Below are 57,417 nucleotides of genomic sequence, written 5' to 3'. Positions count from 1 at the left end.
GCCGCGGTGCGCAGGTCGTCGTCGGCACCCCCGGCCGCGTCATGGACCACATGCGGCGCAACACGCTGCGGTTGGAGACCATCCGTTTCGCCGTGCTGGACGAGGCCGACGAGATGCTGCGCATGGGCTTCGCGGAGGACGTCGAGGAGATCCTCTCCCACTCCCCCGCCAGCCGGCAGCTCGCCCTGTTCTCGGCGACCATGCCGTCGGCCATCCAGCGCGTCGCCCAGAACCACATGAAGGACCCGGTCCGCGTCAGCGTGAGCCCGCAGTCCTCCACGGTCAAGAGCGTTCGTCAGACCTACGCCGTGGTCCCGTTCAAGCACCGCACCGGCGCCCTGGCCAGGGTGCTCGCGACCTCCGACGCCGAAGCGGCCATCGTCTTCGTGCGCACCCGCGCCGCCGCGGAGGAGGTGGGCACGGCCCTCGTCTCGCGAGGGGTGATCGCCGCCTCCATCAGCGGTGACGTGCCCCAGAAGGAGCGCGAGAAGATCGTCGAGCGGCTGCGCGAGGGCTCCCTGCAGGTCCTGGTCGCGACCGACGTCGCCGCCCGCGGCCTGGATGTCGAGCGCATCGGCCTGGTCGTCAACTTCGACGTCCCGCGCGAGCCGGAGGCCTACGTCCACCGCATCGGCCGCACCGGCCGTGCGGGTCGTTCCGGCGAGGCTCTGACCCTGATCGGTCCCCATGAGCGTCGCGCGCTGAAGAACATCGAGCGCGCCACCAAGCAGACCCTCGAGGAAGCCGTGATCCCGTCGCCGCGCGACGTGTCCCGTCACCGCCTGGCCTCGCTGCTGACCAAGGTGCCCGAGCGCATCGAGCGCGGACGGCTCGCGCTGTACCGCGAGCTCATCGGCGACTACGTCGCCGAGAACGACATCGACCCGCTGGAGCTCGCGGCCGTGCTGGGCGCCATGACCGTCGGCGACGACGGGCCCGGAGCCACCACGGAGGACGAGGAGTTCACCTCCGCGACGCTCTCCGGCGGTGACGACCGTTCCCGCGGTGACCGCGGCGACCGCGGACCCCGTGGTGAGGGCGGTGCCCACACCGAGAAGGGATACACCTCCTACCGGATCGGCGTGGGCCACACCCACGGCGCCCGGCCGCCGGCCATCGTCGGCGCCATCACCGGCGAGGGCGGCCTCAATGGCAAGGACGTCGGCAAGATCCAGATCTTCGGCACGTTCGCCCTGGTGCAGATCCGCGGTTCGCTGGACGATGCGCAGATGGCCCGCATCAGCAAGGCCCGCGTCGGCGGACGATCCCTGCGGATCGCCCCGGACAACGGCCCCCGCTCCTCCAAGGGCGGCCACGGCGGCGATCGGGGCGGACGTCACGACAACGCCGGCCCGCGGCGCCGCCACGACGACCGCCCGCGGCGCGACGACGCCGGTCGACACGACGCGAAGCGCACGAGCTACCGCCGCCCCACGGACGGCTGATCGACCGGCCTCGCCCCTGCGAGAAGGCCCCGCCTCCGAGTGATCGGAGACGGGGCCTTCTGCGGTTGCGGGGTCTGCGGTGAGCGATGCCTGGGAACGTCCCAGCTGTGTCGGCCGGTCAGCTGTGCCGACCAGCCGGCTCACGGCCGGCGGGTGCCGACGGCGATACGTGTGCCGTCGGCCCGCAGCCGCACCTCATGGCGATCAGCTCTGCTGTTCCTGGGCCTCCGCATAGGCCTTGCGGACCTCGTCCATGTCCAGGTTCTTGACCTGGCCGATGAGGTCCTCCAGAGCGGACTGCGGCAGGGCGCCGGCCTGCGAGAACACCGGGATGCCCTCGCGGTAGGCGACCAGGGTCGGGATCGAGGTGACGCCGTAGCGCATGGCCAGCTGCTGCTGGTCCTCGGTATCGACCTTCGTGAACGTGACGTCCTCATGCTTCTCCGAGGACTCCTCGAAGATGGGGGCGAAACGCTGGCACGGCACGCACCAGCCCGCCCAGAAGTCGATCAGGACGATGCCGTCCTCGACGGTCTTGTCGTGGTTCTCTTCGGTCAGCGTGACGGTAGCCATGCTCGGGCAACGCCTCGGGAGCGCCGATCATTCCCGAGACGGCGAGCCGTGAGTCAGCTCACGCCGAGCGACCCCACGCTGCCCCAGCACTCATCCGGCATCGGCATCGGCATCGGCATCGGCATCGGCGGCGAGGATGCGCACCGTGCGGTCCTGGGCCGGTGGCTCCCATGTGCTCGAGGCGGCCGGCGCCTGCTCACCGGAGCGGATGTCCTTGACCTCGTCGGCCTCGCCCTCGGTCCCGGGGAACCAGACGAACGGGATGCCGCGCCGGTCGGCGTAGCGGATCTGCTTGCCGAACTTGGCGGCCGTCGGGGCGACCTCGCACGAGATACCGCGGGCGCGGAGGTCACGGGCGACAGCTTCGCTGACCTGTCGGGAGTCCTCGTCCGTGACGGAGACCAGCACGCAGGTCGGCACAGCGCGCGATGGCCGGGCGAGACCCGCCGAGAGCATCCGGGAGACCAGGCGGGAGAGCCCGATCGACAACCCGACGCCGGGGTAGGTGTGGCGGTTGTCGGAGGCCAGCGAGTCGTAGCGTCCCCCGGAGCAGACGGAGCCGAGGCCCTCGTGACCGGCGACGAAGGTCTCGAACACGGTGCCGGTGTAGTAGTCCAGACCGCGTGCGATGGAGAGGTCGGCGAGGATCACGCCGGGCACGGACGCCTCGACCCGCTCCATGACGGCGGTGAGCTCGGCGATGCCTTCCTCGACCATCTCGCCGCTGCCCCCGAGATCTCGCACACGCTGCGCGAACGACGAGTCGCGGGTGCGGATGGCGGCGAAGTCCAGGCACGCCTGGGCCTGCTCCGCGCTCGCCCCGGCCTCGGAGATCAGCTGCTCCCGCACCGTGTCCGCCCCGAGCTTGGGCAGCTTGTCGAGGATGCGCAGCACGGCGGGGTGGTCCTCGAGGCCGAGGGAACGGAAGAAGCCCTCGGACAGCCGCCGTGTGTTGGCGTGGATCGTGACACTGGGCAGCGGCAGCCGGTCGAGGATCTCGGCCATCACCACGGCGACCTCGGCCTCGATGTGCCCGGGCAGGGTGTCCTGGCCGACCACATCGAGATCGGCCTGGTAGAACTCACGGAACCTGCCCTCCTGGGGCCGCTCCCCGCGCCACACCTTCTGGATCTGGAAACGGCGCAGCGGGAAGGTCAGATCGTTCTGGTGCTCCAGGACGTATCGGGCCAGCGGCACCGTGAGATCGAAGTGCAGCCCGAGAGTGCGGGAGGGATCGGCTCCGGAATCATCTCCCCCGCCGTCGGAGTCCTCGGCGTGCAGCCGCCGCAGCACGTAGACCTCCTTGTCGATCTCCCCCTTGCGCAGAAGCTGCTCGAGCGGCTCGACCGCACGCGTCTCGATGCCGGAGAATCCGTGCAGCTCGGCGACCTCGCGGAACACGTCGATCACATGCTGTTCGACGAGACGCTCGGCGGGGAGCCATTCCGGAAATCCGGACAGACGAGAGGTCTTCGGGGTCTTCGCCATGCGGGGCACATCCTTATCGGGTCGTCGGCAGGGGCGGCGAGCGTCCATTATCTCCCGCGTGCGGCGGCCCGTGCTGACGCCGGACGGTGACAAAGACCTGGGGTGCTCGCTGTAGAGTTCCGTGAAGTGGTTCGTCCCTTCCCGGGGCGTTCCGCGAGCCAGCCCGGCCGCCGCACGAGGCGGCAGTGTCCCGCCCTGCAGCGGATCCCTTCGAAGGAGCTCAATCGTGAGCGAGTCCGAGACCCCCGTCCCCGCGTCGAACCCTGCCGGTCAGGAACCCGGACCGACCGCCGATCAGGTCAGCGACCAGTCCCCCGCGTCCGACTCCCCCGAATCGGCGCAGCCCGCGGAGGCCAGCAGCGCCTCCGGCGACGTCTCCGACGAGGGCGCTCCGGCCCCTGCCGCGGACGCGCCCGAGGCCGTTGCGGATCCCGAGGCGGTGCCGGAGCCCGGCGCCGAGTCTGATGCCGACGCACCGGCAGAGCCCGGCGCGGAGACCGGTGCCGACGCACCGGCGCAGGCCGGCGCCGAGTCTGATGCCGATGCGCAAGCAGATGTTCAGCCGGACGCCGACACGGAGGTCCATGCTGAGTCCGAATCCGCGACCGACGCCGCTCCGGAAGCGGACGCCCAGACCGAGACCGGTTCGGAAGCCCCCGCCGAGCCGGAGCGCGACACCGAGGCCCCATCCGCTGAGCAGACCGAGCCGGCACCCGACCCCGCGCCGCGACCGACACCGCGTCCGGCTCCCGGGCCCAAGCCCGGCGTTCCCTCGCCGGCGGCCCTGGCGGGGAAGAAGCCCACCGCTCCCCTGGTGCCGGTCGCACCGCCCGTCACCGATTACGACGCGGAGCAGCTGGCCGCGGCGAAGGCCTTCGGGTCCGTCGATGAAGAGGGCACGGTGACCGTCCAGGACGGCACGCAGGTGCGCACCATCGGCACGACCACCGAGACGGACCGCGACAAGGCCCTCGATCCCTATGCTCGCGGCTATCTCGACCTGGTCGCCTTCCTGGACCTGACCCAGAAGACCCTCAACGCTCCGGAGCACACGCAGAACGAGCTGAACCGATTGCTCGAGAACCTGCGCAAGAAGATGAAGGAGCCGCAGGTCGTCGGCGACATCCCGGCTCTGAGGGCGCGAGCGAACGAGCTGCGCGAGAACGCCAAGTCGAAGATCCAGGCCCTCGAGGCGAAGCGCGCCGACGAGCGGGCCGAGGCCACCCGGCGCCGCACCGAGTTCGTCGAGTCGATCGAGGCGCTGGTCGCGACCGATCCTGAGCAGATCTCCTGGAAGAAGGCCGGGGACACCATGCGGCAGATGGTCCCGCGCTGGAAGCAGATGCAGACGGAGGACGTCTCGCTGGACCGTCCCACCGAGGAGAGCCTGTGGAAGCGGCTCTCCGCCGCCCGGGCCACCTTCGACCGGATGCGCAAGCAGTTCTTCTCCCAGCTCGATGAGAAGCACACGGAGGCGGCGGCGATCAAGGAGGACCTCATCGCCCGCGCCGAGGCGATGCAGGACTCCACCGACTGGGGACCGACAGTCCGCGCCTTCAAGGACCTGATGGAGCAGTGGCGCAGTGCGCCGCGCGGCAGTCGCAAGAAGGATGACGCGCAGTGGAAGCGGTTCAAGGCGGCCCAGGACCGCTTCTTCGACGCTCGGAACGCGGATCTCCAGCAGATCGAGGCCGAGCAGCGCAAGAACCTCGAGGTCAAGGAGGCGCTGCTCGTCGAGGCCGAGGAGATCGACCCGACGGCGGACGTCGATGCGGCGAAGGCGAAGCTGCGCTCGATCCAGGATCGCTGGGAGGAAGCGGGCAAGGTGCCCCGCTCCGACATGCGACGGATCGACGAGCGTCTGCGCAAGGTCGAACGGAGCGTCAAGAACGCCGAGCAGGAGGAGTGGCGTCGCACCGATCCCCGCACCCGCGCCCGGGTCGAGGGCGTCTCCTCCCAGCTGCACTCGGCGATCGCCTCGTACGAGGAGGCGCTGGAGAAGGCCCGTGCCACCGGTGACCCTCAGAAGATCGCCGAGGCGGAGTCCGCGCTCGAGGCCCGCAAGGAGTGGCTGGCAGTGATCGAGCGCTCCGCCCAGGATCTCGGCTGACCGGTCCGCCACGGTTCCTCCCCGCGCCCCGCCCGTCCACATCGACGGGCGGGGCGTTTGCCGTCGGGGGCCCCGCGGGTCAGAGTCGGTGCATGAGATCGACGAGGCCGGCGAACAACGCGCGCCAGCGTATGGTCCCCGGCCCGAGAGCGGTCGGGCCTCCTCCGCTGCCGACGGGGCTCTGCGCCGCCTGGTCGCATCATGCTGCCGAGCTGGCGGTCCCCCTGGGCGCCGGCCTGGAGCGCTGGGCGGAATCGCCCTCGGTCCAGACCATGGTGAAGGACGGGCTGCTGGCGCGGCTGCTGCCGGGCATCTTCCTGCCTCCCGACGCGATGCGCTCTGCCATCGACCGTGCTCTCGCGCTGGGGTGCGCTCTGGGCGGTCGCCTCCAGTCGTACCACGTGATCGCGGGGCCGTCGGCAGCCTGGGTCCTGCTCGGCGGGGAGCCTCCCGCGCCGGCCGAGCTGATCTCACCGGCCCATCGCGGTCCCGTCGCCGGCACGACGGTGCGCCATTGCCGGTTGCGTCCGCTCGAGGTGGAGACGATCGGCGGGGCCCCGGTCACCGAGCCGGTCCGCACCGCCGTCGACCTGCTGCGGTTCAGCCCCGACCACGTGGCGCAGCCGGCGCTGACCCGGCTGATCGCCAGCGGGCACGTCCCGGAGGGGGCGGTCGAACAGCGATTATGGGAGATGGAGCGCTATCCCGGAGCGCGCGAGGCACGGCACCGGCTGCGCCGGATGATGCTGGAGCCAGCAGAGACGGCGGCCTGAGATCAGCTCACGGTCAGAGGGGCTTCCGAGCCGACCGGTTTGCCGTCTCCGGTGACCCGGTAGACGTCATAGACGCCCTCGACACGACGCACCTGTGCCAGGACCGACTGCAGATGGGAGGGATCGGCCAGTTCGAAGGAGAAGTACGTCGAGGCCAGTCGGTCCGAGTTGGACTGTGCGGAGGCCGACTGCAGATTCACCTGCTGCTCGGAGATCACCAGGGCGAGGTCCGTCAGGAGCCGCGGACGGTCCAGGGCCTCGACCTTGATGTGGACCAGGTAGGCCGTGCTGTGCCTGCCGGACCACGCCACATCCACGATCCGGTCCGCCTGCCTCTCCTGCAGCTGGATCGCGTTCGAACACCGCGAATGGTGCACCGAGATGCCGGAGCCGCGCGTGACGAAGCCGATGATGGGGTCACCGGGGACTGGGGCGCAGCACTTGGCGAGCTTGACCCAGAGATCGGTCTGGCCGTCGACGATCACGCCCTGGTCGGTCTCCGCGGTGTGCCGTTCGGAGCGGCTGGGCCGTGAGCGCGCCCGGGAGGGCAGCGTCATCTCCGCCAGGTCCTCCTCGGCGCCGTCCGACCCGCCGAAGACGGCCCGAAGCTTCTCCACCACGTGCTGCGCGCCGGTGTGGCCCTCGCCGATGGAGGTGTAGAGCGAGTCGACCGAGGGAAGGTTGAGATCGGTGGCGACCGTGGCGAGCGTGTCGTGGGTCAGCAGTCGCCGCATCGGCATGTCCTGGCGCCGCAGCGCCTTGGCCAGTTCGTCCTTCCCCCGCTCGAGCGCTTCGCCGCGGCGTTCCTTGGAGAACCAGTGGCGGATCTTGCTGCGAGCACGGGGAGACTTGACGAAGCCGAGCCAGTCCCGGCTGGGCCCCGCGTCCGGCGACTTGGAGGTGAACACCTCGACCACGTCGCCCGTGGACAGCGCGGATTCGAGCGAGACCAGGCGCCCGTTGACCCGGGCACCGATGGTGCGGTGCCCGACCTCCGTGTGCACCGTGTAGGCGAAGTCGACTGGTGTCGATCCCTGCGGGAGCGCGAGCACGTCCCCCTTCGGGGTGAAGACGTACACCTCCTGCGTGTTGATCTCGAAACGCAGCGAATCCAGGAACTCGCCGGAGTCGGTGGTCTCCTTCTGCCAGTCCATGAGCTGACGCAGCCAGGCGGCCTCGTTGGCGATGGGCTTCGACGCCGCGTCGCCGCCGTGGCCGGCCATCGCCTTGTACTTCCAGTGCGCCGCGACGCCGTACTCGGCGCGCCGGTGCATCTCGCGCGTACGGATCTGGACCTCCACGGGCTTTCCGGTGGGGCCGATGACCGTGGTATGCAGAGACTGGTACAGGTTGAACTTGGGCAGGGCGATGTAGTCCTTGAACCGGCCCTGGACCGGTGACCAGCGCGCGTGCAGCGTGCCGAGAACCCCATAGCAGTCGCGCACGGTGTCCACCAGCACCCGGACCCCGACCAGGTCGTAGATGTCGGTGAAGTCCCGGCCCCGCACGATCATCTTCTGGTAGATCGAGTAGTAGTGCTTGGGTCGACCGGTGACCTCGGCCTTGATCTTCGCCTTCTTCAGGTCCTCGAGGATCTGGGAGGAGACCGTCCTGAGGTACTGGTCCCGGGCCGGTGCATGCTGGGCGACGAGGCTGACGATCTCCTCGTACACCTTGGGGTAGAGCACCTGGAACGAGCGGTCCTCGAGTTCCCACTTCATGGTGTTCAGACCGAGGCGGTGCGCGAGCGGCGCGTAGATCTCGAGCGTCTCCTTGGCCTTGCGCTCGGCCGAGGCAGGGGGGACGTACTTCCAGGTCCGCGCGTTGTGCAGGCGGTCGGCGAGCTTGATCAGCAGGACCCGCACGTCGCGGCTCATCGCCACGATCATCTTGCGGACCGTCTCGGCCTGCGCGGCTTCGCCGTAGGTGACCTTGTCCAGCTTGGTCACGCCGTCGACCATCACGGCGATCACCTCACCGAACTCCTCCCGGAGCTTGTCCAGCGAGTAGTCGGTGTCCTCGATGGTGTCGTGGAGCAGGGCCGCGGCCACCACTTCTGCCGGCGAGCCCAGTTCCGCCAGGATCGTCGCGACCGAGACCGGGTGGGTGATGTACGGATCGCCGCTCTTGCGCGTCTGCCCGCGGTGGGCGCGCTCGGCGACCGCATACGCCCGCTGGACCAGGGCGAGGCTCTCCTTCGGGCTGACCGCTGACATGGTCTCCAGCAGCGGCGCCAGCAGCGGGTCCGCTGTCCCGGAGCGGGGCGAGAAGAACGACAGCCGCGAACGCGGCTTGCGCGGTCCCTGGCTCTGACCCGCCGGGGCGGACGCCGCAGGGGGCGCCGGCGGAGTGGGCGGTGAGGGCGAGGCGGGCGCGCTGCGATCGGGACCCGGCGCCACGGCGTCGGCTCCCGTGGACTCGGATACGGACCGCTCCTGCACTGCGCACCTCCTGGCTCGGTCCTCCAGTCTACGCGCGCGCTCCCGGTTGCTCGGAGACGTCTTCGCAGGGCGAACAGGCGCCGGTGCGCCGGGCCGGATGCGCCCACTGCTCAGTTCGGGATGGACCAGACCGTCGTGAGAGGCACCCCGGGGAGCCGGTCGCGCCCGCGCAGGCCCTCCAGCTCGATGAGAAAGGAGGCACCGACCAGGTCCACGTCGAACCGTCGGGTGAGTTCGACGGTGGCTGCGGCGGTGCCCCCGGTCGCCAGGAGATCGTCGACAACCAGCGTGCGGGCGCCGGCCGGGAGCGAATCCTGCGGGATCTGCACGACGGCACTGCCGTACTCGAGGTCATAACTGAGCGACGCCGGGGTGCCGGGGAGCTTGCCGGCCTTGCGCACCGGGATGAACCCGGCTCCCATCTCGTACGCGAGCGGGGCACCCAGGACGAAGCCGCGGGCCTCGGTTCCCACGACGTACTCGATGCCGTCGGGAAGGATCGAGCTCCAGTACCGGATGACCGAGCGCAGGGCGGCGCCATCGCGCAGCAGCGGGGTGATGTCCCGGAACAGGACGCCGGGTTCGGGGAAGTCCGGGTGCTCGGTGATGTGGGAGCCGCGCAGCTCCTCGATCTCCTCCGCGGACGGCACCGGCTCGCTCATCGCGAGCCCCGTCCGGGGACGTTGCGGCCACGGCGCGTGGTGCGGCGCGGCTGGCGGCGCTCGCGACGTGCCGTGCCGTCGGCCGGTTCGCCGGTCCCCGAGAGGTCTCCCTCGGCGTCGGGCTCGCTCCGATCCCCGTCTTCCGTGTGCTCGGGATCGCCGTGGTCACCGTTCTCGTCCCCGCGGTCCTGGTCCGAGCCGTCCACGTCCGAGCCGTCCTCGTCCGATCTGTCGGCGTCAGAGTCATCCGCGTCCGAGTCGTCCGGGCCCGCGTCGTCCGCGCCGGCGGCGTCATCGGCCGTGCCGGACTCATCGCCGACGGTGCCGCTGCGGCGCCCCTGCTCGACCCGCCGGGTGTGCGCGGCGATGCCGGACTCCCGGGAACGCAGGTCCACGAGAAGACCCGGGGCCAGGAAGATCGAGGAGTAGGTGCCGGCGAAGATGCCGATGAACAGGGCGAGCGCGATATCCTTGAGCGTCCCGGCTCCCAGCAGGAAGGCGCCGATGAAGAGAATCGATCCCACCGGGAGCAGCGCGACGACCGAGGTGTTGATCGATCGCACCAGGGTCTGGTTCGCGGCCAGCTCGACCCGATCCGAGTACGTCGCCGTCGACTGTGCCGTCAAGCCCGCCGTGTTCTCGCGCACCTTGTCGAAGACGACGATGGTGTCGTAGAGGGAGTAGCCCATCACCGTGAGGAACCCGATCACGGTGCCGGGCGTGATCTCGAAGCCCACCACTCCGTACACCCCTGCGGTGAACAGCATGTCGTGCACGAGCGCGGTCATCGCCGCGGCGGAGGACTTGAGGTTGCGGAAGTACAGCGCCATCGTGGCCGCGACCAGCACCAGGAAGACGAGAACCCCGCGGAGCATCTTCTGGGTGATGTCCGTGCTCCACACCGGCCCGATGTACGAGGTCGAGACCGTATCGGTGGACACCCCGTAGGCGGAGGCGAGGTCCTCGGCCAGTGCGGCCGTCTGGCCGGAGTCGAGCTGTTCGGTCTGGACCCGCATCGTGTCCTGACCGATAACGGTCACCTTGGGCTCGTTGTCCGGCAGCTGCTCGCGCACCACGTCCCGGGCGATGGCCTGGTCGGTATCGCTGACACCGGCGACCTGGAACTCCGATCCGCCGGTGAACTCGATGCCGAGGTTGGGTCCGCGCAGCACGGCCAGCCCCGCCAGGATCACCACGACCACGACACTGATCAGGTACCAGGTGCGTCGGCGCCGCACGATCGGGACGGTACGACGCCCCGCGTGGAGGTCATTGCCCATCCGGGAGAAGGTCGCACTCATCGGCTCTCCTCCTCGGAGTCGTCGTCTCTCGTGTCGGTCGGGCCGGAGCCGTCCGCCCGCCCCGGGTCGTTCTCAGGGCCACCGCCGTCGGCCCGGTGTTCGTCGCCGGCCCCGGATGGTTCCTCGGCGGAGCCGTCGCGTTCGGCGGCCTCCCGGGCCAGGCGGGCCTTGCGCGCGGCCAGCGGCTCGCGGGGCTCCTCCTCGTCCTCGTCTCCGCCGCTGGACCGCAGACGGCCGCGACCGGCGTAGGCGGGGACGCTGCGGCCCAGGACCGCCGGGTCCAGGCCGCTCCAGGGGTGGCCCTTCCCGAAGAACCGGGTGCGCACCAGGACCTGCAGGATCGGGTGGGTGAACAGGAAGACGACCAGGAGGTCGAGCACCGTGGTCACACCGAGGACGAAGGCGAAGCCGCGGACGCTGCCGGTCGAGAGGATGTAGAGCACGATCGCGGCGATCAGGTTGACCGAGTCGGAGGCGAGGATCGTGCGTTTGGCGCGGTTCCACCCATGGTCGACGGCCGCGACGATGCCCCTGCCCTCGCGGATCTCGTCACGGACGCGTTCGAAGTAGACGATGAACGAGTCCGCGGTGAAAGCGATGGCCACCACCAGGCCGACGACGCCGGCCAGTGACAGGCGGTACCCGATCTCGGGGAGGTTCGAGAGCACCGTCAGCACGCCGTAGGTGAGCGTGCCCATCGCCAGGAGGCTGGCCGCGGTCACCAGCGCCAGCGCCCGATACTGGAAGAAGGCGTAGGCGACGACCAGGGCGAGGCCGATGAGGCCCGCGATCAGTCCCATCTGGAGCTGGTCGGCACCCAGGGTCGCGGAGATCTGCTGTTCCGAGGCGACCTCGAACTCCAGCGGCAGCGCGCCGAAGCGCAGCTGATCGGACAGCTGGCTCGCCTCCTCCTGGGAGAAGTTCCCCGAGATCGAGGCTTCACCGCCCGTCGAGGGCTCCTGGACCTGCGGCGCGGAGATCACCAGCCCGTCCAGCACGATGCCGAAGGCCTGGGTCGCCCCCTCGCCGTTGTACAGCGCGGAGGTCATGTCCGCGAAGGCCTGGGACCCTTCCTCGTGGAAGCTCATGTTCACGACGTAGTAGCCGGTGGGCTGCCCGGTGGGAGTCATGTCGGAGGCGACGCCGGCATCCTCGATCGCGGAACCGGCCACCACCTCCGGCCCGAGCAGCAGCTTCTGCGTGCCCGCCGTGTCGCAGGCGACGACCGGCTCATCGGCGGCGGCGTCGGAGACCTTCTCCTGCTGAGCGGCCGGATCGGTGCAGTCGACGTTCATCAGCTCGGTCTGCAGCTCCGGGGTGAGCCAGTCCATCGACCACGCCGGGTACTGCAGCTCACCCTCGGCCGGGGCTTCCTGCGGAGCGAGCGAGGAGTCGCCGCTGACCGGCCCGTCGAACTTCTGCTGCGAGGGATCCGCCGGAGCGGAGGACGTCTGGTCGGTCGTCTCGGAGCCGGAGCCCGTGTCCGATCCGCCACCGGAGTCCGAGAGCCCACCGGCGTCGGAGCCGCCGCCGTCGGAGGCGCCGGCGCTCTCGGGGGCGACCATGCCCAGCACCGGGCGGAAGGACATCGCGGCGGTCTGCCGGAGGGCTTCTGAGGTCTCCTGGTCCAGCTGTCCGGGGACGTCGATGACGATGTTCGTCCCGCCCTGGATGCTGATCTGCGTCTCCGCGACGCCCAGGGCGTTGACGCGCTGGGAGATGATCTGGCGAGCCTGCTCCATGGCGGCCGGATCGATCTGCGCGCCGTCGCGGGACTCGGCCTGGAGGATGACCTGGGTGCCGCCCTCGAGGTCGAGTGCGAGCTCAGGGGCTGGTTCCCAGCCACCTTTGGCGACCCCGGCACCGATCCCGCCGCCCAGCAGCAGGATCAGCACCGCGAGGGCCGCTAGGGCGATGCGACGTGCGGGCATGGGGCAGAGTTCCTCAGGACGACGGAGAGATCACGGGTGGTTCGGGGCACCGCTCAGCGGTCGCGACGGTCCTCGTCGCGGGCGGCGTCGTCGGACGTGGTCACGCCGGGAACATCACCGCGGTTCGCAGAGCTCTCGCCCTCGAGCGCTTCGTCGTCGGCGTCCTCGTCGAGGTTCTCGTCGTCCAGACCCTCCGGGTCGACCTTCATGGCGATGGCCTGACGGGCCCACTTGGTCTGGGCGCCGTTCTCGGACTCCAGGATCACGATGTCGTCGAAGGAATCGACGATCAGGCCGTAGAAACCGGAGTGCGTGCGGACCTCGTCGCCGACGCCCAGGGCGTTGACCAGCTCCTGTTGCTTGCGCTGCATCTTCTTCTGGCGGTTCGACATGAACAGCAGGGGCAGCATCATGACTGCGAAGATGAGCAGGAGAGGAAGGAGGGATTCCACGGATTTCCTTTCGGCGGACAGCGGCGGTCCCGGCATGTTCTGCGCGAGCAACGGCCCTGCCGCGGACGGCTGACCATCCCACTGTACCCGCCGAGTCGGGACGTTCCTCCCAGCCGTTGCGCGACGACGACACCGATCCGGTCCGTCCCGGTGCCGCCTGGGTCTCAGAACCGGCCGAGCATCGGCGCGGTGCCCTCCGGACCCTCCGGTGGCTCCTGGCCCAGATGCGTCCAGGCCGCCGGAGCCGCGGCTCTCCCGCGCGGAGTGCGCAGGAGGAAACCCTCCCGCACCAGGTACGGCTCCACCATCGTCTCGACCGTCTCGGTCTCCTCCCCGACCGCCACGGCGAGCGTCGACAGGCCCACCGGGCCGCCGGCGAAGCGGCCGCACAGGGCGGAGAGCACGGCGCGATCCAGGCGGTCCAGCCCTCGCTCGTCGACCTCGTACACGCGCAGAGCCTCCTTCGCGGCGGCGAGATCCAGGCGGCCGCTGCCGCGCACCTGTGCCCAATCGCGCACCCGCCGCAGCAGACGGTTCGCGATGCGGGGCGTGCCCCGGGAGCGGGAGGCGATCTCCACCCCGGCCTCCTCGACGAGATCGACCTCGAGACGGAGCGCGGAGCGGCGGACGACCTCGCGCAGCTCGTGCGGGGCGTAGAAGTCCAGGTGGCCGATGAAGCCGAAGCGGTCGCGCAGGGGCGCGGGCAGCAGACCTGCCCGGGTGGTGGCCCCGACCGTCGTGAAGGGCGGCAGGTCCAGCGGGATGGAGGTGGCGCCGACGCCCTTGCCGACCACCACGTCCACCCGGAAGTCCTCCATGGCGATGTAGAGCATCTCCTCGGCGGGGCGCGCGAGGCGGTGGATCTCGTCGATGAAGAGCACCTCACCCTCGTCGAGCGAGGAGAGGATGGCGGCGAGGTCCCCGGCGTGCTGGATGGCAGGGCCCGAGGTGATGCGCAGCGGGGCGGACAGCTCGGCGGCGATGATCATCGCCAGCGTGGTCTTGCCCAGACCCGGCGGACCCGACAGCAGCATGTGCTCGGGGGAACGGCCCCGTGCGGTCGCGGCGTCCAGCACCAGCGAGAGCTGGTCGCGCACGATCTGCTGGCCGACGAACTCATCCAGCCGGCGCGGCCGCAGCGCCGCCTCGGCCGTGCGCTCCGGGGGCGCGGACTCCGGGTTCGTCACGGAGCTCCCGTCGCGGTCGTGCGCAGGAGCGCCGGCGGAGGGTTCCAGTGCGACCTCGTCGTCCTCGGGTGTCATCGGCTGCCTCCCAGGCGTCGCAGGGCGTGGCGAAGGAGCTCGGCGGCGTCCAGCCCCTCCCCCTCGTCGGCGCGCACGCCCTCGACGGCGGAGGCAGCAGCCTTCTCGGCCCAGCCCAGCCCGGCGAGAGCTTCGACCACGTCCGCATCGACGCCCGCCGCCGGGGCCGCCTCCGCATCTTCCCCAGAGGCCCCAGGGGCTCCGGAGGCTCCGGCGCCGACGGGGGCGGGCAGCTTGCCGCCCAGTTCGAGCAGCATGCGACTGGCGACCTTGGGACCGATGCCGGGGGTGCGGGCGATCGTCTTGACGTCCTGGTCGGCGACGGCGCGGCGCAGCTCCTCGGGGTCCAGGACGGCGAGGACCGCGAGCGCCGTCCGCGGCCCGATCCCGGAGACGGACTGCACGATGCGGAAGGTCTCGGCCTCCTCGGGATGCGGGAAGCCGAACAGAGTCATGGAGTCCTCGCGGACGACGAGCTCGGTGTGCAGGGTGAGTTCGACGCCGTGGCGGGTCGCGCTCAGCGCCTGGGGGGTGGTGCGGACGAGGTAGCCCACGCCGCCGACGTCCAGGACGAGGGCGTCGAGGTCGATACGGGCCACTCGCCCGGTCAGGGATGCGATCACGAGGCCACTCTAGAACGGGTGTTCGATCAGTGCCGGGAGGTGGACCGCTCCCGGGCGCGTCGAGCCTTCCGCTCCGCCTCGGCCCACACTGCCTGTGCGCTGGTGCGGGCTCCGCCGGTCGAGTCGAGGCTGACGGGTCCGGGGCCGCGCCACAGCTGCGTCAGAGCGATCGCCACCGCGTCGGAGGCGTCGGCCGGCTGCGGAGGCGCGTCGAGTCCGAGCAGCTTGACGAGCATCGTCTGGATCTGCTTCTTGTCGGCCCTGCCGCTGCCGGTGACCGCGGCCTTCACCTCGGAGGGTGTGTGCATCGCGATCGGTATCCCGCGTTCGGCGGCCTCCACGATCGCCAGACCGGAGACCTGCGCCGTGCCCATCACGGTGGAGATGTTGTTCTGGCTGAAGACGCGTTCGACGGCGACGACGTCGGGGGCGTACTCCTCGATCGCGCTGCGCAGCCCGCGGGTGATCGCGAGCAGGCGGTGGTCGATCCCGTCGGCGGCATCGGAGCGGACCACACCGGCGTGGACGAGTCGCGCTCGGCGAGCACCGGTGGAGTCGATCACGCCGATCCCGCACCGGGTCAGGCCGGGGTCGATCCCGAGCACTCGCATGGTCATCGGTGCCCGCCCGGCCGGTCAGGGACGCGGACAGGTGTCGCGGGGGCCGCCGGCTCCCTGCGGGCTCCCGCGTCCACCGGGATCACTCGGCGTCGTCGAGCTGCGCGGCGACGTCGTCAGGGATGTCGAGATTCGAGAAGACGTTCTGGACGTCGTCGCTGTCCTCGAGGGCATCGATCAGGCGCAGCGCCTTCCGGGCGCCGTCGAGGTCGACGGGAGTGCGCATGGTCGGCACGAACTGCGCCTCGGCGCTGTCGTAGTCGATGCCCGCCTCCTGCAGCGCTGTGCGCACGGCGACCACGTCGGTGGCTTCGGAGACGATCTCGAACGTCTCGCCCTCATCGCGGATCTCCTCGGCGCCGGCATCGAGGACGACCTCGAGCAGGGTGTCCTCGGTCTGGTCGCCCCGCGGGAGGGTCACGATGCCCTTGCGCTCGAACAGGTAGGAGACGGAGCCGGAATCGGCCATGTTCCCGCCGTTGCGGTTGAAGGCGAGGCGCACCTCGGAGACGGCGCGGTTCTTGTTGTCGGTCAGGCACTCCACCAGCACTGCGACGCCGCCCGGCGCGTACCCCTCGTACCACAGCGTCTCGTAGTCGACGGCGCCGCCGTCCAGGCCTCCGCCGCGCTTGACGGCGCGGTCGATGTTGTCATTGGGGACGGAGGTCTTCTTGGCCTTCTGGATGGCGTCGAAGAGCGTCGGGTTCGCAGTGGGGTCGGGTCCACCCATGCGCGCGGCGACCTCGATGTTCTTGATCAGCTTGGCGAACAGCTTGCCGCGCTTGGCATCGATGACAGCCTTCTTGTGCTTGGTGGTCGCCCACTTCGAGTGCCCTGACATCTCTCTCCTCCCGACTCGCCCGCCGGCCTCCGGCGGAATGCCGCCCCATTCTAGTGCCACTTCCCCGGGGCCCTCGTCGTGCCCGTGCCCTGGCGAGCTGGTCGGCTCCCCCGCACTCGCAGGGCTGCGCGCTGCACGTCCTCCGTGCGCGCTGCTACGAGGCCGTATCAGCGGTGCGCACGACGGGCTGGGTCAGAGACCCGATCAGACGGCGATCGGCGGTGATCCGCTCGAGCAGCTCGCGTTCGCGGCGCCGTGTCTTGGCCGATGGCTTGCCGTGCAGCACGCTGTTGCGCTCCATGCCCACCTCGATGGAGGCGCGGATGAGATCGCGCATCGCCATCCTGGCCACCGCGCCATGACGGGCGGCCCACTTCTCCGCCTTGCGGCGCTTTCCCATGGCGACCAGCATGTCCACTTCGGGCGGGGCGAACCAGCCCGAGCGGCCGTAGTCCGAGAGCTGGCGGCGCAGTATGTGGCGCTCGCGCAATCGCAGGAACAGCACGATCGCGACCAGCAGCACGAAGATCGGCACCTGCACGCTCACGTAGTAGCGCAGGAATCCGCCCAGCGGGTTCTGGGGATCGACCTCGAGGAAGAAGCTCGAGCCGTTCCACAGCGCGTGCAGGACCATGCCCAGCGAGAGCCCCCCGATACCGAGCCCGAAGTAGAGCATCAGGGAACGGCGCTCGGCCGCGATCCCGAGGCCCAGCCCGCACAGCGCGGTGAAGCAGACGTGGGCGAATGGAGAGAGCACGCCGCGCAGGAAGAAGGTCTCCCAGAACACGGCGACCTCCCCGGCGGCCTGCGCCTGGTGGAAGGACCGGCCGAAGTAGAGGATGTTCTCGGTGAACGCGAAGCCGCCGCCGATCAGCGCGGCATAGACCACGCCGTCGATCGGTCCGGCGATGTACTTGCGACCCCAGATCAGCAGCGCGACCAGCCCGAAGGACTTCATCGACTCCTCGATCACCGGCGCCTGGATCACCGCTCCCAGGAAGGACGCGGTGACCTCGCTGGGTTCGCTGGGGCTGATCCAGGAGGTGAACATCCCACCGAAGAGGAAGGTCAGGGCCACCGACCCGGCCGCGCCCCAGACGAAGGCGTAGATGACCGACGAGCGCGGCTGCGGCGTGTACCGGTCGATCCACCACACGGCGGTGAACACGATCGCCACGGGCACGAGCGCCGAGGTGAAGGCGACCAGGGAGGTCCCGAAGCCCAGCGGGAGGATCACGAAGAAGTACAGCAGGACGGCCACACCCGCGAGGCCGAGGAAGGTCAGCGTGAAGAAGACCCAGCGCACCCAGGGGCGACGACGCCGTATCCGCAGCGGCCCGGCTTCCCCCATCCGACCCGGCGCTCGGGGATCGACGCGCTCGACGTCGTAGGCGTATCCGGGATCGGGCTGTCCCGGTCGGCGCGGCGGGGCTCCGGTGGTGCTCATCGCTGCGGTCTCCTCTCGCTCCCCCGGTGCCGACTGCGGCGTCCGGGTGCTCCGTGCCCGCTCGTCCCGGCCGCCCGGACCTCGGTCATGCTAGCTCAGGGCCAGGCGTCGGCGTAGAGCCGACGCGTGTCCGCCAGCAGGATCGGGACGGCCTTGGTGCGGCCGATGATGGGCAGGAAGTTCGCATCGCCCATCCAGCGCGGGACCACGTGCTGGTGCAGGTGCGCGGCGATACCGGCACCGGCGACCGGCCCCTGGTTCATCCCCAGGTTGAAGCCGGCCGGGCCGGAGACCTCCCGGATGACCCGCATCGCGGTGCGGGTGAGCTCGGCGACCTCCCGCACCTCCGCGTCGTCGAGGTCGGTGTAATCGGCGACGTGACGGTACGGACAGATCAGCAGGTGCCCGGCGTTGTACGGGTAGAGGTTCAGGACCGCGTAGGCCACCTCGCCGCGGTGGACGATCAGCGCCTCCTCATCCGTGCGCTGCGGCGCGGAGCAGAAGGGACACTGATCACCGTCGTCGGGGTCGGCGGGCTTGTTCTCCCCGCCGATGTACGCCATGCGGTGCGGGGTCCACAGCCGCTGGGTGTCGTCGGGCTCGCCCGCGAAATCGCGTGGATCCTCGGCCCTCACACCTGTGCCTTCTCCCGGATCGAGGTCACGATCCGCTCGACGGCCTCGTCGACGTCGATGCCGTTGTCCTGGCTGCCGTCGCGCAGACGGAAGGAGACCGCCCCCTTGTCCTGGTCCTCGCCGCCGGCGATGAGGAGGTAGGGGACCTTCTCCTTGGTGTGGGTTCGGATCTTCTTCTGCATGCGGTCGTCGGAGGAGTCCACCTCGACGCGCACCCCGTGGGCCCGCAGCTTGGCCGCGACCTCCTCGAGGTAGGGCGCGTACTCGGCGGCGACGGGGACGCCGACCACCTGGACCGGGGCGAGCCACACCGGGAAAGCCCCGGCGTAGTGCTCCAGCAGCACACCGAAGAACCGTTCGATCGACCCGAACAGGGCCCGGTGGATCATCACCGGACGCTGACGCGACCCGTCGGGCGCGGTGTACTCCAGCTCGAACAGCTCCGGCTCGAAGAAGTCCAGCTGGATGGTCGAGAGCTGCCAGGTGCGGCCGATGGCGTCCTTGGCCTGCACGGAGATCTTGGGCCCGTAGAAGGCGGCGCCGCCGGGATCCGGGACGAGCTCGAGGCCCGAGGCGGTGGCGACCTCCTCCAGGGTGCGGGTCGCCTCCTCCCAGGTCGCGTCGTCGCCGACGGACTTCTCCGGGTCGCGAGTGGACATCTCGAGGTAGAAGTCGTCGAGGCCGTAGTCGCGCAGCAGGTCCAGCACGAAGCCCAGCAGGCTCGCCAGCTCGTCGCGCATCTGCTCGCGGGTGGTGTAGATGTGGGCGTCGTCCTGGGTGAAGCCGCGGGCGCGGGTGAGCCCGTGCACCACGCCGGACTTCTCGTAGCGGTAGACGCTGCCGAACTCGAACAGCCGCAGCGGCAGCTCACGGTAGGAGCGACCCCGGGAACGGTAGACGAGGTTGTGCATGGGACAGTTCATGGGCTTGAGGTAGTAGTCCTGGCCCTGCTTGGTGACGTTGCCCTCGGCGTCGTGCTCCTCGTCCACGTGCATCGGGGGGTACATCCCCTCGGCGTACCACTCCAGGTGCTTGGAGGTCTCGAAGAGGTTCTTCTTGGTGATGTGCGGGGTGGAGACGAAGGAGTACCCGGCCTCGACGTGGCGGCGACGGGAGTAGTCCTCCATCTCCATCTTGATCATCGCGCCCTTGGGATGGAACACCGGCAGCCCGGAGCCGATCTCATCGGGGAAGGAGAACAGATCCAGCTCACTGCCCAGACGGCGATGGTCACGGCGCTCGGCCTCGGCGACCCGCTCCTGGTAGGCCTTCAGCTCGTCCTTGGTGGGCCAGGCGGTGCCGTAGACGCGCTGCAGCATCGGGTTCTTCTCGCTGCCGCGCCAGTAGGCGGCCGCGGAGCGGGTCAGCGCGAAGCCGTTGCCGATGTGCTTGGTGCTCGGCAGGTGCGGACCCCGGCACAGGTCGGTCCAGACCACCTCGCCGCGGCGGTCGACGTTGTCGTACATGGTCAGCCCGCCGGCACCCACCTCGACGTCGGCGCCCTCGGCGGCGTCCTCGGCACTGGACTTCAGCCCGATCAGCTCGAGCTTGTACGGCTCGGAGGCCTCTTCAGCACGGGCGTCCTCGTCGCTGATCTCGCGGCGCACGAAACGCTGCCCCTGCTTGACGATGCGCCCCATCTCCTTCTCGAGAGCCTTGAGCGACTCGGGAGTGAAGGGTTCGGCGACCTCGAAGTCGTAGTAGAAGCCGTCGGCCACGGGCGGACCGATACCGAGCTTGGCCTCGGGGTTCGCCTTCTGCACTGCCTGGGCGAGCACGTGCGCGGCCGAGTGACGGAGGATGGAGAGCCCGTCCTCGCTGGAGATGTCGACGCCCTCGACCACCTGACCGTCTGCGAGGGTCGTCTCGAGATCACGCAGCTCGCCGTCGATACGCAGGGCGATAATCTCGGTGCGCCCCTCGAAGAGCGCGGTGCCCGTGGTCCCTTCCTCGAGTCGATGCGGGGATCCGTCGAGGGTGATGGCGATCTGGGCCACGGGAATGCTCCTTGGGTTCGGGTCGAGCCGGCCGACGATGCCGGCTCCGCAGACCATCGTACGGTCACGCAACCGCCCTCGCCGACCGCCCCACGGTGGGCACCCGGTCCTGTCGGGCGCGTGTGGAACGCCCGTGATGAAGGACGGGTTCCCTGACCCCCGGGCCCGAGTTCTTCGAGCCCCCGGCCGCTCGTCCCTGGCCTCACCCTGTCGACACCGCGCGAACTGACCTCAGGCGGGCCGGAAAAGGTCAGTTCACGCGGTATCGAGCGCTCTATCGAAGCGGGCCGGCGGGACGGGCCCGGGTAGGCGAGCCAGCGGGGGGCCCATCGAGGCGGGCCGGCGGGAAGGGCTCGGGTAGGCGGGCCGGCGCGACGCGCGGGCGGCATGTTGTGTGGCGGGGACGCTGGGCGGCACGAGGTCGCCCATCACGCTCCGCACAGCGAACAGCCCCGCCGCCCGATGAGGACGACGGGGCCGTTCGTGGTGGTGGGCGATACTGGGTTCGAACCAGTGACCTCTTCCGTGTCAGGGAAGCGCGCTACCGCTGCGCCAATCGCCCCTACCGGCGCCCGGGAGCGCCGATGGAGGTGGGTACGGGATTCGAACCCGTGTACACGGCTTTGCAGGCCGTTGCCTCGCCTCTCGGCCAACCCACCGGGAAATGCTCCTGCATCATACGAAACGGCGCTCCCGACTCGCGTCGGGCGCGCCGCTCCCGGAGCGGACAACCGGACTCGAACCGGCGACCCTCACCTTGGCAAGGTGATGCTCTACCAACTGAGCTATGTCCGCAATGCAACGATCCGGAGATCGCGCCGTGGGCGATACTGGGTTCGAACCAGTGACCTCTTCCGTGTGAAGGAAGCGCGCTACCACTGCGCCAATCGCCCGAAGGTGCTGGCCACCCTCTCGAGTGGACTCGCAGAAGCTTACACGAACCTCGCGGGCCGAATCGCCCTGCGGCGATGTGAGCTATGTCGTCCTGAGGGCGGCCCGGCGGCACTCTCGCCGAACTGCGCCGCCCCGGCCACCTCGACCACTCCACCGTTCAGCGGCTCCGACACTCCCTCCCGCACAGTCCCGCATACTCCCGCACGGGCCCGCACGCTCCGGCGCCGGCCGGCAGCCGGTACAGCCGATTCGCGACCACCCCTGCAGCCGATTCGCGACCACACCCCGCCTCGCACCGTGACGTCCGGCACTGCAGGCCATCAGCATTTGCGCCAGAAGGCGGGACCCGCATATCGTGTTCCCTCGTCGGCTCAGCCGATGTGCGGACATAGCTCAGTTGGTAGAGCATCACCTTGCCAAGGTGAGGGTCGCCGGTTCGAGTCCGGTTGTCCGCTCCACTCCTCCTCGCGCCTCCGGGCGTATGGGCGATTGGCGCAGCGGTAGCGCGCTTCCCTGACACGGAAGAGGTCACTGGTTCGAACCCAGTATCGCCCACCACCGAAGTACCTGTGCAGCCTCGGCCCGTCGGCCGGGGCTGTCGTCGTTCCAATGGTCGATGGCCTCCTCTGCGACCTGCCCCGTCGCACCCGGAGGCCGGCCCGGCCGGCTGCCGCCCCGGCCACTCGGTAGGCGGAGAGCCTGACAGGCGGAGAACCCGAACCGGATATCGCGCGGCACGGTTACCCTGAAGCCATGCAGATCTGGACCGGTCAGTCATACCCGCTGGGCGCCACCTTCGACGGCTCCGGCACCAACTTCGCCCTCTTCTCGGAGGTCGCCGAGCGCGTCGAGCTGTGCCTGATCGACGAGGACGGCGGGGAGACCGCGGTCGAGATCACCGAGGTCGATGCCTTCGTGTGGCATGTCTACCTGCCGTCGGTCCAGCCGGGACAGCGCTACGGATACCGCGTCCACGGCCCGTTCGATCCCGAAGCCGGTCACCGCTGCGACCCGTCGAAGCTCCTGCTGGACCCGTACGCGAAGGCCATCACGGGCATGGCGAGCAACCACCCCTCGCTGTACAGCTACCAGTTCGACGATCCGGATCAGCGCAACACCGAGGACTCGGCCGAGCACACGATGCACTCCGTGGTCGTCTCCCCCTTCTTCGACTGGGGCAACGACCATCCCCCGGCGCACGACTACCACGAGACCGTGATCTACGAGGCCCACGTCAGGGGCCTGACCATGCAGCATCCGGATCTCGATGACAGCATCCGCGGAACCTACGTGGCCATGGGCCACCCGGCGATCATCGAACACCTCACCGAGCTCGGCGTGACCGCCGTCGAGCTGATGCCGGTCCACCAGTACGTCCAGGACGGCCATCTCCTGGAGAAGGATCTGCGCAACTACTGGGGCTACAACACGATCGGCTTCTTCGCGCCGCACAACGAGTACGCCTACGCGGACGCTCCCGGGCAGCAGGTCCAGGAGTTCAAGCAGATGGTCAAGAACCTGCACGAGGCGGACATCGAGGTGATCCTCGACGTGGTCTACAACCACACCGCCGAGGGCAACCACATGGGCCCCACCCTGTGCTTCCGGGGCATCGACAACGCCGCGTACTACCGCCTCGTCGAGGACGACAAGGCTCACTACTACGACACCACCGGCACCGGGAACTCGCTGCTGATGCGTACCCCGCACGTACTGCAGCTGATCATGGACTCGCTGCGGTACTGGGTCACCGACATGCACGTGGACGGCTTCCGCTTCGACCTGGCCTCCACCCTCGCGCGCGAGCTGCACGAGGTGGACCGGCTCTCGGCGTTCTTCGACATCATCCAGCAGGATCCGATCATCTCCCAGGTCAAGCTCATCGCCGAGCCGTGGGACCTCGGCGAGGGCGGCTACCAGGTGGGCGGCTTCCCTCCGCTGTGGTCGGAGTGGAACGGCCGCTACCGCGACACGGTGCGCGACTTCCACCGCTCCGAGCCCGGCGTGATCGGGGACTTCACCTCCCGCCTCGCCGGCAGCTCGGATCTCTACCAGCACTCAGGCCGTACCCCCATCGCCTCGATCAACTTCGTCACCGCGCACGACGGGTTCACCCTCCGCGATCTGGTGTCCTACAACGAACGCCACAACGAGGCCAACGGCGAGGACAACAACGACGGCGAGAGCCACAACCGCTCCTGGAACTCGGGTGCCGAGGGCGAGACCGAGGACGAGGACGTCCTGGCGCTGCGGCTTCGACGCGCCAAGAATCTGATGGCCACGCTGCTGGTCAGCCAGGGCGTGCCGATGATCCTCCACGGCGACGAGATGGGCCGCAGCCAGGGCGGCAACAACAACACCTACTGCCAGGACAACGAGATCTCGTGGATGGACTGGGATCTGGACTCCGATCAGCGCGAGATGCTCTGGTTCACCCAGCAGATGATCGCTCTGCGCCGTGAGCATCCGATCTTCCGCCGGCGCCGCTTCCTGCAGGGCGACGTGCGCGACGACGCCGAATCGTCCCTGCCGGACGTCGAATGGATCGGTACCGACGGCGCCCAGATGTCCTCCGAGGACTGGGATGCCGCCGAGAACAAGTGCCTGACCATGTTCCTCAACGGCTCTGCCATTCCCGAGCCGAACTCGCGCGGTGAGCGCATCGTCGGGGACTCGGCACTGGTCATGTTCAACGCCTCCGGCAACGCCGTCGACTTCACGCTGCCACCCGAGGATCACGGAGAGCGCTGGACGGTCGTCCTGGGGACCGGCGGCGCCCTGGACCTCGGCGCTCAGGTCTCGGCCGGGGAGACCCTGTCGCGGGCGGGACATTCGCTGCTGATCCTCATGCGCCCGCCGATGGATCTCGACGGGGAGAGCTCACCGGCCGAGGATTTCGACCAGCCCGTCCGCGCCTGATCCGGGAGCCTCCGCGCCGGAGGCTCCGCCCCCATAAGGAGAGCAGCCCGCCGTGACCAGCGACCTCGCCCCTCCGCCCCCGGACAGCGCCCGCGCGGCGGCTGTCCCGACCTCGACCTATCGGCTCCAGCTGCACGAGGGGTTCACGGCCGACGACGCCGCTGCCCTGGTGCCCTATCTGGCCCGGCTCGGCGTCGGGCACGTCTTCTGCTCCCCCGTCCTCCAGGCCGCGCCGGGCTCCACCCACGGGTACGACGTCGTCGACCACTCGCGGATCAGCGCGGAGATCGGCGGCGAGGACGCGCTGCGTCGCCTCGCCGACGCCGCCCATGCGCACGGGATGGGCATGATCGTCGACGTGGTGCCCAACCACATGGCGATCCCCACCCCGATCTGGCACAACCGTGCGCTGTGGTCAGTGCTCCGCGACGGCCCGCGCTCGCCGTTCGCCGACTGGTTCGACCTCGATCCGTCGGCCGAGCGATCCATCCTGGTACCCGTGCTGGGCCGCCCGATCGGCGCCGTCCTGGCCGACGACGAGATCACCGTGGGCGAGAAGGAGATCCCACAGGCCGACGGCACGGCCAGCACCGAGACCGTGGTGCGCTACTACGACCATGTCCTGCCCGTCGCCGAGGGCACCGAGCACCTGGGGCTGGCCGATCTGCTGGAACGCCAGTGGTACCGCCTGGCCTACTGGAAGGTCGCGGACGACGAGCTGAACTACCGTCGCTTCTTCGATGTCGACACCCTCGCGGCGGTCCGCGTGGAGCTGCCGCACGTGTTCGAGGCGACGCACGCCACGCTGCTGCGGCTGCAGGCCGAGGGGATCATCGACGGGTACCGGATCGACCATCCCGACGGCCTCACCGACCCTCGCGGCTATCTGCGCGACCTCGAGGACGCCACCGGCGGGGCGTGGACCGTGGTGGAGAAGATCCTCGAGGGCGAGGAGCGCCTGCCCGGCGATTTCCCCTGTGCCGGCACCACCGGCTATGACGCCCTGTGGAGGGTCGGGGGCCTCTTCCACGATCCGCACGGCGCTCTGGGACTGACCCACCTCTGGCAGCGCCGCACCGGTGACCTGCGGCCGTTCTCCGAGATCGCCCGGGAGTCCACCGAGCACATCATCTCCACCAGTCTCTGGGCCGAGATCGAACGTCTGACCTCCCTGATCTACGCCATCTGCCAGGAGGACATCCGGCTGCGGGACACCACCCGGCGCAACATCCAGAAGACGGTCATGGCCCTGCTGTCGGCCATGGACCGGTACCGGGCCTACATCGTCCCCGGCGAACCCGCCCCCGGTTCCGAGCGCGCCGTGATCGAGCAGGCGGCGGAGAGAGCTCAGCGCGAGCTCGGCGACGACGAGGACCTGGTGACGACCCTGGAGACCGTCGTGGCCCTGGTGTGCGGGGACGAGGTCGGCAGTGCGGGCCGCACCGAGAGCCCGGCGCGCGCCGAAGTGATCGTCCGCTTCGCCCAGACCTGCGGCCCCGTGCACGCCAAGGCGTTCGAGGACACGGCCTTCTACCGCTACACCCGCTTCCTGGCGGTCAATGAGGTGGGCTCGGATCCGGAGCACATCGGCGTCGAGCCCGACGATCTCCACGATCACGCCCAGACGATGGTCCTCACCTGGCCCGACACCATGACCACCCTGTCCACGCACGACACCAAGCGCAGCGAGGACGTGCGCGCCCGCCTGGCCGTGCTCACCGAGCAGCCGCTGGAGTGGGCGCTGGTGGTCCAGGACCTCGACCGGGTCACCGCCGAGGTGCGCGGGGATCGGGTCGACGGCGCCATCGAGCTGCTGCTGTGGCAGACCCTCGCCGCCTGCTGGGACCTGCCCGGCTCGGACGCCCCCCGGATCACCGCCGAGCGGCTCGAGGAGTACCTGGTCAAGGCGATGCGCGAGGCCAAGACCCACACCACCTGGACCGACCAGGACACGGAGTACGAGCAGCAGGTGCTGGACCTGGGCCGGGCGGCGCTGGCGCACGACGAGGTCGACCGCATCCTGACGGACTGGACCCGGCGCACGCTGGCGGTCCAGCGCACCGCGATCCTGGGCCAGAAGCTGATCCAGCTGACGATGCCCGGGGTGCCCGACGTGTACCAGGGCAACGAGACCGTCGACCTCTCACTCGTGGACCCCGACAACCGCCGACCCGCCGACCATGCCGGACACGCCGAAAGGCTGGCGCGGATGATTGACGGCGCGGGACCCGACGGGATCGGGGACGAGAAGCTGTGGCTCACCCACCGCGCGCTCGTCCTGCGCCGGGAGCGACCGGAGCTGTTCCAGGGGCGTGAGGCCACCTACCGGCCGCTGCCCACCACCACCGCCCACGCCGTCGCCTTCGGCCGGGCCCGCGGAGAGGGACCCGTCGAGGTCGTCACCGTCGTCACCCGTCTCGCCCACGGCCTCGCCCAGCGGGGCGGATGGGGCGATGCCTGGATAGCCCTGCCCGACGGCCGCTGGCGCGACACCCTCGGCGGCGCGGAGTTCGACGGCGGGCGGCTCGCCCTGGACGAGCTCCTGGCCGACGCGCCGATCGCCCTGCTGGTCCGGTGCGGCGCCGCGGAATCCGCCCCGTCCCACCCGTCCCCTCCTGCCCAGGAGTCGCGATGAACGACCCCGTCCCTGCTCCGGTGGCCCCGCGCGCCTACGACCGCTACCAGCTGTGGGCGCCCTCGGCCGATGCCGTCACCGTCCGGATCGACGGGAACGAGCACGCGATGCGTCCGGCCGGGGACGGCTGGTTCACCCTCGACGACGTCCCCGCCGTCCCCGGAGCCCGCTACGCCTTCCGTCTCGATGACGACGAGCGCTGGCTGCCCGATCCCCGGTCGCTCTGCCAGCCCGACGGCGTCCACAGCGACAGTGAGGTGGTCGACCCCCGGCTGCTGGGTGGATCCGTCGGCTGGGCGGGCCGCAGCCTGCGCGGCCGCGTGCTCTACGAGCTACACGTGGGGACCTTCACGGCGGGGCCCGAGGGGCACGGAGGCACATTCGACTCCGCGATCGAGCGGCTCGACGATCTCGTCGACCTCGGCGTGGACGCCGTCGAGCTGATGCCGGTGGCCACCTTCCCCGGGGATCGTGGTTGGGGGTACGACGGCGTCGGGCTGTACGCGGTCCACGCCGCCTACGGCGGCCCCGCCGGCCTGGCGCGGTTCCTCGACGCCGCCCATGAGCGCGGTCTCGCGGTGATCCTGGACGTGGTGCACAACCATCTCGGACCCGCCGGCAACTATCTGGGGCAGTTCGGCCCCTACTTCACCGACCAGCACGAGACCCCGTGGGGCCAGGCGATCAACCTCGACCAGCCCGGCTCCCGCCACGTCCGCGACTTCCTGCTGGGCAGCGCACGACAGTGGCTCGTCGACCTGGGCCTGGACGGCCTGCGACTCGATGCCGTGCATGAGCTCCGCGACGACTCCGAACGCCACTTCCTGGCCGAGCTGGCCGACGCCGTCGCCGTCTGGGAGAGCGAGACCGGTCGCGAGCTGACCCTGATCGCGGAGTCGGACCGCAACGATCCGACCACCGTCACGCCCACCGCGGCCGGTGGCCTCGGCATGGACATGCAGTGGGCCGACGACGTCCACCACGGCGTGCACGCGTGGATCTCCGGCGAGCGCCAGGGCTACTACGGCGACTTCGGATCCGCCGACGTGCTGGCGAAGGTCCTCGCCCGCGTGTTCCGGCACACCGGCACGTACTCGAGCTTCCGCGGGACGGTGTGGGGTCATCCCGTCGATCCCGGCTCGCCGTCCTACGACGCCCATTCCTTCGTGACCTTCCTGCAGGACCACGATCAGATCGGCAACCGCGCCGCCGGCGACCGGATCCATCACTCGCTGACCGCCGGTGAGCACGCCGCCGCGATCGCCCTGATCCTGCTGGGTCCGGGCACCCCGATGCTGTTCCAGGGCGAGGAGTGGGCGGCCTCGACCCCGTTCACCTACTTCACCGACCATGACGACGAGCTCGGCCCGCTGGTCAGTCAGGGGCGCGCGGAGGAGTTCGCCGCCATGGGCTGGGACGCCGAGGTGCCCGATCCCCAGGATCGCTCCACCTTCGAGGCCGCGATGCTGCGCTGGGACGAGCGCGCCGGAGGCGTGCACGCCCGGATGCTCCAGTGGTACCGGACCCTGATCGCGCTGCGTCGCCGGCACCCCGACCTCACCGATCCCGACCTGCGCCGCACCGACGTCGACGTCCTCGGCGAGGAGACGGTGCTGCTGCGCCGCGGAGACCTGGGCGTGCTCGCCCGTCGCGGGACCGGCCCGCTGACCGCCGGACCGCGCGCTAAGGAGGTCCTCGCCGCGTTCGGCGAGGTCACGCGCGACGGCGACGGCAGGATCTCCCTGGCCGGCCCCGGCGCCGTGGTGCTCCGCAGCGGCGCGGCCTGATCGACATCCCCGAGCACCCGAGCACCCGAGGACCCGAGCACCCGAGCACCCGAGACGAGGAGGACCTGCATGAAGATCGTCATCACCGATCTGGACCAGGAGCGCACGACCGAGGAGCAGACGGTCGCCGACGCCGCCGGCGCCGAGCTGGTGCGGGCTCAGGCCGGCACCGAGGACGAGGTGATCGCCGCGGCCCAGGGCGCCGACGCCCTGCTGGTGCAGTACGCCCCCATCACCCGACGGGTGCTCGAGGCCCTGCCGACGGTCCGGGCCGTCGGCAGGTACGGCGTCGGCGTGGACACCGTCGACCTCGCGGCGGCGACCGCGCTCGGAGTCGCCGTGTCCAACGTGCCGGACTACGGCACCGAGGACGTCTCCGATCATGCCGTCGCGCTGGCGGTGTCCCTGGCCCGAGGCGTCGTGCAGCTGGACCGGAACCTCCGCGAGGGCACGTACTCGCTGGCCCCCGTCAAACCGCTGCACCGCATCGCCGGCCGCAGCTTCGGCGTCATCGGCCTCGGGCGCATCGGCGCGGCCACCGCCCGCAAGGCGCGCGCCCTGGGCTTCTCCGTCCACGGCTGCGACCCGATGCGCGAGCCGGGCACGACCACCGAGGACGGCATCGCGGTGATGGAGCAGGAGACGGTGCTGTCCGGTTCGGACGTGATCAGTGTGCACGTGCCGCTGACCGAGCACACCCATCATCTGGTCGACGCCGCCGCCATCGCCCGGATGCAGGCCGGCACGCTGCTGGTCAACACCAGCCGTGGCGGCGTGGTCGACACCATGGCCGTGGTCGATGCGCTGCGCTCCGGCCATCTGCGCGGGGCGGGGCTGGACGTGTTCGAAACCGAGCCGCTGCCGGCGGACAGTCCGCTGCGCGAGTGCCCGACCGCGGTGCTCACCCCGCACGCCTCCTGGTACAGCGAGGAGTCCGAGACCGAGCTGAAGCGCCGTGTGATCGAGAACGTCGTCGACGTCCTGGGCGGCCGCCGGCCCCGGAACATCCTCAATCCCGAGGTGCTCGAGGCCACCGGCCGCCGAGGCTGACCGCCGGAGCGATCCCGCGGGCCCTCAGAACAGCTGCACGACCCCGTAGACCGCCAGCACGATCGTGAACGCCACGACGGACTCGATGGCCTGCTGGATCGTCCAGGTCTTCAGCGTGGTCTTCACGTCCATGCCGAGCAGGCGGCCGACCAGCCAGAAGCCCGAGTCGTTGACATGGCCGGCGAAGACGGAGCCGGCGGCCGTCGCCATGACGATGCAGGCGAGCTCCACGGTGCCCGCCCCGGAGGCGAGGACGGCCGGTGCGATCAGCGCCGCAGCGGTGGTCAGGGCGACCGTCGCGGACCCCTGTGCCAGTCGCATCGCGACCGCGATCAGGTAGGCGGCGAAGATGACTGGGATGCCTGCCGCCGCGAGGGTGTTCTCGATCGCGCCGCCGATGCCGGTGGCCGCCAGCACGCCGCCGAACATCCCGCCGGCTCCGGTGATCAGGACGACCGAGCAGATCGGGCCGAGCGCCCTGTCCACCGTGGTCTCGATGGCGGTGCCCGAGCGGCCACGGCGGAAGCCGAACAGCACGATCGTGGTCAGGGCGGTGATGAGCAGCGCGATCGGGGTCTCCCCGACCATGCGCAGGGCATGCACCCATCCTGCCTCGCCCTCGATGAGGCCGGCGCCGGCCAGCGTGTTCAGGCCGGTGTTGAACAGGATGAGGACCAGGGGCAGGACCAGGACGAGGACGACCTGCCACGGCGCCGGCGGGTTCTCGACCTGCTCGGCCTCGTCGGCCGTGCCGAAGAGGTCCCGCACCGGCAGGTTGTACTTGCGGGCGACGTGCTTGCCCCAGAGGTGACCGGAGACGTACCAGGTCGGGAAGGCCAGCAGCAGCCCGAGGATCATGACGACGCCGATCTCCGCATCGACGTACCCGGAGGCGGCCACCGGACCGGGGTGCGGGGGCACGTAGACGTGCATGACCGACAGGGCCGCGGCCACGGGGAAACCGAAGGCCAGGACATTGCCCGTCAGGCGTCGGGCGACGGCGTACACGATCGGGATCATGAGCACGAACGCGGCGTCCATGAAGATCGGGAAGCCGATGAACAGCGAGGTCACCCCGAGCGCGAACGGGGCGTGCCTCTCGCCGAACAGCCGGATCATGGCCTCGGCGAGGGCGCGCGCACCTCCTGAGGTCTCCACCAGGGCGCCGAGCATCGCGCCGATCGCGACCAGCAGCGCGACCTCGCCGAGCGTCTCGCTGAAGCTGCTCACCAGCGTGGGCACCACGTTCTGGGCAGGTACGCCCGCCACCAGCGCGGTCAGCAGGGAGACCACGATGAGGGCGAGGAAGGCGTGCAGCTTGAACCGGATGACGAGGAACAGCAGCAGTCCCACCGCGACCACGGCCAGCGCCATCAGCCCGCCGTCGCCGAGCCAGCTGGTCCAGTCGGTCTCCTGGACCGGTGTCGGATCCATCGTCGGATCCCTCCTTGTCGAATGTCGGGCGTTCTCGGATGTCGGGGCCGCGGCACGGCCCGGCGACGGATGTGCGGCGATCACCGTAATGGATCATCGGACCCTCGGCGTACACAGACTCCGCGTCGAGCCCCGGGCCCTCGGCGCACCGAGCCGCGGACGCTCGGCGAGCACGGGCACCGCGCCGCGCGGCGGGTCGTTGGGTCGGTCACGCTGCGGCGCCGCAGACCGATCCCGCCGCGGGGCCGGAAGGATCAGCGGCCGAGATACCCGCCGTCGACCGGGATCACCGTGCCGTGCACGTACTCTGCGCCCTCGCTGGTGAGGAAGAGGACGGTGCCGGCGATGTCGTCGGCGCGGCCCCACCGGCCGGCGGGGATCCGGCCGACGATCTCGCTGTTGCGACCCTCGTCCTCGCGCAGGGAGACGTTCAGCTCGGTGGCGATGAAACCGGGGGCGACGGCATTGACCGCCACGCCGCGCCCGGCCCACTCGTTGGCCACCGATTTCGTGAACTGCGCCACGGCGCCCTTGGAGGCCGCGTACGCCGAGGCGTTGAGCCCTCCGAAGAAGGAGAGCATCGAGGCGATGTTGATGATGCGACCGCGGCCGCGCTCGAGCATCGGGCGGCCCAGCTCCTGCGTCAGCTGCACCACGGCGTCGAGATTGACGTTCATCACCTCGGAGAACTCCGGCAGCGGGAACTCCTCGAAACGGTGACGCAGGTTGATCCCGGCGTTGTTGACCAGGATGTCGACGTCATGCTCGGCGAGCACCTGGCGCACCGCCTCGGCGCGGGCGTCGGGATCGGTGAGATCGACGCCGACGCAGTGGTGGCCGGGCCCGACCGGCTCGGTGCCGCGCTGGAGACCGATCACCTCGGCGCCGGCGGCGAGCAGCCGCTCGGTGATGGCGCGGCCGATGCCGCGGGTGGATCCGGTGACGACGGCGGTCGCCCCGTTCAGGTCGACGCTGAGGGTGCCAGGTGCGCTCATGCCCGTCCTTCTCTGTTTTCTCTGTCTTCGCTGACGTCTCTGTCTTCGCTGTCGTCGCTGTCTTCTTTGCCCCGTCTCCGACTCCGTGGCTCCGGCCTCAATGGATGTGCGAGCCGCCGTTGACGTCGAGGGTGACGCCGGTCAGGTAGCCGCCGTCGCGGCCCAGCAGATAGTGGACGGCCCCGGCGACATCGTCGACCGTCCCGACGCGGCCGACGGGCAGCTCCTGGAGCAGCACCTGCTTGCGCTCGTCGGTGAGCCGGCCACCCATGATGTCGGTGTCGATGGAGCCGGGAGCGACCGAATTCGCGGTGATGCCGTACTCCCCGAGCTCGCGAGCCCACGTCTTGGCCATCCCCAGCAGCGCGGCCTTGGAACCGGAGTATGCGGCGCGGCCGTACACGCCACCGCCGCGCTCGGCCGAGGCGCTGGAGACGTTCACGATGCGCCCCAGGCTGTGCCGCCGGAAGATCGCCACGGCCTCGCGGGTCACGAAGAAGGTGCCGTGGACGTTGACGTCGAAGACTCGCCGCCATTCCTCGGTGCTCACCTCGGTGAATGGGGTGGGCGAGGAGATGCCGGCGTTGTTGACCACGCCGACCAGTTGCGGCAGCTCGGCATCGATCCGGGCGACGGCGTCGGCGACCGCCTGCTCGTCGGAGATGTCGACACCGAGACCCAGCGCGGGGACCCCATAGCGCTCCGTGAGCTCCCCGGCGAGCTCCTCGCACGCCCCGCCGTCGAGGTCGACGACGGCGACGGCCCACCCCTCTCGCGCAAGACGGTGCGCGGTGGCCCGGCCGATGCCGCGCGGTGAGGCGGCGCCCGTGACCAGTGCGGCGGGCAGATCAGGGAACGGTGAGGCGGGATAGGCCGGAAGCGCCATGGGATGCTCCTGAAGGATCGGGGACGGCGGACTGCCGAATAAAATATGATCTGGAGTCTATGCCCCGGCCCAGCACCTGTGAAGGAGCCACCATGGACCATCCCCGGACCGCAGTCCTCGGCCTGGGGCCGATGGGCCATCCCATCGCCGCCACCCTGGTCGCCGCCGCCCCGGACTCCGTGGTGGTGTGGAACCGCACGCCCGCCCGGGCTGACGACCTCGTCGCCGCCGGCGCACGACGCGCCGAGACCCTCGCGCACGCCGCGGCCCCCGTGATCCTCTCGGTGCTGCCCGACGTGGCCCAGCTGCGGGAGCGCCTGGACGCGGAGACCCGGGCAGCATGGGGCGCGGCCGGTGCGCGCTTGGTGATCATGTCGACCACCGGCCCCGACACCGTGAGGTCTCTCGCCGACGAGCTGGCAGCCGACGGGATCTCCGTGGTCGATGCCCCGATGTCCGGCGGGATCGCCGGGGCGGACGCCGGCACCCTGTCGATCATGATCGGCGGGGCGGAGGCGGACGTCACCGCAGTGCGGCCCGTCCTGGAGATCATCGGCGGCGCCGTGGAGCACCTGGGCCCGCTCGGCAGCGGGGCGGTGGCGAAGCTGTGCAATCAGATCGTCGTCGGCGGGACCCTCGCCGCCCTCGGAGAGGCGCTCGCCCTGGCCCGGCGCTCCGGCCTCGATGCCGAGCAGGTGGTGGAGCTGCTCGGCAGCGGCCTGGCCCGCAGTGAGGTGCTCAGTCAGAAGAAGCAGAAGCTGCTGTCCCGCGAGTACTCGTCAGGTGGCTCGACCATCAACCAGGTCAAGGATCTGCGGTATGCGACCGCGGCGGCGGACCGTGCGGCGCTGCCGGCGCGACTCCTGCCCGTACTGCTCGAGCAGTTCACCGAGGCGGTCGAGCAGGGGCACGGCGACGAGGACCACGCGGCGATACAGGAGCTCTATCTGGATCCCGAGAGCTGAGCCGCCTCATGGCGAGCCGGCACTGCCCAGTGACCGGTCGGTGACTCCGCGGACGTGGGCGCTCATCGCCGCCCGCGCGGCGTCCTCGTCGCCGCGCTGCACCGCCTCGAGCACCTCGCGATGCTCGGCGAGCGAGACCTCGGCGTCGTCGACACCGGCGTCGCCGAAACGGCGGAACCGCAGCGTGTGCACGGGGATCGCCTCGAGCGCGGCCGCGAGATACGGGTTGCGCGCGGCGCCCGCGATCTCCGCGTGGAAGGCGCTGGAATGCTGCAGGTACCCCTCGTACTCGCTGAAGCGGACCCCGACACCGGCGGACCGGGTGCGCTCGAGGGTCGCGGCCAGGTCCTCGCGCTGGCTCGCCGTGGCGCGCGCGGCGGCGAGCGCTGCGAGCTCCGGCTCCAGCAGCAGCCGCGCCTCCCCCATCCAGCGCACCTGATCGTCATCGGGCGGCATGGTGACCACGAAGCCACGCATGGGCAGATAGTCGACGAGCTTCTCACCGGTCAGCAGGTTCAGCGCCTCCCGCACCGGTGTCGCGCTCATGCCCAGTTCGTGGGAGAGCACGCCGATTCGCAGCGGGGTGCCCGGAGCGAGCGTGCCGTCCATGATCCGCGCGGCGAGGGCCCGACGGGCCTGCTCCGAGCGGGATCCGCGAGCTGCGGAGGCCGTGGCGGAAGCTCGCTCGGCCGGGCCGTTCACGCAGTGCGCTCCGCGGTCCGGGGACCCGATGTCCCGGCGGCGAGGGCATTGCCGTCGTGCGTGAGCGAGGCGAGCCGCGACAGCGCCCGGAGGTACTTCTTGCGGTATCCGCTGCGCAGCAGGTCGGGCGCGAACAGCTCGGTGATCACGGTGGGCTCCGCGGGGCGGTCCCCGGTGGTCGCCGGCGAGGACGGCCCGTTCCCTGCCGCGTCCGTCTCCCGGGCCGTGTCCGTGCGTGGCGGCAAGGCGGCGGCCGAGACCAGGGTGGGCACCTCACGGTCGTAGAGCCGGTCGACGAGGACGACGAAGCGCAGCGCGTCGTGGTGGTGGGAGAGCTCATGCATCCCGGTCAGATGGACGGCCGCGACGCCGTCGAGCATGGCCCCGTACCGGGAGGGATGCAGCCGCGTGAGGTGGCGCAGCAGGTCGTCGAAGGAATCCAAGGTGGCGTCGGCCAGGCCCGCGGCATGGTCGCGCACCTGGTCCTCGGGCAGTGCGACGACCTCGGTCACACCGTCGCGGTGGCGGTAGTCCTCGCCGTCGATGCGGATCACTTCGAAGCGCTCGGCCATCGCCTGGATCTCGCGCAGGAAGTCCTGCGCCGCGAACCGACCCTCACCGAGTGCGTCGGGCAGCGTGTTGGAGGTCGCCGCCACCGCGACTCCCCGGTCGGACAGCTCACGGATGAGCCGGGTCATCAACAGCGTGTCACCCGGGTCGTCGAGCTCGAACTCGTCGATGCACACCAGCACCGACTGCCCCAGCAGGTCCACGGCCTTCTGGAAGCCGAGCGCGCCCACCAGGTCGGTGTACTCGACGAACGTCCCGTAGACGCGCTCGCCCTCGACGGCGTGGAAGAGGGAGGTCAGCAGGTGGGTCTTGCCCACGCCGAAACCACCGTCGAGATACAGCCCGCGCGCGGGCTCCGGGCGGCGCCGCAGCCGCGCCAGGAAACCGCCCCGCGGCCTGCCCAGCTGGGCGGCGAACTCGGAGATGCTGTGCTTGGCCTGCTCCTGCGAGGGAAACGCGGGATCAGGCACATAGTTCTCCAGCCGCGCCCCGGAGAACCTCGGCGGCGGGACCAGATCCGCGAGCAGACGCTCGAGGGTAGGTTCCGGCCGGCGGTCGCAGAGCGCATCAGTCACGTCGGCCAGTGTATGTTCCGCCACCGGACCGGACCGGACCACGAGCGCGTGAACTCACAGACGCAGTCCGATGGATTCGGCGAGCGGGGCGGCGGCGGGGTCGCGCACCGGCAGCTGCCACGAGCTGACGTCCTCATCGAGGTCGAGGACGCGCACCAGATGATCAGCCAGCAGCCACTCGAACCGGGCAGGATCCCGGTTCCATTCGCGCGTGTGCGAGGCGCCCTCGAAGGGCACGAACTCCACCAGGTCGCCACGCAGCGCCGCCAGTCTCCGACTGGGACCGGGAGGGACGGTCGAGTCATCCAGCGCGTGGAACAGGAGAGTGGGATGGGTGAGGTGGGCGGCGTAGAACTCCGGGGTCATCTCGTGCAGGGCGAGCGGCTCGTGCAGCCGCACCATCCGAGCTCCGACGCGGGAGGTCATCATCCACATCGCCAGGCGCCGCATCTGCCGCGGCGCCTTCAGCGCCGTGGCGTGATAGATGAGGATGTCCCGCCAGTCCACCGCCGGCGAGTCGAGCACCACCGCAGCGATGAGATCACGATGGGCCGACCGTACCGAGGTGCGCAGGGCGATGCTCCCGCCCATCGACCAACCGACCAGGACGACGCGGCGGGCTCCCCGGGCCAGCGCGAACTCGATCGCGGCCTCGGTGTCCTCCCACTCGGCGACCCCGAGGTGGTGCATGCTGTCCGCGGACGCCGGGGCGCCGGTGTCGTTGCGGTAGGTGATCGCCAGGCTGGTCAGTCCCAGCCGGTGCAGCAGAGGGATCACCCGCAGCGCCTCGCCCCGGGTGGAGCCGTGGCCGTGGATGAGGATGGCCCACGTGTCCTCGCGGCCGGGGGCCGCTCCCTGCGCCGCATCGGGCCGCACCAGCCACGCGGGCATGTGGCCGACGGGCGAGTCGACCTCGACCTCCTCGGTCTCCAGCCCGTGCGCGGTCTGCGGGGACCCCGCCCAGAAGAAACCGTTGACGCCGGCCTTCTCGACCGTCAGCTGCTCGGCCGTGTCGGAGGCCAGCAGCGGACGGGACACCGTGGTCGGGGTGGGACGGCCGTCCACCGGGCCCAGCCGCACGTGGACCGCGCCACCGGACTGCCTCAGCGCGAGGTACCCGGCTCTCGCGGCTTCCTTGGTCGCGTCGAGATGGACACGGTCGGGATGGACCGCTCGCACAGGAAGGTCGGAGCGTTGGCGCAGGCCCTGCTGCGGCACCAGCGGCAGGCGCGCCATCACGCGGGCCCCGAGGGTCAGCAGTCCTGCGCTGAGTGTGAACATCGACGCCGCTCCCACCGCCCCCACGACGGCAGCTTCCGCCCATCTTCCCTGGTCGGAACGGGGTCGCAGGGCGCGGGTCCACGCGAGGGGACCTGTCTCGGGCCGGCACCGGAAGAACTCTCGCGTCATGCCGATCATCCTATCGGCGAGCTAGAATTGCAGCTGTGAGCGCCGTGTCCGTCCCTGGGCGAGGCGCGCGCTCGATCCATCGGCGAGAGCGACGCCCGCAGCGCCGCAGATCGGAGGGCTCCCCCATGACCACCGACCCCATCGGCACGCGTCCCTACCCGATCGCGATCAGCGAGGAGGAATGGCGCCGGCGCCTCTCCCCCGAGGAGTACCAGGTCCTGCGCCAGGGCGGCACGGAGCGTCCCGGCACCGGCGAGTACGAGGAGGTCCGGCCCGCCGGGACCTACGCCTGCAAGGCCTGCGGCGCGGAGCTGTTCACGGCGGAGACCCAGTTCGATGCCCACTGCGGGTGGCCGGCCTTCTACGCGCCGACGGACTCCGACTCGGTCGAGCTGCTCGAGGACACCTCGATGGGTATGCGCCGCATCGAGGTGCGCTGTGCGAACTGCGGTTCACACCTCGGGCACGTCTTCGAGGGCGAGGGCTTCGACACCCCCACGGACCAGCGCTACTGCATCAACTCGATCAGCCTGGTCCACAGCGACGACGCCCCCGCCGGGGACGCCTCCGCACGCTGACCGCACCGCCCCGCGGCGGCTCCCGCCGCGGGGCGGCGGCCGGCCCGGCCCCGGGCTACTCACGGGTCGGGGAACCGGCGAGGAGAGCGGGCCCTGCCGCAGGAGGTCGCGGCGCGCCTGTTCCGGGGCGGGCGCCCGCGCGGATAGTCTCACGGTGTGTCCGTCCATCGATTCCGCTCCGGCGACGACACCTTCCGTGCCGCCATCGACGCCATGACCAGCGCTCCGGTCCGCCCCGAGTTCACATGGCGCGACATCCCGGCGCCCTCGAAGATGGCGCCGTCGACCTGGGCCTGCACGGGCGAGGTGCTCGTGCACGACGAGGAGCTCGCCTCCGGCCGTCTGGTCATCCTCCACGACCCTGCAGGGCAGGAGGCGTGGGACGGCACCTACCGCGTGGTGGCACTGGTCCAGGCGCAGCTGGAGCCGGAGTTCGCCGTCGAGTCGATGCTCGGGGACGTCGCATGGTCATGGGTCACCGAATCCCTCGAGCTGCACGGTGCCGACGCGCGCGAACTGGGCTGCACCGCCACGCGGGTGGTCTCCCAGTCCTACGGGGCGCTCGCCTCACGGCCTTCCACCGTGGACGTCGAGATGCGCGTGTCATGGACCCCGGAGGCATCGGAGACGACGAGCGCCTCCGCGGCCGGGCCGGAGACGCCGCCGCTCGCCCTCGGCGGCTCGTCGGCCGAGGCCACGACCCCCGACCTCGCACCGCACTTCGCGGCCTGGACGGCGATGCTGGCCGCCGCAGGCGGGCTGCCCCCGGCGCCGCCGCGGGTCGCCCCCATCGCTCCCACCCACCTCGCGAGGGCACCGCGCCCCGAGGAAGCCGGTGACGCTCGGTGACCGATGCACCCACCACCACTGATCTGACGGCGCCCCGCGACGGTTTCGTGCCGATGATCGATCGGATCCAGCCGGTGCTGGCATGGTGCGAGGCCGCGTCCACGGAACCCGACGAGCCCGTCGCCGTCGATGCCGAGCGGGCCTCCAGCTACCGCTACAGCCCGCGCGCCTATCTGGTGCAGCTGCGCACCGAGGCTGCCGGCACCCTGCTGATCGATCCGCTCGCCTTCACCATGCCCTCGACGCTGCTGGACCTGCTGGCCTCCCGTGAATGGGTGCTCCACGCCGCTGACCAGGACCTGCCGAGCCTGGCCGAGTTGGGCATGAAGCCCGGCAGCCTGTTCGACACCGAGCTGGCCGCCCGTCTGCTCGGTATGGAGCGGGTGGGCCTGGGCGCCGTCGTGGAGGACACTCTGGGGCTGCGCCTGGCGAAGGAGCACTCCGCCGCCGACTGGTCGAAGCGACCGCTCCCTCCGGGCTGGCTGACCTATGCCGCGCTCGACGTCGAGGTGCTGGTCGAGGTGCGCGACGTGCTGGAGCAGCGGCTCCGGGATGCGGGCAAGGAGGACTGGGCGCGTCAGGAGTTCGAGTACGAGCGCACTCGAGAGCTGGGACCGCCCCGTTCGGCGAGCTGGCGCGGCATGCATGGACTGGGATCGCTGCGTTCGGCACGACAGCTGGCTGCGGCCCGCGAGATGTGGCTGCGGCGCGACGAGATCGCGCGCAGCGAGGATCTCTCACCGCATCGCGTGATCAAGGACCGTGACATCGTCGCCGCCGCCAAGGAGGCGACCCGCGGCCGCGAGGCCTTCGAGCGTGCTCTGCCTGCGAAGCTGCGCGGGAAGGACATCTGGTGGAAGGCGGCTCGCTCCGGGATCGAGCTGCCCGCCTCGCACCTTCCCGAGCGCTCGGAGCGCTCCTACCCGCCGCCGCACAAGCTCTGGGCCAAGAAGTACCCGGAGGTCTGGGAGCGCTATCAGGTCGTCCGCACCGCCATCGGTGAGCGCGCCGAGGATCTCGAGCTGCCGGCGGAGAACCTCGTCCAGCCCTCGCTGCTGCGCCACTGGGTGTGGGAGCACGAGTCGGTTCCCGAGGAGACGGTGCTGGAGGAGGAGCTGGTCGCGCTGGGAGCCCGCCCGTGGCAGGCGCACCAGGCAGCGCCCGTGATCCACCGGGCGCTGACCGAGCAGAGCGAGCAGAGCCCGGCCCCGGAGCCGGCGGAGGACTGACTCATCGCCGGGCTCGTCAGGGCCTGACAGTCGCGGGTCACCGCGCCTCGTCGCGGGCGGGCGCGTGCGCCGGCTCGTCGCGAGCGGTCATCTGTGCGCGGTCTTCGGCGAAGTGCTCGCCCCATCGGTCCATGCGCTCGACGATGCCCCCGAGGCTCCGTCCCAGATCGGTCAGGCTGTACTCCACCTTCGGCGGAACCTCGCGGTAGACCGTGCGCCGCACGATGCCGTCCTCCTCGAGCTCGCGGAGCTGCCGCGTGAGCGTCCGGGTGTTCGCGAGCGGGACCAGCCGCCCGAGCTCGTTGAACCGTCTGGTGCCCTCCAGGAGGTGCTTCACCAGGGTGAGCTTCCAGGTGCCACCGAGGACGGACACCGCCACCTCGACGGGGCACACCTCCATGGCTCGCTGCACCGGCAATCGCATGCGCACCTCCTGACCAGTGGACAGAAATGTCCGTACTTCCCCTATCGTAGGCGTCGCGTGACCATGGGGTCATGTCGAATCACACCGAGAATGACACCGCGGCTTCGGCCGCACCTCGAGGGCCGGGGCGCGCCGGCCGGCCGACCCGGCCCGCGCGCTCCGAACCCGGCGACGCGGCCGACGGCACCGACGGGACGCGGACGGTCCTGTGGGTGAGTGCGCACCCGGAGCCGCGTTCGCTGAACGGCGCGCTGCGTCGCGACGGGATCGCCCATCTGCGCCGGCTCGGACACAGCGTCATCGAATCCGACCTCTACGCCATGGAGTGGGATCCCGTGCTGCGTCCGCGCGACGGCGGCCGTGTCGAGCGGCCCGGCGCCGACACCGCGGGCTGCGACGAGCCGCCGGAGCGGTTCCGGGTCAGCGCGGATACCCGCCAGGCGCTCCTGACCGGGAGGCAGCCGGCAGATGTCGTGCGGGAGCAGGCGAAGCTGGAGCGGGCCGCTGCGATCGTGCTCCAGTTCCCTCTGTGGTGGTACGGGATGCCTGCTCTGATGAAGGGCTGGTTCGACCGGGTGTTCGTCAGCGGGTTCGCCTTCGGCACCGATCCCGAGACCGGGCGGCGGCTGAGATTCGAGCAGGGCCCGTTCAGGCAGAAGCGGGCCCTGGTGGTCACCACGCTCGGAGACCGGCCACACGCGATCGGGCCGCGGGGCAAGTCCGGGGAGCTGCACGAGCTGCTGTTCGGGCTCCTCCACGGCACCTTCGCGTACACCGGGATGGATGTGCTGAGTCCGTGGGCGCTGCCCAGTGCGGACCGGATCGAGGACACCGCGCCTGTCCGTCGGAGCCTGCGGACGCGGCTGGACGGCCTGTTCACGGAGGCCCCGCTCCCCTACCGGCCGCAGTTCACCGGTCAGTACACGCCGGAGTGGGAGCTGGCACCCCATGTGCTGCCCGGACAGTCGGGGCTGAGTGTGCACCTGGACGAGCCGGCCTGCGGCTGCGGGTGAGCACCGGCCGGCCAGGGCCGCGGCGCCGGGAGCGGAACCCTTGCCGTCCGGCCGCGGCGGGTGTTCGCTACGGGGATGGACGACGAATCTTCCCGCGAAACTCCCCGCCCGCACCTGAGCGGCTGGATCGGGGTCGTGCTCAGCGCCCCGAGGGCGCAGCCTCTCGCGCACTTCTACCGTGACCTGCTCGGGTGGCCGCTGCATCAGGACACGCCGGACTGGTGCACGATGCAGATCCCCGGCGCCCCGGCGAACCTCGCGTTCCAGAGCGAGGAGCACTACGCGCCTCCCATGTGGCCCGCAGGTCCCGGGGACCCGCACATGATGCTCCACCTCGACATCGGGGCACGCGACCTCGAGCAGGCCGTCGCCGCAGCTCGGGAGCTGGGAGCCACCGTGGCCGAGTTCCAACCACAGGATGATGTCCGTGTGGTGCTGGACCCGGCCGGGCATCTGTTCTGCCTGTATGTCGACGGCTGAGGCTCGGTCGACCACGGAGGCTCAGTCCCGACCGGGCCGCTCCATCCACGGCGCATCGGCCGCTCGCAGCGGTGGTACGGGAGCGCCAGTGGCGGCGAGGGTCCGCTGAGCGTGCAGTGCGAGGACACCGGCGATGGTCGTCGCGTTGGTGAGGCGTCCCTCCAGCACGGCCGTGACCGCCTCGGCCAGGGGCACCCAGCGCACCTCGATCTCGGCTTCTTCGTCGGTGCGTACGAACTCGCCCTCCTCCGTCAGCGCGGTGACGCCCGTGGCGAGGTAGACCCGGATCACCTCATCGCTGCCGCCGGGGCTCGGCCGCAGGTCCACCAGCGTCTGCAGGTGCGCGGCGGTGTGTCCGGTCTCCTCGGACAGTTCGCGCGCGGCGCCGACGTGAGGCGCCTCGCCGTTCACATCGAGCAGACCCGCCGGGATCTCCCAGAGCGTGTGGCCGACGGGATGGCGGTACTGCCGGATCAGCAGCACTCGGTCCTGGTCGTCGACGGCGAGCACCGCGACCGCCCCGGTGTGCCACATGTACTCACGCTGGAACTGCACCCCCGGGGCGAACTCGACGGTGTCACGGACGATGTCCCACACCATCCCGGAGTGGACCCGCTCCCGCGCCGAGACGGGGCGGGAGCCGGGCTCGTCGGCCAGGGTCATCGGGTCAGTCCCGGTCGCCCGCGGCGGGCGCGGGCTCGTCGGCCGCCTCGCTCGATTCGTCCGTGACCGGCTCCGGCTCGACCTCGAGCAGACGGGTGGCCTTCTGCAGGTCGAGCGCCGCGCCGATGAGCCCCGCGAACAGCGGGTGGGCGCGGGTGGGCCGGGACTTCAGCTCGGGATGGGCCTGAGTGCCGATGTAGTACGGATGCACATCCGTGGGCAGCTCCACGTACTCCACCAGAGAACGGTCCGCCGAGACGCCGGAGACGACCAGGCCGGCCTCCTCGAGCTGTTCACGGTAGGCGTTGTTGACCTCGTAGCGGTGGCGGTGGCGCTCGGCCGCCCGCGTGCTGCCGTAGGTGCGGGCGGCGAGGGACCCCTCGACCAGCGTGTGGTCGTAGGAGCCCAGGCGCATGGTGCCGCCGAGGTTGCCTGCGCCGGAGACGATGTCGGCCTGTTCGGCCATGGTCGCGATCACCGGGTGCTCGCAGGCCGGCTCGAACTCCGTGGAGTGCGCGCCGGCCAGGCCCAGCTCGTGCCGGGCGTATTCGATGACCATCGACTGCAGGCCCAGGCAGAGGCCCAGGGTCGGAATCGAGTGGGTGCGGGCGTAATGCAGCGCACCGACCTTGCCGTCGACCCCGCGGATCCCGAAGCCGCCGGGGACCACGATCGCGTCGACATCGCGCAGCTGCTGGTGGGCGCCGTCCTCGGTCTCGCACAGATCGGCCTCGACCCAGCGGATGGACACCTTCGCCGAGTGATGGAAGCCGCCGGCGCGCAATGCCTCGGTGACCGAGAGGTACGCGTCGGGCAGGTCGATGTACTTGCCGACCAGGGCCACGGTCACCTCGTAGACCGGGTGCTGGACGCGCTGCAGGAGGGACTCCCACTGGGTCCAGTCCACGTCGTGGCTGAGCAGGTCGAGGCGGCGGATCGCGTAGGCGTCCAGTCCCTCCCCGTGGATCACCAGCGGGATCTCGTAGATCGACGGCGCGTCCGCGCAGGTGACGACGGCGTCGATGTCGACGTCGCACATGGAGGAGATCTTGGCCTTGACCGAGGTCGGCAGCTCACGGTCCGCGCGCAGCACGATCGCGTCGGGCTGGATGCCGATCGAGCGCAGGGCGGCCACGGAGTGCTGGGTCGGCTTGGTCTTCAGCTCCTGGGAGGGGCCGATGAAGGGCACCAGCGAGACATGCACGAAGAAGACGCTGTCGCGGCCGATGTCCTGGCGGACCTGGCGGGCGGCCTCCAGGAACGGCTGGGACTCGATATCGCCGACGGTCCCGCCCACCTCGGTGATGATCACGTCGACGTCATCGCCGGCCTGGGAGCGCATCGACTCCTTGATGGCGTTGGTGATGTGCGGGATGACCTGCACGGTGTCACCGAGGTACTCGCCCCGGCGCTCCTTGGCGATGACGCCGGAGTAGACCTGGCCGGTGGTGACGTTCGCGTCGGCGGTGAGGTTCTCGTCCAGGAAGCGCTCGTAGTGGCCGATGTCCAGATCGGTCTCGGCGCCGTCCTCGGTCACGAAGACCTCTCCGTGCTGGAACGGGTTCATCGTGCCGGGGTCCACGTTCAGGTACGGGTCCAGCTTCTGCATCGTGACCCGCAGGCCGCGGCTTCGCAGCAGCATCCCCAAGGAGGAGGCGGTCAATCCCTTGCCGAGGCTGGAGACCACTCCCCCGGTCACGAAGATGTGTTTGGTGGTGCCGGGGTTCCGGAACGGCTTGGCCGAGGCGGCCTGGCCGATCCGTGGAATCGGGCCGGTACCGGAATGGGGGGTGCTCACGTTGCTCTCTGCCACGGACCCCCAACCTACCATCGGCCCTGGTTCAGGGCCAGGACATCGCCCAGCTGGTCGATCATGTCACCTGCGGTGGGCAGCTCCCGGGCACGACGGCGTGAGGCCTGCTCAGCCCGTTCTCGCAGCTGCACGTCGCGGTGCTCGGCGATCGCGGACGCCAGGGCGGGCGCGTCCCCGACGGGGACCAGCCGAGCAGCGGACCCGGTCACCCAGCGGGTGCCGCCGGCGTCGGTCGCGACGATCGCGCGGCCGGCCCGCAGCGCTTCCTGCAGAGCGACCGGCTGGCCCTCCCACCGGGCGGCGGAGACGACGAGGTCCGTCGCGGCCAGCAGACCAGGGATGTCATCGCGCCTGCCCAGCAGCTGAACCGGCAGGCGCTCGGCGCGGATCCGGTCGCGGAGTTCGCTCTCCAGCGGTCCGTCGCCGGCCACACGGATCCGCACCGGGGATCCCTCGCGGAGCAGGGCGGCAGCGCTGAGCAGGTCGTGCAGGCCCTTCTGCTCCGCCAGGCGCGCGATCACCAGCACGTCGAGGGGCTCTGCAGGCGCCGGATCCTGCTCGCCGCCGGACCCAGCAGTCTCGTCGAGCGGAGGAGCGCCGCCAGGAGGGGCGTCGACAGGAGGGGAGTCACCAGGAGGGGCGTCGCCGGGACGAGCGCCGCCAGGAGCGGTGCCGCCAGTGGGGACTCGCGTCGGGGCGGGGATGACGGCGTGGCGGACGTCCCGGGCCCCGGCGCGCCGGGCGTCCTCGGCGAGGTCGGGGGACACAGCCAGAACCGTGTCGGCGCGGCGGGCGAGGACCCGCAGCAGCGCGGCACCGACACCCCGAGCCAGGAGCGAGCCGACGGTGCGGTTGTGCAGAGTGACCACCAGGCGCTGCTCGCGTCCCCGGGGCATGGCCAGAGCGCTCAGCGCTCCGGCTCGCAGCCCGTGGGCGTGGACCGCCGACGGCACCGGGGCGGTGCTGAACGAACGGTGCAGTGCGCGCACCGCGCGGAGGTCCGCCAGCGGCCGGGGCCGTTCTCCGATCCGCGCCCGGGCCTCGCGGACATCGTGGCCCGCCCGGGTCAGCTCCTGGAGCTCCTGGTCGACATGTGCTGCAAGACCTCCGCTGGCCCGAGGCCTGACCAGGACCACGGTCGCGGTCACGGCGTCATCTTCCCGGCTCCGGTTCCGCGCCGCATGCGGGAGATCATGTCCCGCACCAGCGGCGGGTCAGCAGCGGCCATCACGGCGCCGGCGAGCAGCGCGGCCACGACCCCCGCGGCGAGCCCGGACAGCACGGCGCCGACCTCGCCGGTCTCGGTGGTCACCAGCCACTTGGCGATCAGCATCCCGGGGATGCCGCCGGCCAGAAGTGCCACCGGCGCCAGGACCGCCATGCGGCGCACTCGGGGGAGGTCGCCGCCCGGCTCGATCACGTCGGCGATGCGGCCCAGTCCTACGAGCGCCGACAGCGCCATGCCCACGGCGATCGTGATGCCGAAGGCGGTGGCGGCCTCGGCGGCCGAGCGGGTGGGACTGGGGATGATCAGGATCAGGATCATCACGGCAGCGATGCCCCAGCCCACCGACCCGACCAGCAGGGCGTCACGGGCGCGCAGCGCGGCCGCCAGGATCCGGGTGCACTGGGTCGCGACGGCGAAGCCGGCCAGCCCCAGGGCGAAGGCGGCGGCGGTGGACCCGACGCCGGCCGCGCCGGAGCGATCCACCAGGCGGAAGAACTGCTCGAGCGCAGGGGCCCCGGCGAACAGGACCGCAGCACCGACCACGGAGACGATCATGACGGTGCGCACCGAGGCGGAGGCGACCCGGGCGAACCCGGTGGTATCGCCGACCAGCCGCATCTCGGAGAGATGGGGGAAGACAGCAGTGACCAGCGGCACCACGAGGATCGCGTACGGCAGCAGGTACAGCGCCTGAGCGTACTGGAAGACCGGCAGGGTCCCGGTGCCGCCGGCGCGCATCGCCAGCAGCAGGACGATGGCGAGCACGGCCTGCTGAGCACCGACGGCACCGAGACCGGCACCGCCGAGTGCGAGGGCACGGCGCCCGTAGCGCGGCGGCATCGTCAGTGCCGGGCGCACGCGCAGCCCGGCTCGCAGCGCCGCGATCGCGACCGGGACAGCCATCGCGGCGACCCCGGCCGTGGTCCCCCATCCCAGCCACGCGATCGCGCCGTCGCCGATCGTGGTGGTGGTGGCGACCGGCGGCACCAGCCATGCATAGACGCGGTAGGAGCCCATCACCACGAGCGAGGAGATCAGCGGCATCATCGCGGGCCACAGGAATCGCTTGCGGGCCTGGAGGTACGCGCCGAGCACCACCGAGATCCCGTACAGCGGGAGCTGGACCGCGAAGATGCGCAGCAGGGTCGCTCCGAGGTGGACGCCTCCGGAGCCGGTGTCTTCGCTGACCAGCAGCAGCTGGGCCAGGGGCTCGGCGAATCCGATGACGATCGCTGCGAGCACGACGGTTCCCAGCAGCGTCCACGTCAGCAGCACCGAGACGATCCGGTCGGCGCGGGCGGCTCCGTCACGGCGGTCCCGCCGGGGCGGGAGGTCGTCGTCGGCGCGGGTGGGCACCGGCACGGGCATCCCGGCTCTGCCGGGGCCCTCGTTCGGACTCCTGTCAGCGGGGCCGTCACCGGGGGCGTCGTCGACCGCGTCGGTCCCGTCGATGCTGTGCCCGGAGGCGGCGCCGCTGGCAGCACGATCGTCGGAGTCCCGCTCGGGGACGAGGCCGGCGATCAGCGGGACCACCACGGCGGCGAGCGCTCCGCCGGCGATGATCTCGAACAGCACGTTGGGCAGCATGTTGGCGGTGGCGTACGCGGTGCCGACGTCACCGGCGCCCACGCTGGCACCGAACACGAGGTAGCGCACGAACCCGGCGATCCTGGCGAGCACCGTGATCACCAGGATCAGTCCGGCGCCGCGCAGCACGGCTCCGGCGATGCCAGCGGGCGCCGCGGCAGTCGAGTCGGGATGGCCCGTGTGCCCAGGATGCGACGTGCTCATCGTGCCTTCTCCTCGGCGTCGGGCTCGTCGTCCGCTCCGCGGGGCGCAGCGGGCGCGGACGGCATGGCGCTGCGGCGCCCCAGCCTGTCCACGGCACGCAGAGCCGGGGTGGATTCGATGACGGCGCTGAAGCTGACCTTCTCGCTGGCCAGCGTGAGGGCGACGACGGCGACGAGCAGGACGGCCCTGGCCGGCTCCGGGAGGATCCGCGTCGCAGCGGTGCCGACGGCGGCTCCCAGCACGTTCGCCCCGGCGTCGCCGAGCATGCCGTGCTCGCGGACGTCCGCCGGGAGCACCAGCAGGCCGGGGACGAGAGCGGCGAGGGCCAGGGCGCGCCCGGCCTCTCCCTCCGTGCCGGCCCGTGCGGGCCGGGCCGCCAGCAGCGCGGCCGCGGGCAGCACGGCCTTCAGGGCGCGGCCAGGTCGCAGGTCCAGCAGGTTGGCGAGGTTCGCGCAGCCGGCGACCAGGGCTCCGTCGATCGCGGTCATCACCGCTGACCGTGGTCGCGGAGCTGCAGCGGCACCCGCCATGGCGAGCACGGGGATGCCGAGCGCCTTGGCGGCTCCGGTGGTCAGCTGCCCCTCCCGCAATGCGCCGAGGTGCCCGCGAAGCCCCTTGGAGACGGTGCGGCCGGCACGGCGCAGGCGCGGCTCGAGCAGGTCGTCGGCAAGCCCCAGGGCGCCGATGCCGGCGAGCACGGCGGCATCGGATCGGCGCCGGCTCCGCAGTGCCAGCGCGCTGGTCCCGGCGACCACGAGCACTCCTTCGGCCAGGCTCACGGCGCGACCGGCGAAGTTGGTACGGCGCAGCTCCTTGCGGAGCGCTGCCTGCGCGCTGCGCAGCCGACGCGGGCCCGGGGGCACCGCAGGATTGCCCGCGCTCACTCCGCTCCCCCGCCGTCCGAGGGTGTCGGGCCCTCGCCGCCGCCGGAGTCCTCCCCGACGCCCTGCGTCTCGGGCAGGGCAGGGAGCCGATCCTCGGCGTCCGCGGTCGTCCCGTAGGCACCCGCCCCGCCGCGGACCTGCTCGATCAGGGCGAGGACCGACAGCACCGGCCCGTCGGCCTCCTGGAGCCGGTCGGTGGTCGAGATGCTGTCGTATACGTCATCGCCGCGGACGGTGCGCAGGATGCCGGTGGTGGCATCGTTGCCGGGAGTCGCGGCGGAGACCACCGCGGGCATGCCCGTCCCGGCGAGCGCTCCCAGCAGTGCGGTCTGCGAGGAGAGCAGACTCTGAGCACGCTCGGTGGCGACCGCGTCGTCCTCGGTCCCGCCGGTCAGCTCCTCGGGCGCGGCACTGGCGTACAGGGCCGCATCCACCTCGGCCGGCGCCTCGCCGTCGACCGCGACCAGCTGATGATCCGTGAAGACCTGCCAGAGCTGATCGCGCAGCTCGGGAGTGAGCTCTCCGGTCGCCGGTGGGCTCAACAGGGCCACGATCACCGCCGAGAGCTGCTCGGAGGAGGTCGCCCCGTCACCGAGAACGCTGGGAGCGATGTCGCGGATCTGCTCGATGGCCTCACTGCGCTGCTGCTCCTGATCGGGTTCCCACAGTGCGGGCTGAAGATCGATCTGCACCGTGGAGGCGGCACCGGCATCCTCGAGCAGCGCCGTGATGCGGTCGATGCCGGCGCGGGTGGAGGCGTCGTCGGTGAGCACGGCCACCCGGGTCCCCGTGAGGGTGCCGTCGACCAGGTCGGGACCGAGCTCGGTGATGAAGGAGGCCAGCTGGTCCTTCTCGGTCTCGAGCTCGTCGGCCTGCGTGCGCAGGTCGTCCTGTTCCGTGCGCAGCTGCTCGACCTGCTCGGCCAGCTGATTGCCGAGGTTCTCGCGCAGGGGGCCGGCGCCGAGCACGATCCCGACGGCGAGCGCCAGGAACACGGAGATCAGCGAGACGAGGTGATAGCGAAAATCGATCACGGGGTCGGGACCCTCCTACGACCCGGTGGCCCGGGGTGAGAACAGCATGGTGAACCAGGACAGCATGGCATCGAGCCGGGCGCCGAGGATCTGGACCAGCGCCTGCCCGCCGGGAGTGGCCCAGAGCGCGACCGCGAGGGCGGCGAGCCCGGCCAGCGCCAGCAGCACCAGCTGGAACGTCGAGATCCTCTGACGGTACAGCCGCGAGACGCCCTTGGCGTCGACCAGCTTCGAGCCGATCCGCAGGCGGGTCAGGAAGGTCGAGCTCATGCCGGCACGGCCCTTGTCGAGGAACTCCTCCAGGGTGCCGTGGGTGCCGACGGCGACGATGACGGAGGCGCCCTTCTCGTCGGCCAGGAGCATCGCGATGTCCTCGCTGGTGCCGGACGCGGGGAAGAGGACCGCTCTGGGTCCGAGACCGAGCTCCTCCAGCCGGTCGAAGCCGGGCGCACGGCCGTCGCGGTAGGCGTGGACGACGAGTTCGGCTCCGCTGCGCAGAGCCCGGTCGGAGACGGAGTCCATGTCGCCGATGATCATGTCGGGACGGAAGCCGGCCTCGAGCACCGCGTCGGCGCCCCCGTCGACGCCGATGATGATCGGCCGATTCTCGCGCAGGAAGGGCCGCAGGGTCGCCAGGTCCTCCTTGTAGTGGTAGCCGCGCACCACGATCAGCACGGGTCGTCCCGCCAGCTCGGTGCGCACCTCCGGGGCGCCGATCCCATCCAGCAGCAGATCGCGCTCGCGCAGCATGTACTCCATGGTGTTCTCGGCGAACAGTTCGAGCTGTTCGGACAGTCCGTCGCGTGCGACCTCGAGGGAGGCGGCGACCGTCTGCTCGTCCTGCGCGGTGCCCCGTGCGATCACGGTCTCCCCCAGCAGCACCGCTCCCCCGCTGACGGTGATCGTCCGCCCCTCGCGGAGGTCTTCGAACACGGCGGGGCCGAGGTTGTCGACCAGCACGATGCCGGCCTCGACGAGGATGCGCGGCCCGGCGTTGGGGTAACGGCCCGACGTGGACGCGGCGGCGTTGAGGACGGCTGCGGGGTGGCGTTCCAGGAGTGCCTCGGCGGCGACGCGGTCGATGTCCTCGTGGTCGATGACCGCGATGTCACCGGCCTGGAGCCGCTTGGTGAGGTCCTTGGTCCGTTTCCCGAGCCGGGCGGTGCCGGTCACCTCGGCGGCGTTCATCGGCGGGTCCCGGCGGAGGCCTGTGCGCCGGAGACGACGGTGCCCGCCTCCTCCAACAGTTCCTCGGCGTGGGCGAGGGCGAGATCCGAGGTGTCGCCGGCGAGCATCCGGGCCAGCTCGCCGATCCGGCCGGCGCGGTCCAGGGTCTCGACGGTGGAGCTGGTGGAGCCGTCGACGGAGGATTTCACGATCTGCAGGTGGGTGCCGGCGTGCGCGGCGACCTGCGGCAGGTGGGTGACGACGATGACCTGGGCGTGCTGGGCCAGGCGAGCCAGACGCTGACCGACGGCCAGCGCCGCGCGGCCGCCGATGCCGGCATCGATCTCGTCGAAGACGAAGACCGGGGCGGCGGTGCGATCGCTGCGGGAGGCGGACAGCGCCACCTCGAGGGCGAGCATCACGCGGGAGAGCTCGCCGCCGGAGGCTGCCCTGGCGACGGGAAGATGGTCGGCCCCCGGGTGGGGCGCCAGCAGGATCGCCACGGCGTCGCGGCCGTGGATCCGGTGCGACTGCTCGCCGACATCGACGCGGATGGCCGCATCGGGCATCTCGAGGTGGCGCAGCTCCTCCTGGACCGCGTCGGACAGTTCACGGGCCGCCGCGACGCGGGCTGCGGTGAGGGCGGCGGCCGCCTCGTCGAGCTCCGCCTGGGTGCTCTCCAGCTGCTCCGCGGCCGCGGCCCGCTCCTGATCCGCGCCGTCGTAGCGGTCCAGATCGACCGCCGCGCCGCGGGAGGCCTCCAGCAGTGAGGTCACATCCTCGACCGGAACGTCGGGGTCCGAGAGCACCGGCGCGAGGTCGCGGATCAGGACGGTCAGTTCGTGCAGCCGCTCGTTCGCCTCCTCGAGCCGCCCCGGGGAGGCGTCGATGTCCTCGGCGTAGCGAGTGAGCTCGGCGGCGATGTCGGACAGCTCGATGCGGGAGGCCTCGAGCCGCTCGACCAGGGGCGCGAGCGAGTCGTCGGTGCGGGAGGCCCGTCCCAGTGCCTCGGCGGCGACGTCGAGCAGCGGCCCGGCGGCGGGCGCGTCGTCGTCGGCGACCAGGGCGAGCGCGGCCTGGTTCGCGGCGGCACGCAGTTCGCCGGCGTTGCCGAGACGCTCGAGCTCGGAGCGCAGGGCGGCATCCTCGCCGGGCTGCGGATCGGCCTGTTCAAGGCGCTCCAGGGTCTCGCGCAGCACCGTGGCGCGTCGATCGCGCTCGCTGAGCAGGTCGTCGAGCTCGGCGAGCCGCTCTGTCAGTGCCGAACGCTCCCGCCAGAGCTCGCGGTGGCGCTCGAGCAGCGGCTCGATCTCCTCCCGCGCGAAGCGGTCCAGCGCCTCGCGCTGGGCGTCGGGGTCACGGAGGCGCTGCTGGTCGGACTGGCCATGGACGGTGACGGCGGTGCCGACGAGCCGGGCGAGGGTTCCGATGGGGACCGGGGCCCCGCCGATCTGGGCGCGGGAGCGGCCGTCGCGGGTGACGCGGCGCACCACCAGCACCTCGCCGTCCTCCTCCTCGGCCCCGAGGTCGTCCAGAGCGGCCTCCAGCTCGTCGTGCCCGGCCAGGGCCAGCGTCCCGTCGACCGTGCTGGCTTCGCGCAGGCGGCCGCGTTCCAGTCGCCCGCCCAGGAGCATCGTCAGCCCCGTCACGATCATGGTCTTGCCCGCGCCCGTCTCGCCCGTGAGCGCGGTGAAGCCGGGCCCGAATTCGAGGGTGGCGTCGTCGATCACGCCGATGTGGCGGATCCGCAGGGTGGAGAGCATGCTCGGCCTCAGCCCCCTCAGCGCGTGCGAGGGCCGCGTCCGCGCCAGCCGACCACCGGCAGCTGGAACTTCTCGACGAGCCGGTCGGCGAACGGGGTGGCGCTCAGACGCACCAGGCGCACCCACTGGGCCGACAGCCGCGCTTCGACGCGGGCGCCGACGGTGACGTCCACGGTGCGACGGCCATCCAGGGTCAGCACCGCATCCTCGCGGTTGTCCAGCGTCATCTCGATCGCCGCTTCGGAGGAACGGCCCAGCACCAGGGGCCGGGAGAACAGCGCATGCGCGGCCAGCGGGATCAGCAGCATCGCGTCGACCTCGGGCCAGATCACCGGTCCGCCGGCGCTGAAGGCGTACGCGGTCGAACCGGTCGAGGTCGACAGCAGCACGCCGTCGCAGCCGAAGGAGGACACGGGGCGGCCGTCGATCTCGACCGCCACCGAGATCATCTTCTGGCGGTCGGCCTTCTCCAGCGAGGCCTCGTTCAGGGCCCAGTGCTGGGCCAGGGGGTGGTCCTCGGCGTCCAGCACGGTGATGTCCAGCGTAGAGCGCTTCTCGATCTCGTAATCGCCGTCCAGGAGGCGGGAGACGGTGGTCGCGAGGGCCTCCGCCTCGCTCTCGGCGAGGAACCCGACGTGGCCGAGGTTGACCCCGTGGACGGGGACATCGGCGTCGCGGACCACTTCGAGCGCCCGCAGGATGGTCCCGTCCCCGCCGAGGACGATCCCGAGCTCGACGAGGTCGGCGGCCGAGAGGGCATCGAGCACGTCGACCTCGCCTCCGGTGAGGACGTCCAGCAGTCCCTCCGGGGCGACGTCGGCCGGCAGCGCCTTGATCTCCTCGACCTGGTCGTCGATCACGATGCCGCGCACGCCGCGGGCGGTGAGCTCCTGGAGCACGGTGAGCATGGCGCCGAGAGCGGCGCGGCGACCGGTGTGGACGTAGAGGAGGAACCGTCGCATCCTGGGTCAATCCTCCTGGGTGGGGTGCTGGGTGCCGCGATGGCGCGGCTGATTCCCGCGCACGGCGGTCTCGATCATGTCATAGGCATCCGCGTCGAGGGCGCAGGTCACGCCGCTCGGCTGCAGATGCAGGAAGTACTCGCGGTTGCCGTCCTGCCCGGGCAGGCCGCTGGGGCCGACGGCCAGCAGCGCCAGACCGGCCGCCGCGGCCGCCTCCGCGACGCCGCGGACGGCACCGGCCCGGGCGGCCGGGTCGCTGACCACGCCGGTGCGGGGAAGAGCCTCTCGGCCCACCTCGAACTGGGGCTTGACCATGACCAGCAGATCTCCGCCGCGGCGGACGACCCCGCCCAGCGGGCTGATCACGGTGCGCAGGGAGATGAAGGAGAGATCGGCGACCAGCAGGTCGACGGCGGTCCCGATCAGCGCCGGGGTGAGCTCCCGCACGCTGGTGCGATCGCGCACGATGACGCGCGGGTCCTCGCGCACGTGGTCCGCGAGCTGATCGTGGCCGATGTCGACCGCGATCACCTCGGCGGCACCACGGCGCAGGAGGACGTCGGTGAAGCCTCCCGTGGACGCGCCGGCGTCGAGGCAGCGCGCACCCGTGGGATCGAGGCCCAGTCCGTCCAGCGCGCCGGCCAGCTTGTGGGCGGCTCGGGAGGCGTACTCCGTGCCGTCGGGCACATCGACGACCTCCAGCGCCGCGCCGGTGGCGACGGCGGCGGATGCCTTGGTGGCCGCCCGGCCGTCGACGCGGGCACGGCCCTCCTCGATGATGCGGCGGGCGTGACTGCGGGACCGGGCGAGACCGGCTGCGAGGAGGGCGACGTCGAGCCGCTGCCCGCTCACCGGTCGCCGGGGCGCTGCTCGGTGCCGTGCCGGTCCAGGAGGCGCCCGGTCCAGGCCGCGTCCGCACGATGCGCGCCGAGCAGGGCCAGGACGGCCCGCAGCACTCGCGGGTCCTCGGCGTCGCCGCGCAGGATGATGTCCCCGTCCTCGCCCCAGGCCGCGCTGACGGCGCCGCAGCGGGCCCGATCACCATCCACGACGGGCAGCGGGAAGGGAGCGTGGAGCTCGGAGAGGTCGGGGAGGATGAAGGTGGGCCGCCGTACGGGGTCGGCCCGCAGAGCCGATTCGATGCCGTCGACGCCCGTCAGCACCAGCAGCGAATCCATGCCGGCGCGCACGGCGCCCTCGATGTCGGTGTCCAGGCGGTCCCCCACGATCAGCGGCCGACGTGCCTCGTGGTCCTGGGCGGCGACGGTGAACATGCCCGGTTCGGGCTTGCCCGCCACATCAGGGTCGGCGCCGGTGGCATGGCGCAGGGCCGCGACCATGGCACCGTTGCCGGGTGCCAGACCGCGTTCGGTGGGCAGGGTCGCGTCGACGTTGGTCGCCATCCAGGAGGCGCCGCGGCGAATCGCGTAGGCGCCCTCGGCCAGCAGAGGCCAGCTCAGGTCCGGTGACCACCCCTGCACCACTGCGGCGACATCGTCCGTGTCCTTCTCGACGGGGTCCAGGCCGACCTCGCGGATCTGCTCGGCGAGGCTGGCTCCCCCGACGACGAGGACCTTCGCGCCGGGGTCGAGACGGTCCGCGAGCAGGCGGGATGCCACCTGCGGGGAGGTCACGAACTCCTCCGGCCGCGCCGGGATCCCGACCTCGGCCAGGTGCTCGGCGGCCTGCTGCGGCGTCCGTGAGGCATTGTTGGTGGCGAAGACGAGCGTGCGTCCGCCCTCGCGTGCCCGTTCCACAGCTGCGGCGGCGTGCGGAATCTGTTTCGCGCCGTGCATCAACGTGCCATCGAGGTCGAACATCAGCACGTCGTAGAGGTCCAGCAGCGACGGGTCCGGCATGCGGGTCACGCGCGCGCCTCCGGGCCGCTGTTCGGAGTCGCACTCAGCACGCGGCGCGAGCCACTGTCGGACTCCGGGCGGTCGAGCTCCGCCCTCTCGCCGTCGAGCCCGTCGGCCTCCGCGCGGTCGCCGTCGAGCTCGTCGGCCTCGTCGGCCTCGACGGCCTCGACGGCCTCGACGGGTCCAGCCTGTGCCCCGTCCGCGTCCGCGTCGGAGTCGTCGGTGACGCTCTGATCCGCATCGAAGTCGTCGGTGCCGCTCCCGCCTGCGCCGGAGTCGTCGATGCCGCTCTCGTCGGCGTCAGAGGCTTCTGCGCGGTCGTCGCCGGCATCAGAGCCGTCGTCGGCGTCGGGATCATAGGCGTCGAGAACCGCCACCTCCTCGTCGTCCTCCCACAGGGGATCGGCGTCCGGGGTGGGTACCGCACGGCCAAGACGCTCGGCGGCGTCGGTGAGGTGCTCGGTGTCGGCGTCGGCTGCCAACGTCAGCCAGCGCTTCGCCTCCTCGTGACGGTTCGCACGGTCGAGCAGATCGGCGTAGGCGACCCAGAGGCGCACCTGCCAGCGGCCGTCGACCTTGTGGCGCAGCGCGGGGATCTCGAGCGTGCGCAGCGCGGTCTCGGTGTCCCCGATGTCCGAGTACGCGCCGGCCACGACGATCATCAGCTCGATGGCTGCGTGAACTCCGAGTTCGGAGGCATCGTCCGACGCCGCGATATCGAAGGCACGCTCGGGCCGGCCCATCCCACGCTCGGCGTCGGCGATCATCGGAAGGATGTCGGTGCGGCCGGTGATCCGCAGCGATGTGCGCAGTTCACGCACGGCCGTACGGTAGTCGCCGTAGCGGTAGGCGAGGATGCCGTACATCTCGCGGACCCCGCCGATGCGGCCTCCGATGCGGGCTGCGAAGCGGGCGTGGGCCTGGGAGGCCTCCGGATCGCTGTCCTCGAGCAGGTAGGCGGCGACCATGTGCTGGGAGACGCGCTCGGCGGTCTCGCGGCTGAGCCCCCGGAGCTCGTCGCGGATCTCCTTGTCCAGCTCCCGGCCGGTGATGCCCGGGGGGATGCGAGGTTCGAACGGGCGATCCGCGCGTGCTTCCTGCCCTGGCCGCGAAGTGCGGCGGTCATCCCGCGGGCGATCGCCCTGCCGTGACGACGGACGACGATCGCCCTCGCCGGAGCGCGGGTGCCGGTTCCCTGCGGATGAGCTGCGACCGTCCCGCTGGTCGGCGGAACCGGGGCTGTACCGCGAGCCGGCCGGACGGCCAGGACCATCACGGCCATCGCGGCGCTGCGCACCGTAGGGGCGGACGCCCCCGGAGCCGCGATCGCTTCCACGACGCTGGTCGGAGCCGCGACCGCCATCACGACGATCGGAGCCACGGCGAGCATCGGAGCTGCGGTTCTGGTCCCGGCGTGCCGGGTCTCGGCGATCCTGACTGCGGTCGCCGGCGGGGCCCCTGCGGCCCGGTTCGTCCGCGCCACGGGGCCGGCCCTCACGCTTCGGGGCGGTGGACCGTGCGCCGTCGCTCTGGGAGCTGCGAGAGGTGCCTCCCCGGCTCGCCCCCTGAGAGCGCGAGTTCCAGTCCCCGGAGCCGCCCTGCGGACGTTTCCGGGCGCCGGGCGAGCGGTCGCTGCGCCGCTGGCTGTCCCGGCTGCTGCCGTACCCGCGGTCGTCCTCGCTCTTGCTGTCCTCAGCCACGTAGATCGTCCGTCTCTTCTAGCTCGCCCTATGCCCTTATCGAACACCCAGCGTATGCGACCCCGTCCAGGAGACCGGGCAGTAAGCCCACCATCCGTGACTGCTCTCACGAGCTCCACCGGCCCTTTGATCGTACGCAGTTCCTCGAGGTGCAGACGGTCACAAGGGCGGTTTCGTGCAGCGCCGCACGCGAGCGGACGGCTCCCGGAACCGGCACGACGTCAGGGACATGGGGCCGCCACAGCGACTGCAGAACGTGGGAACGCTGCCCGGGTCGGGGTCGCCCGCCGTGCAGTCGGCGGCGGCGTCAGACGGACGGACGCGTGCCGGCGCGATGAGGATCGGCCGATGCCGTCGCCGCCCGGAACCGCTGCGGGGGCGCAGCCCCCACGCGTCCGCACCCCTTGCCGGGAACACCCGGGTCTGCCCGCTCCGTCCACGCCGCGCCGATCTGCGCTGGGGCCGGTTGTTTTCGGGCGCGAAAAAAGGGAGTGGGAGGAGCGAAACCCCTTGTTCAAGGGGTCTCCAGCTCACTCCCACTCCCAGTGAAGATGTCCGGC

46 protein-coding genes and 6 tRNA genes (1 of these 52 only partly in view) are annotated in these 57,417 nt (G+C 71.1%); 15 read left to right on the top strand and 37 right to left on the bottom strand.

Going from position 1 to position 57,417, the window contains the following annotated elements:
• Window positions 1–1,445 carry the 3' portion of a DEAD/DEAH box helicase gene (locus ACFQRD_RS03305; RefSeq protein WP_377020081.1) on the top strand. It extends 529 nt beyond the left edge of the window, so the window shows 1,445 of its 1,974 coding nt (coding positions 530–1,974); its start codon lies beyond the left edge, outside the window; the stop codon is at window positions 1,443–1,445.
• Between the two features lie 204 nt (window positions 1,446–1,649).
• Here the strand turns inward: ACFQRD_RS03305 and trxA are convergent, their stop codons facing one another.
• Window positions 1,650–2,018: a thioredoxin gene (gene trxA, locus ACFQRD_RS03300; RefSeq protein WP_377020082.1), complete on the bottom strand. Its 369-nt coding sequence runs from the start codon at window positions 2,016–2,018 to the stop codon at window positions 1,650–1,652.
• A 90-nt stretch (window positions 2,019–2,108) separates the two neighbouring features.
• Entirely contained in the window at window positions 2,109–3,506 is a 1,398-nt protein-coding gene (hisS, locus tag ACFQRD_RS03295) for a histidine--tRNA ligase (protein WP_377020083.1), read from the bottom strand.
• A gap of 226 nt (window positions 3,507–3,732) precedes the next feature.
• Here hisS and ACFQRD_RS03290 point away from each other — a divergent pair, with 226 nt between their 5' ends.
• Both ACFQRD_RS03290 and ACFQRD_RS03285 read left to right on the top strand, forming a co-directional pair.
• Window positions 3,733–5,616 carry a DUF349 domain-containing protein gene (locus ACFQRD_RS03290; RefSeq protein WP_377020084.1) on the top strand — a complete coding sequence of 628 codons (1,884 nt, stop codon included), beginning with the start codon at window positions 3,733–3,735 and terminating at the stop codon, window positions 5,614–5,616.
• Between the two features lie 92 nt (window positions 5,617–5,708).
• Window positions 5,709–6,389, top strand: coding sequence for a hypothetical protein (locus tag ACFQRD_RS03285; RefSeq protein ID WP_377020085.1), 681 nt, complete (start codon window positions 5,709–5,711; stop codon window positions 6,387–6,389).
• Between the two features lie 2 nt (window positions 6,390–6,391).
• On the opposite strand, the gene ACFQRD_RS03280 is transcribed toward ACFQRD_RS03285, so the two are convergent.
• The 16 genes from ACFQRD_RS03280 to ACFQRD_RS03205 form a co-directional block, all read right to left on the bottom strand.
• Window positions 6,392–8,830: a RelA/SpoT family protein gene (locus tag ACFQRD_RS03280; RefSeq protein ID WP_377020086.1), complete on the bottom strand. Its 2,439-nt coding sequence runs from the start codon at window positions 8,828–8,830 to the stop codon at window positions 6,392–6,394.
• Between the two features lie 110 nt (window positions 8,831–8,940).
• Window positions 8,941–9,492, bottom strand: a complete 552-nt coding sequence (locus tag ACFQRD_RS03275) for an adenine phosphoribosyltransferase (RefSeq protein WP_377020087.1) — start codon at window positions 9,490–9,492, stop codon at window positions 8,941–8,943.
• Window positions 9,489–10,793 carry a protein translocase subunit SecF gene (gene secF, locus ACFQRD_RS03270; RefSeq protein WP_377020088.1) on the bottom strand — a complete coding sequence of 435 codons (1,305 nt, stop codon included), beginning with the start codon at window positions 10,791–10,793 and terminating at the stop codon, window positions 9,489–9,491. The genes ACFQRD_RS03275 and secF overlap by 4 nt, the downstream gene beginning before the upstream one ends.
• Complete coding sequence (gene secD, locus ACFQRD_RS03265; RefSeq protein ID WP_377020089.1) at window positions 10,790–12,724, bottom strand: protein translocase subunit SecD; 1,935 nt, start codon at window positions 12,722–12,724, stop codon at window positions 10,790–10,792. Before secD ends, secF begins: the two co-directional genes overlap by 4 nt.
• 53 nt (window positions 12,725–12,777) lie before the next feature.
• On the bottom strand, window positions 12,778–13,176 hold the full coding sequence (gene yajC, locus ACFQRD_RS03260) for a preprotein translocase subunit YajC (protein WP_377020090.1): 399 nt from the start codon (window positions 13,174–13,176) through the stop codon (window positions 12,778–12,780).
• Window positions 13,177–13,340: 164 nt separating this feature from the next.
• Window positions 13,341–14,438, bottom strand: a complete 1,098-nt coding sequence (gene ruvB / locus ACFQRD_RS03255) for a Holliday junction branch migration DNA helicase RuvB (RefSeq protein ID WP_377020091.1) — start codon at window positions 14,436–14,438, stop codon at window positions 13,341–13,343.
• Complete coding sequence (gene ruvA, locus ACFQRD_RS03250; protein ID WP_377020092.1) at window positions 14,435–15,061, bottom strand: Holliday junction branch migration protein RuvA; 627 nt, start codon at window positions 15,059–15,061, stop codon at window positions 14,435–14,437. The genes ruvB and ruvA overlap by 4 nt, the downstream gene beginning before the upstream one ends.
• A gap of 26 nt (window positions 15,062–15,087) precedes the next feature.
• On the bottom strand, window positions 15,088–15,678 hold the full coding sequence (gene ruvC / locus ACFQRD_RS03245) for a crossover junction endodeoxyribonuclease RuvC (RefSeq protein WP_377020093.1): 591 nt from the start codon (window positions 15,676–15,678) through the stop codon (window positions 15,088–15,090).
• An 82-nt stretch (window positions 15,679–15,760) separates the two neighbouring features.
• On the bottom strand, window positions 15,761–16,519 hold the full coding sequence (locus ACFQRD_RS03240) for a YebC/PmpR family DNA-binding transcriptional regulator (protein WP_377020094.1): 759 nt from the start codon (window positions 16,517–16,519) through the stop codon (window positions 15,761–15,763).
• Between the two features lie 154 nt (window positions 16,520–16,673).
• On the bottom strand, window positions 16,674–17,966 hold the full coding sequence (locus tag ACFQRD_RS03235) for a PrsW family intramembrane metalloprotease (RefSeq protein WP_377020095.1): 1,293 nt from the start codon (window positions 17,964–17,966) through the stop codon (window positions 16,674–16,676).
• Between the two features lie 95 nt (window positions 17,967–18,061).
• Window positions 18,062–18,601 carry an HIT family protein gene (locus tag ACFQRD_RS03230; RefSeq protein ID WP_377020096.1) on the bottom strand — a complete coding sequence of 180 codons (540 nt, stop codon included), beginning with the start codon at window positions 18,599–18,601 and terminating at the stop codon, window positions 18,062–18,064.
• A complete protein-coding gene (gene thrS / locus ACFQRD_RS03225; protein ID WP_377020097.1) occupies window positions 18,598–20,598 on the bottom strand; it encodes a threonine--tRNA ligase in 2,001 nt (666 codons plus the stop codon). The genes ACFQRD_RS03230 and thrS overlap by 4 nt, the downstream gene beginning before the upstream one ends.
• 487 nt (window positions 20,599–21,085) lie before the next feature.
• Window positions 21,086–21,160: transfer RNA gene (locus tag ACFQRD_RS03220), tRNA-Val, on the bottom strand.
• 23 nt (window positions 21,161–21,183) lie between these two features.
• Window positions 21,184–21,257 (bottom strand) — tRNA-Cys (locus ACFQRD_RS03215).
• Between the two features lie 63 nt (window positions 21,258–21,320).
• Window positions 21,321–21,393, bottom strand: a tRNA-Gly gene (locus tag ACFQRD_RS03210).
• A 26-nt stretch (window positions 21,394–21,419) separates the two neighbouring features.
• Window positions 21,420–21,491: transfer RNA gene (locus tag ACFQRD_RS03205), tRNA-Val, on the bottom strand.
• Window positions 21,492–21,874: 383 nt separating this feature from the next.
• On the opposite strand from ACFQRD_RS03205, the gene ACFQRD_RS03200 reads away from it, so the two are divergent.
• The 6 genes from ACFQRD_RS03200 (at window position 21,875) to ACFQRD_RS03175 (ending at window position 29,883) form a co-directional block, all read left to right on the top strand.
• Window positions 21,875–21,950 (top strand) — tRNA-Gly (locus tag ACFQRD_RS03200).
• Window positions 21,951–21,975: 25 nt separating this feature from the next.
• A tRNA-Val gene (locus tag ACFQRD_RS03195) sits at window positions 21,976–22,050 on the top strand.
• Between the two features lie 195 nt (window positions 22,051–22,245).
• A complete protein-coding gene (glgX, locus tag ACFQRD_RS03190; protein ID WP_377020098.1) occupies window positions 22,246–24,411 on the top strand; it encodes a glycogen debranching protein GlgX in 2,166 nt (721 codons plus the stop codon).
• A 52-nt stretch (window positions 24,412–24,463) separates the two neighbouring features.
• Window positions 24,464–27,046: a malto-oligosyltrehalose synthase gene (treY, locus tag ACFQRD_RS03185; protein WP_377020099.1), complete on the top strand. Its 2,583-nt coding sequence runs from the start codon at window positions 24,464–24,466 to the stop codon at window positions 27,044–27,046.
• On the top strand, window positions 27,043–28,833 hold the full coding sequence (gene treZ / locus ACFQRD_RS03180; RefSeq protein ID WP_377020100.1) for a malto-oligosyltrehalose trehalohydrolase: 1,791 nt from the start codon (window positions 27,043–27,045) through the stop codon (window positions 28,831–28,833). Before treY ends, treZ begins: the two co-directional genes overlap by 4 nt.
• Before the next feature lie 69 nt (window positions 28,834–28,902).
• Entirely contained in the window at window positions 28,903–29,883 is a 981-nt protein-coding gene (locus ACFQRD_RS03175) for a C-terminal binding protein (protein WP_377020101.1), read from the top strand.
• A gap of 24 nt (window positions 29,884–29,907) precedes the next feature.
• Here the strand turns inward: ACFQRD_RS03175 and ACFQRD_RS03170 are convergent, their stop codons facing one another.
• From ACFQRD_RS03170 to ACFQRD_RS03160, 3 genes are all read right to left on the bottom strand, one after another.
• Window positions 29,908–31,317 (bottom strand): GntP family permease, encoded by a 1,410-nt coding sequence (locus ACFQRD_RS03170; RefSeq protein WP_377020102.1) that lies wholly within the window; start codon window positions 31,315–31,317, stop codon window positions 29,908–29,910.
• Window positions 31,318–31,571: 254 nt separating this feature from the next.
• On the bottom strand, window positions 31,572–32,312 hold the full coding sequence (locus ACFQRD_RS03165) for an SDR family oxidoreductase (protein ID WP_377020103.1): 741 nt from the start codon (window positions 32,310–32,312) through the stop codon (window positions 31,572–31,574).
• Window positions 32,313–32,409: 97 nt separating this feature from the next.
• Entirely contained in the window at window positions 32,410–33,198 is a 789-nt protein-coding gene (locus ACFQRD_RS03160) for an SDR family NAD(P)-dependent oxidoreductase (RefSeq protein WP_377020104.1), read from the bottom strand.
• Window positions 33,199–33,290: 92 nt separating this feature from the next.
• On the opposite strand from ACFQRD_RS03160, the gene ACFQRD_RS03155 reads away from it, so the two are divergent.
• Complete coding sequence (locus tag ACFQRD_RS03155; protein ID WP_377020105.1) at window positions 33,291–34,163, top strand: NAD(P)-dependent oxidoreductase; 873 nt, start codon at window positions 33,291–33,293, stop codon at window positions 34,161–34,163.
• Between the two features lie 6 nt (window positions 34,164–34,169).
• Here the strand turns inward: ACFQRD_RS03155 and ACFQRD_RS03150 are convergent, their stop codons facing one another.
• Genes ACFQRD_RS03150 through ACFQRD_RS03140 form a run of 3 tightly spaced genes read right to left on the bottom strand, consistent with a single transcriptional unit; the run spans window position 34,170 to window position 37,291 of the window.
• Window positions 34,170–34,865: a GntR family transcriptional regulator gene (locus ACFQRD_RS03150; protein WP_377020106.1), complete on the bottom strand. Its 696-nt coding sequence runs from the start codon at window positions 34,863–34,865 to the stop codon at window positions 34,170–34,172.
• A complete protein-coding gene (gene zapE / locus ACFQRD_RS03145) occupies window positions 34,862–36,010 on the bottom strand; it encodes a cell division protein ZapE (protein WP_377020107.1) in 1,149 nt (382 codons plus the stop codon). Before zapE ends, ACFQRD_RS03150 begins: the two co-directional genes overlap by 4 nt.
• Window positions 36,011–36,064: 54 nt before the next feature.
• Window positions 36,065–37,291 carry an alpha/beta hydrolase family protein gene (locus ACFQRD_RS03140; protein ID WP_377020108.1) on the bottom strand — a complete coding sequence of 409 codons (1,227 nt, stop codon included), beginning with the start codon at window positions 37,289–37,291 and terminating at the stop codon, window positions 36,065–36,067.
• Between the two features lie 254 nt (window positions 37,292–37,545).
• Here ACFQRD_RS03140 and msrB point away from each other — a divergent pair, with 254 nt between their 5' ends.
• The 3 genes from msrB (at window position 37,546) to ACFQRD_RS03125 (ending at window position 40,076) form a co-directional block, all read left to right on the top strand.
• A complete protein-coding gene (gene msrB, locus ACFQRD_RS03135) occupies window positions 37,546–37,998 on the top strand; it encodes a peptide-methionine (R)-S-oxide reductase MsrB (protein WP_377020109.1) in 453 nt (150 codons plus the stop codon).
• A gap of 156 nt (window positions 37,999–38,154) precedes the next feature.
• Window positions 38,155–38,847 (top strand): DUF3000 domain-containing protein, encoded by a 693-nt coding sequence (locus ACFQRD_RS03130; RefSeq protein ID WP_377020110.1) that lies wholly within the window; start codon window positions 38,155–38,157, stop codon window positions 38,845–38,847.
• On the top strand, window positions 38,844–40,076 hold the full coding sequence (locus tag ACFQRD_RS03125) for a ribonuclease D (protein ID WP_377020111.1): 1,233 nt from the start codon (window positions 38,844–38,846) through the stop codon (window positions 40,074–40,076). The genes ACFQRD_RS03130 and ACFQRD_RS03125 overlap by 4 nt, the downstream gene beginning before the upstream one ends.
• A gap of 37 nt (window positions 40,077–40,113) precedes the next feature.
• On the opposite strand, the gene ACFQRD_RS03120 is transcribed toward ACFQRD_RS03125, so the two are convergent.
• Window positions 40,114–40,500 carry a winged helix-turn-helix transcriptional regulator gene (locus ACFQRD_RS03120; protein ID WP_377020112.1) on the bottom strand — a complete coding sequence of 129 codons (387 nt, stop codon included), beginning with the start codon at window positions 40,498–40,500 and terminating at the stop codon, window positions 40,114–40,116.
• Window positions 40,501–40,571: 71 nt separating this feature from the next.
• Between ACFQRD_RS03120 and ACFQRD_RS03115 the strand changes: the two genes are divergently transcribed.
• Entirely contained in the window at window positions 40,572–41,513 is a 942-nt protein-coding gene (locus ACFQRD_RS03115; RefSeq protein ID WP_377020113.1) for an NAD(P)H-dependent oxidoreductase, read from the top strand.
• 75 nt (window positions 41,514–41,588) lie between these two features.
• Complete coding sequence (locus tag ACFQRD_RS03110) at window positions 41,589–41,993, top strand: VOC family protein (protein ID WP_377020114.1); 405 nt, start codon at window positions 41,589–41,591, stop codon at window positions 41,991–41,993.
• Window positions 41,994–42,014: 21 nt separating this feature from the next.
• Here the strand turns inward: ACFQRD_RS03110 and ACFQRD_RS03105 are convergent, their stop codons facing one another.
• Genes ACFQRD_RS03105 through ACFQRD_RS03050 form a run of 12 tightly spaced genes read right to left on the bottom strand, consistent with a single transcriptional unit; the run spans window position 42,015 to window position 56,125 of the window.
• The gene (locus ACFQRD_RS03105) at window positions 42,015–42,656 is read right to left on the bottom strand and encodes an NUDIX domain-containing protein (protein WP_377020115.1); all 642 of its coding nucleotides are present in this window, start codon (window positions 42,654–42,656) and stop codon (window positions 42,015–42,017) included.
• A 4-nt stretch (window positions 42,657–42,660) separates the two neighbouring features.
• A complete protein-coding gene (locus ACFQRD_RS03100) occupies window positions 42,661–44,487 on the bottom strand; it encodes a CTP synthase (protein WP_377020116.1) in 1,827 nt (608 codons plus the stop codon).
• Window positions 44,481–45,617 (bottom strand): glycosyltransferase, encoded by a 1,137-nt coding sequence (locus ACFQRD_RS03095; protein WP_377020117.1) that lies wholly within the window; start codon window positions 45,615–45,617, stop codon window positions 44,481–44,483. The genes ACFQRD_RS03100 and ACFQRD_RS03095 overlap by 7 nt, the downstream gene beginning before the upstream one ends.
• Entirely contained in the window at window positions 45,614–47,488 is a 1,875-nt protein-coding gene (gene murJ / locus ACFQRD_RS03090) for a murein biosynthesis integral membrane protein MurJ (protein WP_377020118.1), read from the bottom strand. Before murJ ends, ACFQRD_RS03095 begins: the two co-directional genes overlap by 4 nt.
• Window positions 47,485–48,372 carry a hypothetical protein gene (locus tag ACFQRD_RS03085; protein WP_377803497.1) on the bottom strand — a complete coding sequence of 296 codons (888 nt, stop codon included), beginning with the start codon at window positions 48,370–48,372 and terminating at the stop codon, window positions 47,485–47,487. Before ACFQRD_RS03085 ends, murJ begins: the two co-directional genes overlap by 4 nt.
• Window positions 48,369–49,406, bottom strand: a complete 1,038-nt coding sequence (locus ACFQRD_RS03080; protein ID WP_377803496.1) for a copper transporter — start codon at window positions 49,404–49,406, stop codon at window positions 48,369–48,371. Before ACFQRD_RS03080 ends, ACFQRD_RS03085 begins: the two co-directional genes overlap by 4 nt.
• Window positions 49,407–49,421: 15 nt before the next feature.
• On the bottom strand, window positions 49,422–50,594 hold the full coding sequence (gene steA, locus ACFQRD_RS03075) for a putative cytokinetic ring protein SteA (protein ID WP_377020121.1): 1,173 nt from the start codon (window positions 50,592–50,594) through the stop codon (window positions 49,422–49,424).
• The gene (gene recN / locus ACFQRD_RS03070; RefSeq protein WP_377803495.1) at window positions 50,591–52,336 is read right to left on the bottom strand and encodes a DNA repair protein RecN; all 1,746 of its coding nucleotides are present in this window, start codon (window positions 52,334–52,336) and stop codon (window positions 50,591–50,593) included. The genes steA and recN overlap by 4 nt, the downstream gene beginning before the upstream one ends.
• 17 nt (window positions 52,337–52,353) lie before the next feature.
• On the bottom strand, window positions 52,354–53,298 hold the full coding sequence (locus ACFQRD_RS03065) for an NAD kinase (RefSeq protein ID WP_377020123.1): 945 nt from the start codon (window positions 53,296–53,298) through the stop codon (window positions 52,354–52,356).
• A gap of 6 nt (window positions 53,299–53,304) precedes the next feature.
• Window positions 53,305–54,150: a TlyA family RNA methyltransferase gene (locus ACFQRD_RS03060; protein WP_377020124.1), complete on the bottom strand. Its 846-nt coding sequence runs from the start codon at window positions 54,148–54,150 to the stop codon at window positions 53,305–53,307.
• Entirely contained in the window at window positions 54,147–55,157 is a 1,011-nt protein-coding gene (locus ACFQRD_RS03055; RefSeq protein ID WP_377020129.1) for an HAD-IIA family hydrolase, read from the bottom strand. Before ACFQRD_RS03055 ends, ACFQRD_RS03060 begins: the two co-directional genes overlap by 4 nt.
• A gap of 5 nt (window positions 55,158–55,162) precedes the next feature.
• Entirely contained in the window at window positions 55,163–56,125 is a 963-nt protein-coding gene (locus ACFQRD_RS03050) for a hypothetical protein (RefSeq protein ID WP_377803494.1), read from the bottom strand.
• Between the last annotated feature and the right edge of the window lie 1,292 nt (window positions 56,126–57,417).

The sequence above is a fragment of the Brachybacterium sp. GCM10030268 genome, assembly GCF_042666305.1.
In the GTDB taxonomy this organism is placed as follows: Bacteria; Actinomycetota; Actinomycetes; order Actinomycetales; family Dermabacteraceae; genus Brachybacterium.
This window is presented reverse-complemented; position numbering and strand designations above follow the sequence as displayed.

Excerpts from the sequence above, each read along its gene's own strand:
- ACFQRD_RS03175 (WP_377020101.1), top strand. The coding sequence starts at position 28,903 with ATGAAGATCGTCATCACCGATCTGGACCAGGAGCGCACGACCGAGGAG.
- ACFQRD_RS03100 (WP_377020116.1), bottom strand. The coding sequence starts at position 44,487 with ATGGTAGGTTGGGGGTCCGTGGCAGAGAGCAACGTGAGCACCCCCCAT.
- ACFQRD_RS03065 (WP_377020123.1), bottom strand. The coding sequence starts at position 53,298 with ATGCGACGGTTCCTCCTCTACGTCCACACCGGTCGCCGCGCCGCTCTC.
- ACFQRD_RS03140 (WP_377020108.1), bottom strand. The coding sequence starts at position 37,291 with ATGTTCACACTCAGCGCAGGACTGCTGACCCTCGGGGCCCGCGTGATG.
- glgX (WP_377020098.1), top strand. The coding sequence starts at position 22,246 with ATGCAGATCTGGACCGGTCAGTCATACCCGCTGGGCGCCACCTTCGAC.
- ACFQRD_RS03240 (WP_377020094.1), bottom strand. The coding sequence starts at position 16,519 with ATGTCAGGGCACTCGAAGTGGGCGACCACCAAGCACAAGAAGGCTGTC.
- ACFQRD_RS03105 (WP_377020115.1), bottom strand. The coding sequence starts at position 42,656 with ATGACCCTGGCCGACGAGCCCGGCTCCCGCCCCGTCTCGGCGCGGGAG.
- treZ (WP_377020100.1), top strand. The coding sequence starts at position 27,043 with ATGAACGACCCCGTCCCTGCTCCGGTGGCCCCGCGCGCCTACGACCGC.
- ruvC (WP_377020093.1), bottom strand. The coding sequence starts at position 15,678 with ATGACCATGCGAGTGCTCGGGATCGACCCCGGCCTGACCCGGTGCGGG.
- ACFQRD_RS03050 (WP_377803494.1), bottom strand. The coding sequence starts at position 56,125 with ATGGTCGCCGCCTACCTGCTCGAGGACAGCGATCCGGAGGCCTCCCAG.
- hisS (WP_377020083.1), bottom strand. The coding sequence starts at position 3,506 with ATGGCGAAGACCCCGAAGACCTCTCGTCTGTCCGGATTTCCGGAATGG.
- ACFQRD_RS03285 (WP_377020085.1), top strand. The coding sequence starts at position 5,709 with ATGAGATCGACGAGGCCGGCGAACAACGCGCGCCAGCGTATGGTCCCC.
- trxA (WP_377020082.1), bottom strand. The coding sequence starts at position 2,018 with ATGGCTACCGTCACGCTGACCGAAGAGAACCACGACAAGACCGTCGAG.
- secF (WP_377020088.1), bottom strand. The coding sequence starts at position 10,793 with ATGAGTGCGACCTTCTCCCGGATGGGCAATGACCTCCACGCGGGGCGT.
- ACFQRD_RS03235 (WP_377020095.1), bottom strand. The coding sequence starts at position 17,966 with ATGAGCACCACCGGAGCCCCGCCGCGCCGACCGGGACAGCCCGATCCC.
- ACFQRD_RS03275 (WP_377020087.1), bottom strand. The coding sequence starts at position 9,492 with ATGAGCGAGCCGGTGCCGTCCGCGGAGGAGATCGAGGAGCTGCGCGGC.
- recN (WP_377803495.1), bottom strand. The coding sequence starts at position 52,336 with ATGCTCTCCACCCTGCGGATCCGCCACATCGGCGTGATCGACGACGCC.
- ACFQRD_RS03055 (WP_377020129.1), bottom strand. The coding sequence starts at position 55,157 with ATGCCGGACCCGTCGCTGCTGGACCTCTACGACGTGCTGATGTTCGAC.
- ACFQRD_RS03110 (WP_377020114.1), top strand. The coding sequence starts at position 41,589 with ATGGACGACGAATCTTCCCGCGAAACTCCCCGCCCGCACCTGAGCGGC.
- steA (WP_377020121.1), bottom strand. The coding sequence starts at position 50,594 with ATGAACGCCGCCGAGGTGACCGGCACCGCCCGGCTCGGGAAACGGACC.
- ACFQRD_RS03160 (WP_377020104.1), bottom strand. The coding sequence starts at position 33,198 with ATGGCGCTTCCGGCCTATCCCGCCTCACCGTTCCCTGATCTGCCCGCC.
- ACFQRD_RS03165 (WP_377020103.1), bottom strand. The coding sequence starts at position 32,312 with ATGAGCGCACCTGGCACCCTCAGCGTCGACCTGAACGGGGCGACCGCC.
- ACFQRD_RS03115 (WP_377020113.1), top strand. The coding sequence starts at position 40,572 with ATGTCGAATCACACCGAGAATGACACCGCGGCTTCGGCCGCACCTCGA.
- secD (WP_377020089.1), bottom strand. The coding sequence starts at position 12,724 with ATGCCCGCACGTCGCATCGCCCTAGCGGCCCTCGCGGTGCTGATCCTG.
- ruvB (WP_377020091.1), bottom strand. The coding sequence starts at position 14,438 with ATGACACCCGAGGACGACGAGGTCGCACTGGAACCCTCCGCCGGCGCT.
- msrB (WP_377020109.1), top strand. The coding sequence starts at position 37,546 with ATGACCACCGACCCCATCGGCACGCGTCCCTACCCGATCGCGATCAGC.
- ACFQRD_RS03170 (WP_377020102.1), bottom strand. The coding sequence starts at position 31,317 with ATGGATCCGACACCGGTCCAGGAGACCGACTGGACCAGCTGGCTCGGC.
- ACFQRD_RS03155 (WP_377020105.1), top strand. The coding sequence starts at position 33,291 with ATGGACCATCCCCGGACCGCAGTCCTCGGCCTGGGGCCGATGGGCCAT.
- ACFQRD_RS03120 (WP_377020112.1), bottom strand. The coding sequence starts at position 40,500 with ATGCGATTGCCGGTGCAGCGAGCCATGGAGGTGTGCCCCGTCGAGGTG.
- murJ (WP_377020118.1), bottom strand. The coding sequence starts at position 47,488 with ATGAGCACGTCGCATCCTGGGCACACGGGCCATCCCGACTCGACTGCC.